Raw genomic sequence first — 56,759 nt, 5'->3', positions numbered from 1 at the left:
CCCTCGAGCGCCGGAGCGGGCGAAAATGCCAGCAGGGCCAGGCCCATGGAGGTTCGGTGCACGGGCATGCGGCCGGCGACGTTGGCCTGGTTGACCACCGCGCCCGGACGCGACAGCCGCTCGATCACCAGGACCTCGTCCTCGTGCAGCAATGCCAGCTGGGTGTTGTGTCCCACCAGCTGGTTCACGTCCTCCATGAAGGGCAGCGCCGCCCGGCGCAGGTCGAGGGTCGGCGCGCTGCGGTTGGCCAGTTCCCACAGCCGCACGCCCAACCGAACCTGCCGGTCCGCGTCGCGGGCCAGCAGCCCGTGCGCCACAAGATCGTCAACGAGCCGGTAGGTGGTGGCCGGCGGGACATCGGCACGGTGCGAGAGTGCGTTGACGGTCAGTGTCGGGTTGCGGGTGTCGAAGGAGTCGAGGATCCGCACGAGGCGATCGAGCATCGAGTCCCCGCTCGGGGAATTGGCCATGGATCCACTGTATGGCAACCCGAACCGCCGTCGGGGAGCGGAGATGCAAGCAGAAGACTGGTCGGCAGCATCTTCCCGGATCCCGCCCGCGGGTGGGCGTTTTGGGCGGTGCTGCGGTCAGCGCTTCGGGATGCTCCGGGCGGTCGAACCGGCGCGGGCACGGTGCCGCCTGACCGCCGCGCGGTTTGCACAGCGCACCGAGCAATAGCGTTGCCGGCCGTTGCGGGTCACGTCCACCACCACGGCCTGGCAGGGATCCCCGGGTTCCTCACCGGCGGCGCAGCGGCCCAGCCTGTGCATTCCCCGGGTGGTCAGGTGCAGGGCGGTTCCGACACTGAAGATCGCTCGAAAGACGTGCGGCATCCCCTGGTTCGTGTCGCGGTAATGCAGGTGCCAGCCCTCGTCGTCGTGGTTGACGAGCCGGGGGTAGGCTGCCGCGGCGGCCATTTGCTGGTTGAGTATCGCCGCGCGTTCCCGCGGATCCTGGGCATCGACGACGCGCAGCCAGTCATCGACGACCTGGCGCGTCAATGCGTGGTCCTCGGGGGTCGGGATGAAGTCCATGGTCATCCCGAAGGTGCGGGCCCGTTCCTCGATGCCGTCCCTGTCGCGGGGCATGTCGTTGGCCAGCGATGCCGCGAGAAGCACGGCGTATTCTCCGTAAGGGTTGAGATGCATAAGGCCATTACAGCAGAGTGGTTTGCATGATGCATATAGCCACAAACGATGACGTCCTGGCCGACCGTGAACTCCTGGTTCACGAGCATGCTTGGGTGGTCGAATCCGCGCACAATACGTCCGAGGGGCGGGTGCTGTACGTGCGCTGCGCGGAAAATTGCGGTGCCCGCCGCATCGATATCCAGGGGTCGGTCGAGGTGCCACCGGCCGACGTGAGTGTCATTCTGGGCCGATCGTCAGGTGCCTGAAGGGGCTCGGTGACCGGGCGCCGGTCTCGGTGAACCGCGAAACGGTTGGCGGCAAACCCTTGAAGGGCACGCGCCACTGCTGATAAAGTTCATTCAGTGAACGAAGGTTCACAATGCGAACATAATAAGCAGAAAGCCAGGTTCCGGACCATGCAGCAGGCGTATCTCTACGACGCAATCCGCACGCCCTTCGGCAAGATCGGCGGAAGCCTTTCCGCGCACCGCCCCGACGACCTGGCCGCACACGTGGTCCGCGAGCTCGTGGCCCGCGCCCCGCATCTCGACCCGGCCTCCATTGACGAATCGATCTTCGGCAACGCCAACGGCGCGGGCGAGGAAAACCGCAACGTGGCCCGCATGGCCACCCTGCTTGCGGGCCTGCCAACCTCGCTGCCCGGCACCACCATGAACCGCCTCTGCGGCTCCTCGCTGGATGCCGCCATCGCCGCCTCCCGCCAGGTCAACACGCAGGACGCGGACCTGGTGCTGGTCGGCGGCGTCGAGTCCATGAGCCGCGCCCCGTGGGTGCTGCCCAAGACCGACCGCCCCTTCCCGATGGCCAACCTCGAACTGGCAAACACCACCCTGGGCTGGCGCCTGGTCAACCCGGCCATGCCCGGCGAATGGACCGTTTCCCTCGGCGAGGCCACCGAGCAGCTGCGCGAGAAGTATGACGTCAGCCGCGAGGACCAGGACGAGTTCGCGGCGCTCTCGCACCGGCTGGCGGCGGCCGCCTGGGCCGAGGGCAAGTACGAGAACCTTGTGGTCTCCGTGCCCCCGGCCGGCAAGCGCGGCAGCGAGGTCACCATGGACGAGACCATCCGTCCCGATTCCACGGCCGAGGCGCTGGCCGGGCTGCGCACCGTCTTCCGCGACGCGGCGACCGGAACCGTCACCGCGGGCAACGCTTCCCCGATGTCTGACGGCGCTTCCGCCGCCTTCATCGGCTCGGAGCGCGGCGGTCAGCTGCTGGGTGCGGCACCGCTGGCGCGCATCGCCGGCCGCGCCTCGTCCGCGCTGGACCCGCAGTACTTCGGCTTCGCCCCTGTCGAGGCCGCCAACAAGGCGCTGGCCAAGGCCGGCATCACCTGGTCGGACGTGGCTGCGGTGGAACTCAACGAGGCCTTCGCCGCGCAGTCGCTGGCCTGCATCCGGGCCTGGGACATAGACCCGGCCATCGTCAATGCCTGGGGCGGCGCGATCTCGATCGGCCACCCGCTGGGCGCCTCCGGTCTGCGCATCCTGGGCACGCTGGCCCGCCGACTGCAGGAAACCAGCCAGCGCTGGGGCGTCGCGGCGATCTGCATCGGCGTGGGCCAAGGCCTGGCCGTCGTGCTGGAAAACCCCAACGCCACTTCATAAGTGGATGGGGGATTTGAACCCCCGAGGGCGCACGCCCTAAGAAAAAGATTTCAGGAACCGAGGAGAGAACCACCATGGCACCACGCATCGCCGCCACGGCCGCAGAGGCAGTGGCCAACATCCACGACGGCGCAACCGTCCTGATCGGCGGGTTCGGCAATGCCGGCCAGCCGATGGAACTCATTGACGCATTGCTGGCCCACGGCGCCACCGACCTGACGGTCGTGAACAACAACGCCGGCCAGGCCGACGCCGGCCTTGCGCTGCTGATCAAGGAACGCCGCGTCAAGAAGGTCATCTGCTCCTTCCCGCGCCAGTCCGATTCCTGGCACTTCGATGAGGCCTACCGCGCCGGTGAGATCGAGCTGGAGCTGGTCCCGCAGGGCAACCTGGCCGAGCGCATCCGCGCCGCGGGCGCCGGTATCGGCGGCTTCTTCACGCCCACCGGCTACGGCACGCTGCTGGCCGAGGGCAAGGAAACCCGCATGATCGACGGCAAGGGCTACGTCCTGGAGAGCCCGATCCATGCCGACGTTGCGCTCATCAAGGCCCTGCGCGCGGACACCCGCGGCAACCTGGTCTACCGCAAGACCGCCCGCAACTTCGGCCCCATCATGGCCGCGGCGGCCACGCAGTCGATTGTGCAGGTCGACGAGATCGTTCCCGTCGGCGGCATCGACCCGGAGGTCGTGGTGACCCCGGGCATCTACGTCAACACCCTCGTAGCACTCGGAGGCAACAACTAATGAGCACCGATACATCCACCTTCACCACCACCGAAGCACCGCTGACCCGCGACGAACTCGCCGCGATGGTCGCCGCGGACATCCCCGTCGGGGCGTTCGTGAACCTGGGCATCGGCCAGCCCACCAACGTCTCGAACTTCCTGGACGCGGAGCAGGACGTCACCCTGCACACCGAAAACGGCATGCTCGGCATGGGCCCGGTCGCCACGGGTGACGACATCGACGGCGACCTGATCAACGCCGGCAAGATCCCGGTCACCGAACTGCCCGGCGCCAGCTACTTCCACCACGCCGACTCCTTCGCGATGATGCGCGGCGGGCACCTCGATGTCTGCGTGCTCGGCGCGTTCCAGGTCTCGGGCTCCGGCGACCTGGCCAACTGGCACACCGGTGCCCCCGGCGCGATCCCCGCAGTCGGCGGCGCCATGGACCTGGCCATCGGCGCAAAGTCCACCTGGGTCATGATGTCCTTGTTCACCAAGGACGGCGCATCCAAGCTGGTCGAGGCCCTCTCCTACCCGGTGACCGGGCTGGGCTGCGTCTCGCGCATCTACACCGAGTCGGCGATCTTCGAGCTGCAGGATTCGACGGTGACGGTGCGTTCCACCCACGGGATCTCCTTCGAGGAGCTCGCCGATCGACTGCCGGTCGACCTGGTGCGCGGCGCCTAGCCGGTAAGTTTGAAAGAATGGGGGCAGTCAACACGCTGTCCCCGTTCTTTGCCTTCCCCGCCGAAGCGCTGCGGGGGCCTTCACGATTGAGCACACAGGAGCCGCACGCCATGAGCCAGGACGCAGGAACCACCGCCGTGGGCGGATCGACGTCCGTCCAGTCCCTGGCTCGCGGCCTTGAGGTGATCACCTCGTTCGACGCCGAGCACCCCTCGATGACGCTCAGTGAGGTTGCCAAGCGCACCGGCCTGTCGCGGGCCACCGCGCGGCGTTTCCTGCTCACCCTGCAGGAGCTCGGATACGTGCGCGGGGACGGGAAGTTCTTCGAGCTCACCAGCAAGGTCCTGCAGCTGGGCTATTCCTACCTGTCCAGCGCTACGCTGCCGCAGCTCATGGAGCCGGTGCTCGAGGACCTCTCCACCGCGGTGCACGAATCTGCCTCGGCCTCGGTCCTCGACGGGCGCGACATCCTCTACATCGCCCGCGTGCACACCCGCTCGATCATGCGCGTGGGTATCTCGGTGGGCACCCGATTCCCCGCGGCCAACACCTCCATGGGGCGTGTGCTTTTGGCCTTCCAGGCCCCCGGAGTGGTTGACGTTCTGCTGGCTGAAGGAGTGCATTCCGCCACCGGCCTGGGAATCGACAACGTCGCCGACCTGCGTGCGGAGCTGGAGAAGATCCGCACCCAGGGCTATGCGATCGTCGACCAGGAATTGGAGATTGGGCTGCGCTCGGTCGCGGTGCCGGTATTCAATGCCGACGGCAGCATCGCGGCGGCCATGAACGTCTCGATGAGCGTGCGCCAGCGGGCCCCGGTCGGTGCCGAGGAAGCCGCGCAGGCAGTGCTTCCCGCGCTCCAGCGAGCTGCGTGCAAGGTTCAGGAAGCGCTGGCCGCGAGCCGCTGAGGCGCTGTCCGCCAAGAATCAATCCACAAAGGCGATCCGCGAAAGCAGGTCGCGCAAGGTGTCCTGCTCGGCCTTGCTGAGCTGCTCCATCGCCATGGCTTCGCCCTTCGCCGTTTCCAGGCGCGCCTTCTTGTAGAGCTTGTGCCCCTCCGGCGTTGCGCTGATGACCTTCGAGCGGCGATCGTTGGGGTCGGCCTGGCGCTGGACGAATCCGCCCTTTTCGAGCTGGTCGACCAGCGGCACGATCTGGCTCGGGTCCAGCGAAAGGAACTCCGCGAGCTCGCGCTGGGTGGGGGAGAGGTCGCTGCAGGCGAGCGACAGCACCGAGTAGGAGCGGACCTTCAGGCCCAGCGGTTCCAGTAGTCCGTTGGCGCGCGCCGAACCCAAGGAGCGCGTGCGTGCGGCCAGGAACTCGATTTCCCCTGCCAGCTCGCAGTCCAGGAACCGTTCAATCCCGCTGGCTATGGTGCTCGACTTGGGTGGCATGAAGGCATCTCCTGGATATTAGTGAAAAACTTAATCGTTGACTTTTTCAAGAGTTTAAGTTGTTATGTATCTAAGCAAGGTTCCCATGTGCAAGGCCGCGGGGGCAACAGCAACCTATGAGGGAGTAAACGTGTCACTTGAAGGAAAAGTAGCAATTGTCAGCGGCAGCGGCCGCGGCCTGGGCCTGAGCTACGCGCAGGAACTCGCCCGCCAGGGCGCCGCCGTGGTCATCAACGACGTTGACGCAGGCGTCGCCGCCGAGGCCGTCGAGTCGATCACCGCAGCAGGCGGCAAGGCCGTTGCAGTCGTCGCACCGGTGGGTTCCACCGAGACCGCCAAGGCATTGGTTGCCGCGGCAGTACAGAACTTCGGCCGCCTCGACATCCTGGTCACCAACGCCGGCGTGCTGCGCGACAAGTCCATCCTGAAGATGACCGACGAGGACTTCGACCTGGTCATCAACGTGCACCTGCGCGGAACCTTCACCTGCGTCCGCGAGGCCTACGCCTACTTCAAGGAAAACGGCATTGCCGGGCGCATCATCGCCATCGGCTCGCCCACCGGCCAGCGCGGCAACTTCGGCCAGACCAACTACGCCGCCGCAAAGTCCGGCATCGTGGGCATGGTGCGCACCTGGGCCCTGGAAATGAAGCGCGCGGGCGTCACCGTCAATGCGGTCATCCCCGTTGCGGCAACCGCCATGACCAAGACCGTTCCGTACTTCGCCAAGGCCGTCGAGGCCGAAGAGCGCGGCGAGGCAATGCCCGACTTCTTCCGCAAGACGCTCGGATTCGGCACTTCGGACGACGTTGCCGGCCTGATCGCCTTCCTCGCCTCCGACGCCGCCGGCAACATCAACGGCCAGGCCATCGGTGCGGGCGGGGACCGCCTCCAGCTCTGGAGCCACCCGGAAGCCATCGAGTCGGAGTTCAACGACGGCGGCTGGGACTACGCAACCTTGCAGGAACGCTTCCCGTTTGCCGGGAATCTGCAGTCGGTCGGCGAGAACTTCCCGGAGCTTCCCGCCGAGCTGCAGCCCGAACCGGCAGCCAAGTAGAAAAGCCGGGACCATGGGCATCAAGTACGAATCGCGGATAGACCTGACGGCCATCACGGCCATCGACATGCACGTGCACCTCGAGGTCGACGACTGCGGCCACAAGGCCATGCCGGAGGACCTCTTTGAGGCCTCGGCCGCCTACTTCAAGTCCGCCGAGCGCACCCCGTCGGTGGACCGGATCGCAGAGGTCTACCGCGAGGCGAAGATGGCTGCCGTGCTGTTCACCGTCGATGCCCGCACGGCGCTGGGTCATGCGCCGAACTCGATCGACGACCTGGTCGCCGGGGCCGCACGGAACAACGACGTGTTGATCCCCTTCGGCTCCGTCGACCCGCGCACGGGTCCGGACGCGATCGCCGAGGCGCGCCGCCAGGCCAACGACCTCGGCGTGCGCGGCTTCAAGTTCCACCCCTCGCTGCAGGGTTTCGACCCCTCCAGCGAGGAGTTCCGCCCGTTGTGGGCGGCGCTGGAGGAACTCGGCCTGCCGTGCATCTTCCACACCGGCCAGAACGGCATGGGCGCCGGACTTCCCGGCGGGCGCGGCATCAAGCTGCGCTACTCCAACCCGCTGCTGCTCGACGACGTCGCCGCCGACTTCCCGGGCCTGACCATCATCATGGCCCACCCCTCCGTGCCGTGGCAGGACGAGGCAAACTCGATCGCCACGCACAAGGCCAATGTGTTCATCGACCTCTCGGGCTGGAGCCCGAAGTACTTCCCGGCCTCGCTGGTGAAGATGAGCAACAACGTGCTTTCGACCAAGGTGCTCTTCGGGACCGACTACCCGCTGATCACCCCCGAGAAGTGGCTCGGTGCCTTCGCCGAGCTGCCGCTGAAGGACGAGGTCCGCCCGCTGATCCTCAAGGACAATGCGGCGCGCGTTCTGGGACTGACGGCATCATGAGCCAGTTCTATCCCAGCGACCAGCTCGGTTTCGCCGCGCTGCTCAGCGACGCCGAACGCGCGGCGCTGCTGCGTTTGCGGACGGTGTTGGACGAGCACGTCCGCCCGGTCGTGAACGAGTACTGGGAGCGCGGGGAATTCCCCGAACAGATCACCGGCCCGCTCGTCGGGCTGGACATGATGGAACCGGCCGAGGTCCTGGCCGCCGGGGAAAAGGTCCGCGGACTCTTTGCCGGCTTCCGGAACTTCGAACTGGCCCGCGTTGATGCCTCGGTCGCCACGTTCTACAACGCGCAGTCCGGGCTCTTCAGGACCACGGTGAACCTGGGCGGCAGCGAGGAGCAGGCGGCCGAACTCGACCCGAGCATCAGCTCCTACGACCTCAAGGGCGTGTTCGCGCTGACCGAACCGGAGCACGGCTCGGACATCGCCGGCGGACTCGAGACCTCGGCGACCTTCGAGGACGACGAACGGGGCGGCTCTTGGGTCATCAACGGCGCCAAACGCTGGATCGGCGGCGCGGCGCAGGCCGATGTGCTGGCGGTTTTTGCCCGCGACACCGCCGATGGCCAGGTCAAGTGCTTCCTGGTTCCCACCGGGACCGAGGGCGTGCGGTTGTCCAAGATCCAGCGCAAGGCATGCCTGCGGATCATGCAGAACGCGGACATCGATCTTGTCGACGTGCGGGTTCCGGACTCGGCGCGGCTCGCGCGCATCAATTCGTTCGCGGATGTCGCGGCTTGCCTGCGCAACATGCGTTCGGATGTCGCCTGGATCGCCACGGGTGCCGCCGCCGGCGCCTACGAGGCGGCGTTGAAGTACGTCTTGGAACGCAAGCAATTCGGCAAGCCCCTGGCGTCCTTCCAACTGATCCAGGAAAAGCTCGCGCAGATGCTTTCGAACGTCACGGCCTGCCTTGGAATGGTCGTGCGGCTCACCGAGCAACAGGACCATGGGCTGTACAAGGACGAAAGTTCGGCCATGGCCAAGATGTTCACCGCCAAGATGCTGCGCGAGACCGTGGCGCTTGCGCGCGAGATCTGCGGCGGCAACGGCATCGTGCTCGACTACGACGTCGCCCGCTTCCATGCGGATGCCGAGGCCATCTATTCCTACGAGGGAACACACGAGATCAATGCGTTGATCGTCGGCCGGGCCGTGACTGGCATCGGTGCCTTCCGCTAAGTACGCGGGCACAAGACTTCATTCATCACTTTCCAGCACCAACAAATTACAGGAGGGTCCCCATGGGCCAGACAGTTCTTTCTTACGAACAGCTCGCAAACGCCGCAGGCACCGACCTCGGCTACAGCGAATACCGCGTGGTCACCCAGAACCAGGTCAACACGTTCGCCGACGCGACCGACGACCACCAGTGGATCCACACCGACCCGGAAAAGGCCAAGGACGGCCCCTTCGGCGGTCCGATCGCCCACGGCTACCTTTCGCTGAGCCTGCAGATCGCCTTCTGGTCCGAGCTCTTCGACGTCACCGGTGTCTCCACCCGCGTGAACTACGGCCTGGAGAAAGTCCGCTTCCCCGCCCCGGTTCCGGTGGGTGCCAACATCCGCATGAAGGCGCTCATCGCCGAGGTCGAGGAAGTCAAGGGTGGCTACCAGATCGCCGTCGACCAGGTCGTCGAGGTCGAAGGTGCCGCCAAGCCGTCCGTCGTCTCGCGCGGCATCTACCGCTTCTACGCCTAAATGCAGGGTCGAAGACCGGGGTGGCTTCAAATGCTGCCCCGGTCTTCGACGCGCCCTTTTGCGATGCAGGGCTTGCGCCCGCCGGCTTTCGATGTGCCCAAAAAGCAACAAAAAAACAACCGTTGATTATTTCAATAATTGCGCTTAGATTGATTCGTGTGGCGCAGGCCACAAATTTTTGGCGGATGGGGTAGCGACTCCGGGGCCGCACCACTACCACTCAGGAGAAATCATGAAGAAGCAATTCACCGCGATTGTCACCGGGGCAACAATTGCCGCATTCGCACTGACAGGCTGTGGCGGTGGCTCGCCATCCGGGCAGGCAGCTGCGGAAACGGGTGCATCCGGTTCTGCCGGGCTGACCAAGGTGGTCGTGGGTGTCCTTCCCATCGCGCCTTCGGTCGCGGTGAAGTACGGGGTCGACAAGGGAATCTTTGAGAAGCACGGCCTTGACGTTGAATTCACCACCAGCTCCGCAGGCGCTGCCATGCTTCCTGCGGTTTCCACCGGTGATTTGAACTTTGCCGTAGGCAACCCGCTCTCGGTGCTTACCGCCGTGGACAAGGGGCTCGACATGAAAATCGTCACCGGCTACTCGAACTCCAAGGCCGAGGGCGATGACATCAACGGTGTGGTCGTCCGCGCCGATTCGGGCATCAATACCTTCGCCGACCTCGCCGGCAAAACCACGACCGTCAATGCGCTCAAGACCCAGGGTGACCTGACCATCATGGAATCGGCGGCCATCGACGGCGCCGATCCGGCCGCACTGAAGTTCAGTGAAATGCCGTTCCCGGACATGGAAGCACAACTCGAACGCAAGAACGTTGATGCCATCTGGGTGCCGGAACCGTTCCTCTCCAAGGCCCTTGCCAACAAGGACAACAAGCTCGTCGGCTACCCTAACCAAAAGGCAATCCCGGGCCTTCCCACCATGGTGAGCTTCACCAGCGGCAAGTTCGCCCAGGAGAAGCCCGAGGTAGTCGCCGACTTCAAGGCGGCAATGACCGAGACTCTGGCCGCTGCCGAAGCCGACCAGGCCGGCGCGAAGGCAATGCTGCCGGACTTCATGAAGATGGATGCCATGGTTGCCAAGAACCTCAAGATGGAAACCTGGGACGGAACCGTTCCGGCAACCCAACTTGACGCACTTGGGCAGCTCGCGGCCAAGCATGCATTCCTCTCCAAGGCCCCCGACGTCGCGGGCCTGACAATCAAGTAACCAAGAAAGCTAGAAACCGTTGTGCCGGCCTGCGGGCCGGCACCCAAGAAAGGCACCAATGCTGAACCAAGGGCTTGGTAGTTGGATCCACAAGCGCCGCATCAAGTCACGGGACCATGCGGCCATCGTTGACCGCGATGTGTCCCTGAGCTATGCCGATTTTGCGGTGCGGGTCGACAGGTTGGCCAATGCATTGACGGATCGGGGAGTGGCAAAGGGGTCGCGCGTTGCCTACCTCGGCAACAACCACCCTGCATTCCTTGAAACCCTCTTCGCCTGCGGCAGCATTGGTGCCATTTTCGTTCCCCTCAACACACGGCTGGCACCGCGCGAGCTGAACTACGCGCTGAACGACTCAGGCAGCGCGGTGCTCATCAACCCGGCGTCCCTCGATGGGCTGGCTGCGGATTCCCTGCCGCAGAGCCCCGTCGAGCACCATCTGGTGGTGGAGGATGTTCCGGGTGCGGATTCGGCCTACGAACGTGCGCTTGAGGCCGCAAGCAGCGAGCACCGGGACATCGCGGTGGGCCTGGAGGACCCGGCCATCATTCTCTACACCTCCGGAACCACCGGCCAGCCCAAGGGTGCCGTGCTGACCCATGGCAACATGACGTGGAATTCCTTCAACGTCATCATCGATTACGACGTGACAAGCGACGCACGGGCACTGATGATTGCACCGATGTTTCATGTTGCGTCCCTGGGCATGGGGGCATTGCCGACGCTGCTCAAGGGTGGAACCCTGGTGCTCCAGGATCGCTTCGAGCCCTCCGCGGTGCTTGCCGCCATCGAGAGACATTCGATCACCTCGCTTTCCGGCGTTCCCACCACCTTCCAGTTGCTTGCCGAGCACCCGGCGTGGGAAGGATCCGACATTTCCTCGCTGCGCATGCTCACCTGCGGCGGCTCTGCCGTCCCTCTGCGTGTACTTGAGGCCTACGAAGAGCGCGGCCTGGGGTTCTCCGGCGGCTACGGCATGACAGAAAGCGCGCCGGGGGCCACCTCGCTGCAGGCTGATCGCTCACGCGACAAGATCGGTTCGGCAGGTTTGCCGCACTACTTCACCGACATCCAAATCATCGATCCACTGGGCAACATCCTTCCGGCCGGTGAAGTGGGGGAAATCCTCATTTCGGGCCCGAACGTGATCGGCGAGTACTGGAACAGGCCGGAGGCCAGTGCCGAAGCCTTCACCGAAGGTTCATGGTTCCGTTCCGGAGACATGGGCCACCTGGACGACGAAGGGTTCCTCTTCATCTCCGACAGGCTCAAGGACATGATCATCTCAGGTGGGGAAAACATCTATCCGGCCGAGGTGGAGCAGGCCATCATGCAGCTCGACTCGGTGTCGGCCGTCGCCGTCATCGGGATCCCCGATCCCAAATGGGGCGAGGTGCCTCGTGCCGTGGTGGTGCCGGTCGAAGGCATGCAGGTGACAGACGCCGAAATCCTCGAACACCTCACCGGGTTGCTGGCTCGCTACAAGATTCCCCGCTCGGTGGTGCTCGCCGAGGATCTGCCGCGCACCGCGAGCGGCAAGATTCGCAAGTCGGACCTGCGGATGACCCATGGCGGAAAAATCGCCACCGACCAATTGCTTCAGGGAGGGTGACAACGATGACACAGGTAGTTCAAGAAAGGCCGCGAGCCAAGAGCCTTGCCCAGGCACCGCGCGTGAAGTCCAAGGGGCTGCCCAAGGCAGTCCTGGGGCTCGTTGGCGTCGTGGTGTTCCTGGGACTCTGGGAACTGCTGCCGGTGCTGGGCATTGTCCAGGCAAAGTACCTGCCTCCGGCCTCCGAGGTCCTGACGGCGCTGACCATGGACCTGGGCATGACGGCCTTCTGGGTTGCCGTGGGCGACACCATGACAGCCTGGGCCATCGGCCTTGCCATTGCCGTGGTCCTCGGGCTGGTGCTGGGACTGGTCATCGGCATGTCGCCGTTCCTGCGACGCTTCACGAACTCCACCATCGAGTTCCTGCGCCCGATTCCCTCGGTCGCGCTGATCCCGTTGGCCGTGCTGCTGTTCGGCATGAAGATCGAGTCCTCGCTGCTGCTGATCATCTACGCCTGCTTTTGGCAGGTGCTGATCCAGGTGCTCTACGGGGTTGCCGACGTCGACAACGTCGCCATGCAGACGGCCCGCTCCTACGGGTTCTCCTACTGGCAGCGGGTGCGGGACGTGGTCTTCCCAACCATGCTTCCCTACCTGATGACCGGCATCCGGCTGGCCGCGTCCGTGACCCTGATCCTTGCCATCACCGCCGAGCTGCTCATCGGTTCACCTGGGTTGGGCAACGAGATCACCCTGGCCCAGTCCGGCGGCGCCATCGCCGGGATGTATGCGTTGATCCTGGCCACCGGCTTCCTCGGGGTGCTGATCAACGTAGTCACCCGTGTTGTTGAAAAACGCGTGCTGTCCTGGCACCCGTCCGTCCGCGGGGAGGCAACGCCGTGAAAACACTGAAATCAATCGGCTACCTGCTGGGCCTGCCGCTGATCCTGCTGGCCTGGTGGTGGATCGCAACCTCCGGTGCCACGAACTTCTTTGTCCCGACCCCGGCGCAGCTCGCTGAAACGTTCGTCGAGACGTGGATGGGCGAGCGCCTGCTCACCGACGTGCTGCCGAGCGTGATCCGCCTGGTGGCGGGCGTGCTGGCGGCGATCGTGCTGGGCATCGGCCTGGGCCTGGCCGTCGGGTTGAACCGCACCATGCGGGCGCTGACCGAGCCGGTCTTCGAGTTCTTCCGGGCGCTGCCGCCACCGGTGTTGGTGCCGGTGCTGATGCTGCTGGTGGGCATCAACGATGGCATGAAGATCGCGGTCATCATCTCCGGCTGCATCTGGCCGGTGCTGCTGAACACCATCGAGGCCGTCCGCTCCATCGACCCGGTGCAAAACGAAACCTCACGCTCCTACGGGATCTCCGGCTTCAACCGCATCCGCTACCAGGTGCTGCCCTCGGCAACCCCGACCATCATGGCCGGCGTGCGCCAGTGCCTGTCCATCGGCCTGATCCTCATGGTGATCTCCGAAATGTTTGCCTCGTCCTCCGGGCTGGGGTTCACGATCGTGCAATTCCAGCGTTCCTTCGCCGTTCCGGAAATGTGGTCCGGCATCGTGGTGCTGGGCCTGATCGGCGTGGCCTTGTCCTTTGTCTTCCAATGGTGTGAACGACGCGTCCTGCGTTGGTACCACGGCCTGAAAGAGGTTGAAAATGCAGTCTGAAAACCCGACGTCCCACGCCGGTGGGCGTACCCTGCCCGAGGGCGAGGCACTGCTCTCGGTGCGCAACCTGAAAAAGGTCTACCGCACGGATGCGGGCGACATCGAGGCCGTCCGCAACCTGACCTTCGACCTGGGCCGCGGCGAGCTGGTGTGCTTGGTCGGCCCCTCGGGCTCGGGCAAGACGACGTTGCTCAAGTGCATTGCCGGGCTGCTGGGCTCCACCGAGGGCGAGGTTCGCCTGGACGGCCAGGTCATCACCGGGCCACCCAAGAAGATGGCGGTGGTGTTCCAGGAGTACGGCCGTTCGCTGTTCCCGTGGCTGCGGGTGGCCGAGAACGTCGAGCTGCCGCTGAAGAACGCGGGCGTGCCCAAGAACGAGCGCAAGGTGCTGGTCGAGCAGGCGCTGGAGGCCGTGGGCCTGGCCCACGTGCCCAAGTCCTACCCGTGGCAGCTCTCCGGCGGCATGCAGCAGCGCGTGGCGATCGCCCGCGCCGTGGCCTACCAGCCCGAGGTGTTGCTGATGGACGAGCCATTCGCGGCCGTGGATGCGCAGACCCGCGCCGACCTCGAAGACCTGATCCGCAGCGTCTGGAAGAAGCTGGGCGTGACCGTCCTGTTTGTCACCCACGACATCGACGAGTCGATCTACCTGGGCGAGCGCGTCATCATCCTCTCCTCCTCGCCCACCGTGGTGCAGGAGGACATCGTGATCGACCTGCCGGCCGAACGCGACCAGCTGGAAACCCGCTCGCTGCCGCGCTTCACCGAGCTGCGCCACCACGTGTACGCGGAGATCCAGAAGGCCAAGCAGGGGCATCGCCCGGAGGAAGCCATCACCATGGTGGTGAAGTAGGCACCTGGCGGAACATGTTTAGCGCCGTTGTCCGTCATTTCCATCCTTTGGAGATGGCGGGCAACGGTGTTCTCTTACGGTGACCTTTACGGAGCATTGGTTCAATGCCTGCTACAAACTCGGCTATTCAACCGACAACCCCGAACGGCGGTCGGAGAACGTGGAAGCGGCAATCTTTCGTCCGGCCGCAAACTTTGCCGGCGCGGGCCCGCTGCCGTCGACCAAATCCGCAAGGATCCTGCCAATGACCGGGGTGAACTTGAACCCGTGCCCGGAGAACCCCGCCCCGATGACGATGGGTCCGATGCGGTCGAGGATGAAGTCCTCGTCCTCGGTGTTCGTGTAGGTGCAGCTGATCTCAGTGAAGGAGTCTGCGTCGACGCCCGGCAGCCATTCGCGGGCGTAGTCCTGCAGCGCGCGCCGCTGGGCAGGCTCGGCCGCGAAGCTTCGCCTGTCGGGGTCGGTGATCGCACCCGTCCCGTGCCAGCCTGCCTTCACTCCCTCGCCCGGGGTGAACATCCCGTACACGGGGGAGTAGGCGTTCTCGAACCCCGGTGACCCGGGAACCAGCGCGTGGTTGAAGCCGGGCCACACGGCATTCCCGTCCGCGGGAGCGAAATGCAGCGGCTGTTCCTGCGTGACGGTCAATTTCGGAATGGTAAATAAATCACCTAGTAGATGTTTCGACCATGCTCCGGCGGTGACCACCACATTGCGTGCGTGGAGCGTTTCGGTCCCCGAGCCCGACTCGAGGGTCAAGATGACGTGGTCATCGGCGAGGATGCGCAATTCCAGCAAGCGTACGCCGTGCCGGATGTGCGCGCCGGCCTCCCGCGCAACCTGCTGGAAGCTGGGCAGCGCCAGGTCCGGGTTCAGCTGGCCGCCGTCGGGCATATGCAGCGCGGGGCCGTCGAACCTGATGCCGCGCCAGCGCGCGGAGGCCTCACCCGCTGTGAGTTCCTCGGCGCGGATACCGGCGCGTGTCAGCACCTGCAGGGTTTTGGCCTGGACCGCTGGGGCGCCGTGGTTGACGGTTCCGGTGCGTGCGATTTGCTCCATGCCGCACTGCTGGCCCAGCAGTTTCCACAGGTCCAGCGATTCGCTGAGCATCCGCACGTACGTCGGATCGGCATAGCCGAAGTTCAGGTTGCGGGTGATCCCATGTGAGGCACCGAGTTTGTGCCCTGGATCGAATTGCTCAAGGAGCGTCACGTCGCGGCCGCGCCCGGCCAGCGCCCATGCCGTCGCCGAACCCATGGCGCCGCCACCGATGATTATCGTGTCCAGCCTCGCTGCCATCGTCTATCTCCTGACTGTTCCAGATGGTGTTGAGTCTATTTGCTCTTGTCAGGAAGGTACCGGTCAATGAACTGCCATGACGCCCGGCCCCAATCGATCTGGCGCCAAATGCTGGTTCGTTTGGCACGGTTGCCGGAAACCGTGGCGTGGCAAGCTGGTTGCTCGTGGCATTTGGTGGTTTTTCCATGATTCCTTGGCCAGAAGTGGCATGGGCGACTTGGTTTGAAACTTTGGAATTGACTCGTGTGTCAGCGGCTCAAGGCTATTCATGTTCTATTAGGATCGGAAGATTGAACATTAGCTTCATCGAATTGCATTAAGCATTCATCTATTTCCAATCCAAGCTGGAAGTAACCGTATGCCCGAAGATCATGAGTCATCCGTGGATTACTCTCTGCACGCGGTGCCACTGCACCCGGCGACCCGAAGGGACCGGCTGAAGTCGACCATTGGCGCGGCCTCGCTGGTGTTCTGTACTTCCATGATTGGTGCCTTTGGGCTGCTAGTACCCTCCGGAACCAAGCATTTTGATGTGAGTGTCAGCGCCTACTTGATTCACTACACGCTCTTGGCAGGCGTGAGTGCGCTCATGTTTGGTTTTCTGGGCAAGTACGCGCAAAAGTACGGCATCCGCAGATTCGTGATCATGGGTGGATTTTGGACCACGATCTGCATCTTTGCCATGTCAGCAACCACCAACATCTACGTTTTTTATGTATTTTCCATGCTGCACGGCATCGGCTGGGCGGGCTGCACACTGATTGCCGCAACGATCGTTGTAAACGGGTGGCACGTTCACAAGCGTCGCGGCTCGGTTTTGGGTATTGTTATGGCTTTCATGGGCCTTGGCGGATTGTTGTGGGGCCTCGTCCTTCCCGCAATTGTGACCGAACATGGGTGGGCCGGAGGCATGCGCACACTGGCGATAGCGGCCTTCATCCTCCTGGTTCTCCCTGGGATTTTCCTCATCAGGAACCCCCCGAGCGCAACAACGACCTCGGAAATCATGGCGCCACGGGTTTCGCCTGTGCTCTCACTCCGGGCAGCAGGGCTCACGGCACCCGTGGCGCTCCTGATGATCGGGGCATTCGCCTTGGCGCTGGACGGGGGAGTCGTTCAGGTTCTCCCGATGCTGTTCCAAAACAGCGGCGTCGACGCCGCTAGGGCAGGCATCCTTGTTTCTTTCTCGGCAATCTGCGGAATCATGAGTAAGCCTGTTCTTGGGATCATCTATGACAAGCTCGGCGTGCGTAGCGCCTCGGCTATTGCGGGGCTGGCCTTCATTATCGGATTCCCGTGGCTCACCCTGGCTTCAGGATTCACAAGTTACCTCGTGATCATTCCGCTAATCTCACTCGCACTGACGACTTTTACGGTCATGGTTCCCATGGTGATTTCCGACGCCGTTGGACCGCAACGTTTCAGCGTCGTCTACGGACGAGTCATGATGGTCTGCTATTTGGGACTCGCCGTGGCGACTCCGCTGTGGGGGCTCAGTTTCGACGTGACAGGCAGCTTCGATCTCGCGCTCATCAGTGCAGCCGCCATGGGAGCCATCGGGATGGTTATTCTTCTGATTGGGTTCAAGAAGGCTCGCCAAAAATCGGATCGGTCCATTGACGTCGAGCTGCCTAACGGTGCAGCGATTGAATAGCGAGTCGAACGACAAGAGCACTTAAACGTGCTGTGGGACTGTCGCACCGCGACAGTCCCACAGCTGGGGTCTTGAAGTTGAATGCTATGCCACGGGAACGGTGACACGTCCGAGTGCGCGGGCCTTGAGCGCCTCGTATTCGTCGGCGCTGATGACGCCAGAGTCGAAGAGTGCCTTGGCCTTGACGATTTCGTCGCTCGGGCTGGTGTTGGCCACGTTGCGAATGTAATCCTCGGTTGCCACGGCGTTCTGGGTGGCGTTCTGGTAGGCACGTTCGGCCATGCCCTTGCCGCGGGCAATGAGGTAGACCAGCGAGGTGATGAATGGAACGAAGATCAGCGCAAAGAGCCACAAGGCCTTCCACCAACCCTTCAGCTCACGGTCACGGAACAGGTCCGCAATGATCGAGAAGAGTGCAATCAGGTACGCAATGAAAATGAATGCGGAAACGAAAATCCAGATGATGTTCCAGAAGCTTGACCAAAATTCCATGATGATAGTCCTTCCGGCTCCTCAAGGAGCCTAATACCCCGAGTCAGTCGAGGGACGATGGGTGATAAACCACTTGTTCTTCATTCTTGGCGATCGAGGTCAGCCTGACCACGTTTCACCAAAAACAGGCGGTCATTTTCACCAGTAGGTGATGACACTGCGCCGGTTCCGGGAATCGCAAGTGCGGCTGCTTAGCTAATTGGCTTGGGCTGTGCGGCCTTGGCATCGCGTTCGGCCAACCGCTTTTTCAGGAAGATCAGCGGCAACAGCCATCCGCCGAGTGTGGTGGTCATCCAGACCACCAGTGATGCGAGCACCCAGGTGGTGAATCCGGTGATCACCAGGCCGTCGGGGAAGATACTCGCGATGATGAGGGCTGCCAGCGTGGAGAGCAGGCCGATGCCGCCCAGCGCCGCGGGTGCATAGCGATTCGAGAGCCGGAAGATGAAGGGTTCAAGGATCGACTGGGCCAAGGCAAAGACGACCGTTGCCACCAGGAAGCCCTTGGGCTCGAGCTTGAACTCCGGGAGGATCCACGACGCGACCAAGAGGCCCAAAGCTGCCGTGCAAATGTAGATTGCCGCTCTGATGAGAAAGATGATCATGGAGCCGATCCTAGGTAGATGGTTTGGGGTGGGCGATGGCTTTTCCCCCGAGGGGTCCAAAGATCACCAATTGCGGATGGGTTTGCGGTTCCCGGCGTTAGCGCCGGGCCCGCCACCCGTCGACGGCGTCCATTGCCTGTTGCAGCGAATCCCCGATCCGGTCAGTGGCGATGAAAACGTGTTCGGCCCCGATCCGGGTGATGGCCCCGGTTGCCACCAACTGGTCGTAGACCTTGGAGCTGACCCCCGCGAGCATCAGCACCGCGCCGGCGGATTCCAGGGAGCGGGCGTACTGCTCAAGGGTCTTGATGAACGTGCTTCCCAGCTCGTCCTTGCCGCGCAACCGGATGACCACCGCGGTTCCGTGCGCATTCCCGGTGACCTCGGGCAGCTGCTTTTCGAAGACCGGGGCCGCGGCGAAGAACAAGCTGCCGTAGGGCGCCAGCACGACCATGTCATTGGGTTCGAGTTCGCGCGGAGGCTCCACCTCGGTGGGTAAAGCGCGTCTCTTCTCGAAGACCCAGCGGCGCACCACAATGCGGTTGGAGAGGCGCGTGACGTGCAAGACCACGGCAAGCCCGACACCGGTGAGAACCGCATACTGCAACGGGATCAGGAGCGTGAGGACAAACGTCACCGTCAGGACCGTTGCCTGGATGGGCCCGGTCTTCCACACCATGACCACATCGTGGATCTTGAGAGTGCGGACGCCGACCAAGATCAGCAGACCAGCCAGTGACGGCATCGCAACGAAACCGATCACCGGTCCGAGCGCGACGATGCAGATCGCCATGACCACACCGGCCGTCAGGTTTGCCAGGGCCGTCTTGGCGCCGGCCGTGCGCACCAGCGATGTCGAGGACATGGAACCGCCCACGGGCATGCCCTGGAAGAGGCTCGTGGCCAGGTTGGCGATTCCCTGCCCGCGGAAGTCCGCCGAGGCATCCGGGTAACGTCCATCGGGGTTCGGGATGGAACCGCTGATGGCGGCGCCCTGCACTAGGCCGACCAGCGCCAGCGAGAAGGCCGGAATGATCATGGAGCCAACCAGTGCGAAGTTGGGCAGCTGCAGGCCCGGCAGCGCATTGGGAACGGTGGCCACGCCGTTGAGCAGTGCCACCTCGGTGCCGATGAAGGGTGCGGACAGCAACCCGGCAAGCCCGGATCCTGCGATGACGGCAACCACCATGGACAGTGCGCCGAGGCGCGTGCGCTCGAGGAGGAGCACCAGGGCGATCGTGACCGCGCCGACCAGGCAAGCGGGCAGGCTGAACTGCAGGAAGTTGACCAACGTGTCAAAGGCCCTGACGATGCGGTTGGGACCCTGGCTTTCGTAGCCTGTCAGGTTGTCGAACTGGCCAAGGATGATGTTGATGGCCACCGCGTTGATGAAACCAACCAGCACCGCGGTGGGGATGAACCGCACCAGCGAACCGAGCTTGGCTAACCCCAGCCCCAACATGATCAGGCCGGTCAGCAGCGCCAGGGTTGCCAGTGCGGCACCGGCCTGTTCGCCGCTTTGGGTCTGCGGGATGTCGGAGATGACCACTGACATGGCCCCGGTGGCCTGTACCGTCATGAAGGCCGAGCCCGTGGCCAGAGACCCGCCGATGGTGCCCAGGAGATATCCGTAGAGGCCATGCAACGGGTTCACTCCCGCCAGGAGCCCTGCGGCGAGCCCGTCCGGGACGCTTTCGATTCCGAGCACCAGGCCGGCCTTGACGTCGGACTTCGCGGTCTGGCGGTTTCCGAAGCGTTTCAGGTAGCTGCGCAACCCGGCGCGTGCACGGGTCAGGTCTAGATCCATGGAAGCGAGGCCAAGCCCTTCTGGATTTGCGTGAAGGCAATGAGCGCCAGGAACACTGCGCTGAGCGTGCCATTGTGCTTGGCGATCCAGGTCCGGATCTTCGCCAGGACCGGTGCCGCCTTCTCACCCTGGGTGAGCACCAGGTAGACCGGGATCCCCATGGGGATGATGCTCAGAAAGATGAATGCTGCCAGGAAGACGGCGGGCGCCGGGGACTGGAGGCCGCCCAAGCGGATATCCAGGGCAGCGACGAACGCGCAGGAAACGTTGATGGGGTTCAATAGGAAAATGCCCAGCCCCAAGGCCAGCGAACGGGGTGCGGTGAACGTTTCGACGGAGTTCAACCAGCCCGGCAATTGCGGGGCCGCGGCGATCACCTCCTCGGGGGTGCTGGCAGCGGCCATCACTGCGATCTTCACCCGCGAACGCCGGTAAGTCCACACGGCTCCCACGCCAATGAGGACCCCTGCGACCAACCGGGTCACCGCGACCCAGTCGGCGGGTTCGGCCTTGACTTTCAGGTCGATCCGTCCCAGCAGCCAGTAGGCGAAGAACACGGCGAGGACCACGGCGCAGGACCAACCGATCAGGTACATCAGGCCATTGGCCTTGGCGTTGCGCGAGAGCAACACCGCGATCAGGGCGATGACGGCCAGCGGGCTGGCAACGACTCCAAGGAGTACCGGGACCAGGTCCCAAGCGAGTTCGATCATGGCCTACCTTTCGTTGTTCGTGCTCTGTGGTTCGGCCTGTTCGCGATGCGCCAGCGCCGCGACCGCCTCGCGGTTGGTCGCGAACTCGCGGGTGCCTTCGACCAGTTCGAGGCCGGCGAACTGTTTGCGGAGTCCCGGACGCATCCGGGTGTATGCGAACCCGATGCCTTCGTCGGCCAGCTTGCGGATCGACTCGCGCAGGGCATCGGCACCTGTGACATCGATGTCGCTGACAGCTTCCAGGTCCAGCACCACGAACCGGGGACGGGCCCCCTCGTCATCGGAGAAACCGGAGATACGGTCGGCGAGCAGGGCGCCGTTGGCAAAGAAGATTGGGGCCGCGATCCGCAGGACCACGACGCCGGGGGCCGTTTCCCGTGCCCCGGATGCGGACTCGGTCAACGACACCGTTGGATCCGCGGAACCGACCAACACGTCGATCGTGGGATGCGCCGAACGCCGCACCAGGTTGATCAGTGACAGCACGAAGGCGAACAGCAGGCCACCGAGCGGGCCCACCACCAGGACACCCAGGAAACACGCCATCGCGATGCCGAATTCGGAGCGGGAGGCACCCCACAGTTCGCGCAGCTCCTCGAGGCCCAGCAGCTTGAAGACCGCCACCGCAACCACCGCGCCAATGGCGGGCGAGGGGATTTGGGCCAGCAGCTCGGTGCCGAAAAGCAGCAGGAGCAGGGTTCCGCCGGCCAGCACCAGGGATGGCAGCTGGGTGCGGGAACCGGCCTGCTCCATGGCCGCGGTGCGGGAGGTGGAGGAGCCAACGGTGAAGGAGCCCGAGAGGCCCGAAGCCACGTTCGCCGCACCAAAGGCGAAAAGGTCCTGGTTTGAGTTGGTCTTGTATTTGTTTTTCTCGGCGTAGGAGCGGATGACCAGCAGGCCCTCGGCGACGGTCACCAGGGTCAGCGCGAGCGCGGACGGGATCAGCGCCAGCCAGTTGGCCAGGTCCAGGCGCGGGAAGGAGAACTGCGGTGGGCCGGCCGGGACCTCGCCGAGCACCGCGACTCCCTTGGCTTCCAGGGCCAGCCCCGCGGTCGCGAGTGTCCCGAGGACCAGGACCACCAGGGCCCACGGCACCACGGGCAGGTAGCGACGCCCGAGCAGCAGGATGGCCAGCGACACCAGGCTCATGATCGCGGCCCAGGGATTCAGCCCTCCCAAGCCTCCGAACAAGACCACCAGCTGGACGAAAAACTCTTCGCCCGACTCAAGCTTCAGTCCGAGCATCTTGGCGAACTGGCTTAACAGGATTTCCATCGCCAGCCCGCCCACAAAGCCGACGAGGATGGGCTTGGAGAGGAAGTTGGCCAGGAACCCAAGTTTGAGCCAAGCGGCGAGGAAGAGCAACAGGCCGCTGAGGATTGCCTGGGCCGCAGCCATGGCCGCGAAATTTTCCCCGGCAACCCCCAACCCCACCAGCGAGGAAAACACGAGGGCGGCAGCGGCCGCGTCGGGCGAGGCAACTACCTGGCGCGAGGAGGCCAGTAAGGCGTAAATGACGGTGGGGACGATCAGCGCGTACAACCCTGCGCTCGCCGGAAGCCCGGCGATCTGGGCGTAGCCGATGTTCAGGGGCACCGAGATGGCCAGCAGCGTGACGCCTGCCATGGCCTCACGCGTCGCGTTCTTCCGCGTCAGTCCCTGCAAAGGTCGGTTCATCGAAGGAACCCTTCTCTTGTTTCCATGCCAAATGCCCCGCCGGTTGGCGCGCGTGCGTACGATGCGTACTTCCCAGCTTCGGCGAGGAGCCACCCGGACGGGAACCTTCGGCGGGGTATTTCATCAGTTGGTGATGATCCGCCAGTGCGCGTGACAAGGCAGGATCTAAGCCAGTGACCGCGACTAGGAGTGACATGATGACCAGCAGCGGGACCCCGAGCCCGTCACCCGAACATCGATGGGTGCGCCTGCCCGGCGGGCGCTTCTCGATGGGGTCCTATGACTTTTATCCGGACGAAGCCCCCGTGCACCAGCGCACGCTCCCGGCGTTCGAAATGACGAGCGGGCCGGTGACGAATGCCCAGTACGGACACTTCGTCGAGCAAACCGGCTATGTGACGGTGGCCGAACGCGGGCTGGATGCGCAAGCCTTCGCACACCTGCCGGCGAGCGAGCGACTCCCGGGATCCCTGGTCTTCGCGCCCACCGGAGGGCCAGTGGACCTGAGGGATTGGCGGGCTTGGTGGTCCTGGGTCCCGGGTGCGCAATGGCGGCACCCGCTCGGGCCCGACAGCAACCTGGCCGGGAAAGGTGGCCACCCGGTGGTGCAGGTCGCCCACGAGGATGCCCTCGCCTATGCGCGGTGGCTCGACGCCCGGCTGCCCACCGAGGCCGAACATGAATTCGCGGCGGGCGGCGGAATGACGCCAAATCCCTACGCCTGGGGGAGGGACCGCGATCCCGCGGGCGTGGCCATGGCCAACACCTGGCACGGGCGTTTTCCCTATCTGAATTCCGGTGCGCGTGGTTGGGTGGGCACCTCGCCCGTTGGCGCGTTTCCGCCCAACGGGTTCGGCCTCGAGGACTGCATCGGAAACGTGTGGGAGTGGACCGGAGACCTCTACACCGATTCGCATGCTCAGGTCGCGGGGATCGAGCAGGAGCATGGTAACGGGGCAGCAAACTGCCAGGGCTGTGGTGGTGCGGATTCCGGATCCGGAATTCCCCGGCGTGTTCTTAAGGGCGGATCGCACCTGTGTTCCCCCGAGTATTGCCTGCGCTACAGGCCCGCGGCGCGCTCGGCCCAGGCGGAGGATTCGGCCACGAGCCATATCGGTTTCCGTTGTGTGAGGGACCTGTTCTGAGCTGAGCATCCGAAGGTAAACAAAAGTACATAATATGGAAAAACCCGGTGCGGTGGCTGGCAATTTCCCGTTCAGTCTATGGTTTTCCTTGTAGAATCTGCCCCATGGATGCATCTCCAATCACCGAGTGGACCCCTCGGCCATGGTTCCTGGTCTCTGCGCCCCGCGTCAACACCGTGGTGTTGCGGCGCCCGCGGATTGAGAAGCTGCTCGACGATTTGACCTCTGGACACGCTGTCACCCTCGTCGCAGCCCCCTCGGGGTATGCGAAATCCTCCGTGCTCGCCTCCTGGGTAAAGCACGCTGCCAGGCCCAAGGCATGGTTGACGTTGACCCCTGCCGGTGGCGCCAGCGACGAACAGTTATTGCACGGGATCATCAGTGCCCTGCATCGGATCGCCCCGGACACCGATGTCCGGGATTCACTGGCCATAGGCGCACTATTCCCCGACCCGACCGGGGCCGAAGCCACGCTCGAGAGGATCGCCGAGACGGCCATGTCGTTGGTGGAACCATTGGTGTTGGTCATCGACGATGCGCATCATGCCGGGCCGGCGCTCGCCCAGGGACCGGTAGGCATTCTCGCCGAAAACTGCGGGGGGATGCTTCGTTTCGTTCTCGCCGGATCAGTGGGACTGGCAACCTGGTTCAATCGTTCCCTTGCCTCCGGGGTCGCCGGTCACCTGGGTCCCGCGGAACTGGCGCTCACCGCCACGGACATCGTGGCCGAGATCGCCGATGGCCCAAAGCCCTCCGGGGCCGAGCGCGAGGCGTCCGAGAAGATCCATGCCGATACCGGGGGCTGGCCCATTGCCGTTCAAATGGCGCGGATGGGAACCGGACAGGGGATCCTGCCGCATCATCTGGAGGCCGGCGAGATGATGACCGAGTACGTGGCGTCCTCGGTGCTGGGCCGGTTGCGACCGGAACTTGCCGACTTCATCCTTGCCGCAACCACCTGTCAACATCTGGACAGCGATCTTGCCGCGGTGTTGACCGGGAACCAAAACAGCACATTGCTGCTCGAGGAATGTGCGAGGCAGGGCATTTTCGTCGAGCGCTACGTGGATGAAACCGAAACAACCGTTTACCGGTGGCAACATCTTTTCGCCAAGCAATGCCGCATCCTCTTGGGCAGGACCAACACCGCCCGATCACGCGCCTTGAACCGTGCTGCCGCCACGGCGTTGGCAGGGCGTTTCCCCCTGGAGGCAATCAAGCACGCCATGGTGTGTGGCGACCGCGAATTGGCGATGGACATCTTGCGCAGCGCATGGTTGCGGATCGTGATCGACTCGGGGGCCGGTGCGCTCCATTCGCTCTGCCTGAGGCTTGACACCGAGCTGGGGTCCTGCACGGAGGTGCTGCTGGTGCGTGCCTGCTGCCTTGATGCGCTGGGCGATACCAAGGGTTCCATGTTGCTGCTTGACAGGGCGCGCGCCGCGGACCGGGAAACGGGCGAGGGGAAACGCGCCTCGGCCGGGACGTGGGCCTTCGCGGAACTTTTTCTCTCGCACGACCCGCAGGTCCTTGCCGCGTCATCGGATGCCGCCCAGCTGGCCATGCGGGAAGAAAACGTCGATTCCGTCGCGCATACCTACCGGCAGTTTTACGTCGGCTGGACGGAGTTGCGTTTGCGGCGCAATCCCGCCGAAGCCGTCAGGCTCCTGCGTTCGGCCTTGCGAGATGCGGAGAATGCCGGGCTGAAGACCCTGGCGTCCCGCATTCGGGCGAACCTCATCTTTGCCCTGTCCTTCGGGGGGAACCTGACGGCGGCCCGGGCCCTGATGGACACCACCCACGAGGCTCTCCCGGAGGCGCTGGGCACCGAGTGGAACCACTACGACGGCGGGATCGAAATCTTTGCCCGCGGATACACGGATTACTGGCAGGACCGGATCCCCGAGGCCAAACACAACTTCCTGGAAATGACCCGGCGCGGAGGGCACCAAAATTCCTACACGGCCCTGGCCCGGGTCTACCTTGCACTGTGTGCCGCAGCCACTGGGGACGCACGGGAGATCAGCGACGCGGAGACGCACCTGGCGGGCATCGGCCAAAGCGCGGTGCACGGGGTGCCCTGGAATATCTACGGGACGATCGCCGCGGCGAGCCTTCGAGTCGCGTCCGGAAACGAGGCTGCGGGGCTGGCCCTGCTGGCCGGAGTGCGCGAAACCCAAAACATCCCCGTGGTCCTGACGCACAGTGCCGAGATCTACCGGATTGCCGGGCGCCACACCGAAGCCATGGCACTGCTGGCGGGCATTGAAAAGGCGGGCATGGTCTCCTACGTGGCCGTCAGCGCGCTGGTCACCTCCGCCGTCATCTCGCGCGAACGCGGTGACCGCGAAGAGGCCCACCGACAGCTGGAAAAGGCGCTTGATGTGGCTGCACCGCAATCGATCGCCAGGCCGTTTGCCGGCAAGGACACGGGGCTTGCGGCATTGCTGACCGAACACGCGGTCTGGGGAACTGCGCACGAGGGGTTCCTGGCCTCGCGGATTACGCACGCCGACGAAGGCGTGTCGCGGCACTCGATCCTCGGATCCCGCCTGACCTCCCGCGAACTGGAAGTCTTCGGATACCTGCGCACCACCATGACGGCGGAGGAAATCGCCGCGGCACTCTTTGTCTCGGTGAACACCGTGCGCACCCACCAGCGCTCGATCTACCGCAAGCTCGGGGTCGGCACCCGCCGCGAGGCCATCAAGTACCGGCCCTGAGCCCCTGATCCTCTCACCAACGAAGGATGGTTTTTCGCGTTCGGCCTGTACAGGCGTCGCTCCGCCAGTCAAGGCTGGAAGCAGGGCCTCTCGGGCACACCGAACGCACCGCGGGGCCCGGTGGTGTAGTGCCACCTCCGCCGAAGCGAAGGAGCAAGATGTCTGAGCCCAACCCCGAATTCGCCCACTCACCGTCGAATTCGGTGTTCCCACCACGTGTTATCCCCAATGGCGGCGTGCTGCCCTTCCCGCCACGTCGCAGCGGTAGCGTGGCCGGGATGACCATGCAGCAGTCCACCTATTCCCCGGCTCCCGAGGAAAAACGCTTGCCCGATGACGCACCCAATGTGCTGATCGTGCTCATCGACGATGCCGGTCCGGGGCTCCCGGAGACCTTCGGCGGAGAGGTGCATACCCCCACGCTGAGTCGTGTGCACCGGGAAGGCGTGGGCTTCAACAGGTTCCACACCACCGCCATGTGCTCGCCCACCCGGGCCTCGCTGCTGACCGGGCGCAACCACCACCGCGTCGGTGCGGGCCAGATCGCCGAATTCGCCAACGACTGGGACGGCTATTCCGGGATGATCCCGCGCAATGCCGGGACCCTGCCCGAGATCCTGAAGGAATACGGATACGCCACCAGCGCGTTCGGCAAATGGCACAACACCCCGCTGAACGAAACCTCCGCAGCCGGCCCGTTCGAGAACTGGCCCACCGGCCGAGGCTTCGAGTACTTCTACGGCTTCCTGGCCGGCGAAGCCTCGCAATTCGAGCCAAACCTGGTCCGAAACACCACCAGCGTGCTGCCTCCAAAGTCCGCGGAGGAGGGCTACCACCTCTCCGAGGACCTGGCCGATGACGCCATCAACTGGCTGCGCCGGCACAAGACGCTACGTCAGGACTCCCCGTTCTTCATGTACTGGGCCTCCGGAGCCATCCACGGTCCGCACCACGTGGCGACGCAATGGGCTGACAAATACGCGGGGAAGTTCGACGACGGCTGGGATGCCTACCGCCAGCGGGTCCACACCCGCGCGATCGAATGCGGCTGGATTCCCGAGGGCACGGTGCTCACCGAACGCGACGGATCCCTGATGGCCTGGGCTGACATCCCGGAGGACGAAAAACCCTTCCAACGTCGCCTCATGGAGGTTGCCGCCGGCTTCGCCGAGCACGTCGATGTCCAGGTCGGACGCGTGCTCGACGCGGTGGACGAGCTGGGCTTCGGGGAGAACACCCTGGTGTTGTACATCTGGGGAGACAACGGCTCCTCGGCCGAGGGCCAGGGAGGCACCATCAGCGAGCTGCTGGCCCAGAACGGCATCCCCTCCACCACCGCCCAGCACATCGAGGTGCTCGAGGAACTCGGCGGACTGGAGGTCCTGGGCACCCCGGCGACGGACAACATGTACCACGCTGGTTGGGCCTGGGCGGGCTCCACCCCGTACAAGGGGATGAAGCTGCTGCCCTCGCACCTGGGCGGCACCCGCAACCCGATGGCGATCCGCTGGCCAGATCGGCTGAGCCCGGATTCCCGGCCGCGCACCCAGTTCCACCACTGCAACGACGTGGCCCCCACGATCCTCGAGGTCATCGGCATCACCGAACCCCAATCCCTGGGTGGCGTGGAACAAAAGCCGATGGACGGCACCAGCTTCGCCTACGCGATCCAAGACCCGGAGGCCGCGGGCCGGCTGCGTACCCAGTACTTTGAGATCATGGGCTCGCGGGCGATCTACAACGACGGATGGATGGCTAGCGCCCGTGGTCCGCGGCTGCCCTGGATCCCGGGCCTGCCCCCGGGAATCGCGACCTGGACGCCGGAGGAGGACGTGTGGGAGCTCTACAACCTGGATGACGACTGGTCGCAGGCGCATGACCTGGCCGCCGAGCACCCCCAGAAGCTCAAACAGTTGCAGGATTTGTTCCTGGTCGAGTCGGCGAAGAACGACGCACTGCCGATCGGCGGCGGGTTGTGGGTCATGACGCTGCACCCGGAAGACCGCCCGCAGTCTCCGTACAGCGAATGGGAAATGTTCGATTCCACGCTGCGCATCCCGGAAAGCTCGGCACCCACCCTGGGCAACCGTTCCAACCTGGTGACCATGGAACTCGAGCTTCCGGAATCCGCCTCCGGGGTGCTCTACAAGCTCGGCCAGGGCTCCGGCGGGCTGACGCTCTTCCTGGACGAGGGCATCCTGCGCTACGAGTACAACCTGTTCATGATGGACCGCACCAAGATCGCCTCCACGGTGCCGCTGTCCGCCGGTGCCCACACCATCACGGTGCGTACCCAACGGCATTCGGCGGCCCCGAACAGCGGGCTGGACATCGTGCTGGCGGTGGACGGTGTGGAGGTTGCAACGGGCATCGTTCCGCTGCTGGCGGGGATCGGGTTCTCCGCAAATGACGGGCTGGATGTGGGCAGGGCGTTGGGTTCCCCGGTGTCCCTGGATTACCGCGACAAAGCGCCGTTCCCGCTGACAGGTGTCATCAAGCGCATGCATGTGGCCTACCTGTAGGAGCCCGTGAAATAGGCTCCAAAAACAAATCGGCCCGCCAGCCCCCAGCGGGGTTGGCGGGCCGATTTGCCTGGTCAGGGGGTGCCGGGGCCCGCAACTTGAGTTACAGCGGTACCTTGACGTCGGAGCCGCCCTCGAGCGTCACCCGGTTGCGCATCTGCGCGATCGAGGCCTGGCGCACGAATCCGCCGGCAAAGAGCCCCTGGCCCTGCACGAAGTCCTTGGAACGCTGGATCAGTTCCTGCGGTGCAAAACCGAAGACCCCGGCCAACTCCTCAAGGTCGCGCGGCGAGTTGATGCGCATGAGGCCCAGGTTGTCGCACTGCGAGAGCACGTTCGGGTGGATCTTGCCCGGGCGCTGGGTGGAGAGGAACAGCCACAGGCCGAACTTCCGGCCCTCCGCGGCGATCTGGATCAGCTGCTCGGTCAGCGCCCGCTCCACCGGGGTGGAGGGATTCGGGGAGCACAGGTTGTGCGCTTCGTCGATGACGATCAGCACCGGGCGGCGTTCGGCGCGCGTGGCCCAGAGGTGCTCCAGCACCGCCAGGGTCGCGACCTTTGGCTCTGCCGGGCTGTTGAACCCGCCCAGCTCCATGACGGTGGCGCGCGGCCGGGCGTCGATGATGTCCGTGATCGATTTGCCGCCGCGGGCCCACACATCCCAGTCCAGCACCTGCAGGTTCTCGATCCGGGTGGCCAGCTTCGCCTGTCCCGGGTCCCCGGAGGATCGAAGCGAATCGATGTAGTTCCCGCCATCGAAGTCCCGTCCGTCGGCGCCGGCGTCAAAGTTCAGCAGCACGTTGAATTCCTGCGCGTCGCGGACCGGATCCAGCTGCAGCACCGCGGCCTTGGATGCCACCGAGAGGTCCGTGAACCGGGTGCGCACCCGGTCCGTCTCTCCGGAGCCGGAATGCAGGATGCGCATGTCGGTGCCGCTGATCCCGGCGCCCTCGGCCGCATCGGCTTCCGGGCGCGGTTCATTGAGATGGACGAAGTCGGCGTTGGGGTCAAGCACCAACAGCGGCAGCTCGGTGTGCAGCAGCAGCTGCTCCAGCAGCACGCCCAACGCGTAGGTCTTGCCCGATCCGCTCTGCCCGCACCAGAAGGTGTGGCGGTTGAACTTGGCGGCCGCCAATTCGATCGGTTCGTCCGGGGAATCTACCCCGGCGCCGATTACCAGGTTGGTCATCGAAGCTCACTTTCCGTTTAAGCGCACGATGGCGGGGAACTCGTAGCTGCCGTCAATGATCGAAGCATCCGGTTCGTACATGCGCATCATCGGGCGGAAATCTCCCTTGGGTGCCGGCAGCCAATTCGCTGCCATGCGTGGATCTGCCGGGCGCTTGGAACCCAGGTAGATCTTCAATGACCCGTCGGCCTCGTATTCCAGTCCCTCGGTGCGGTCGCCCAGCGAGTACCGCTTGATCTGGTTCTCCACCAGGTAGAAATCGGGAACCGAATACATGGTCAGCGACCAGAACGCATTGACCGGTGGGGTCGGAGACAGGTGCAGCACATAGTCATTTGCGCCATTGAGCTGGGTGTTCTCGGAATCCACATAAACCGGGGCGTAGGCTGCCTCATAGGCGTGGTTTCCCCAAAGCCCGCCGATTGCTGCGGCGGTACGGCGGACATAGCGTTCGTTTGGCGGCATTGAGGTGTAGGCAGGTTCGTTGAATGTTCCAACTTCGAAGAAGTCTACGTTGTAGTCAAACGCGTGGTACGGAAGCTGCCATCCGTTGGAGACGGGCACTCCACCAGCGCGTAGGAAGTCCATGAGGCGTTGTTGTGCGTCGGTGATCGCGTCACCCAGTTCCTTGGCTTGAGCCGTATCCATGCCTGCAAAGCGGCCGGTGCCGGGTTCGGTGATTCCCAGTGGAGCCAGCGCTTCAAGCGCTGGCATATCGCGCTGCGCCGGTGGGTAGGCCTGGGAGTACAAGCGGAGCTTCTCCAAAAATTGCACTTCCGGGGCAATAGCCGCGTCAATCACCGGTAGCCCGGCAGGAACCGCGCTGGAATCGAGCTGAGTCAGGGTGGCAGCGTTCTGCAGTGTGTGCACTGCGGGAAGATCGGAGACACCGTTGCAGGCCCACCGACCCACAATCGAGACGATCAGCGTGGGTGCCGTGATGAGGGTGGTATTCTCCGGAACTTGGCCATCCCACCCCGGGGGAACAATCAGGAATTTTCCGGCGGCCGTGCCCGTGGCGCGGTGTCCCACGTAGGCGAAGTTGTTGGTCCAGGCGTCGACGAACTGCAGGACGTAGTAGCGTCCGGCGGTGTCCGGGACCTCCAGGAGCACCGGGCCGACGCCCAGGTCCAGCTGGGCCATCGAGTACAGGGTGTCGTTGTTGATCGAGACAAAGGTGTCTGCCGGGCCGGCCAGGGTGCGCGCGTGGCTGAAAGTGTTGAAGGCCGCCGCGGGGTTGGCCCCGATGCCGTGCTCGACGTAGCGCTGCACCTGGTCGAGGTTGAAAGTCAGGGGAATGCCGTAGGCAAATGCCGCATCCACCATCGCTGAATGTTCGGGGTTCACGTCAAGGACTCTTTCATCTGGGAGCTTTTCATGTGGAAGCGCCGGGACGGCACCTCCAACAGGGGTTTCCACGTGCGACTTTTCCACACGAGCGCTGCCCGGGCCATGGTTCGGGTCCGCATTGGTGCAGCTGGTGATCCTAAATCACCAACCATGGATGATGCACCGGCCAGCGATCCCGCAGACGATTAATCAAGCAATAAAGTGACTAGGGAAGGCCGATGCCGCGATGACCGCAGTACCTGTAAACGTCGACAATTTTGTCCGCGCCGAATCCGACCGCATGTTCGCAGCCATCGCCCACGCAGTGGGTGGAACCGGGGTGTGGAACCACGGCAAAGTGCCCACGGCCATTGATAACCAGCCGATCATCCGCATGAACCGTGACACGCTCTACAGTGCAACGGTCGTGGATATCAGCGAGGGCGCCGTGCTGGGCATCCCTGAGGTGGGGGAGCGCTACGTCTCGGTGATGGTCGTCAGCCAGGACCACTACATCAACAAGGTGTTCCACACACCCGGCGAGCACAGGCTCACGGCCGAGGAATTCGGTTCCGACTTTGTCATGGTCACCGCCCGCATCCTGGTAGACCCGGAAGACCCCGCGGACGTGGCCGAGGTCAACGCGTTGCAGGATACGCTGCGCATCTCCTCGACCAGCACCCGCCAGTTCGAGCTTCCCGCCTACGACGAGGCCGCTGTCACCGCTACGCGAAACTCGCTGCTTGACCTGGCCAAGGGGCTAGGCGGGCTCGAACGCTGCTTCGGCACCAAGGAAGACGTGGATCCGGTGCGCCACCTGATCGGCGCAGCCGCGGGATGGGGCGGACTGCCCGAGACCGAGGCGTCCTATATCAACGTTTCCCCGGGGTTGCCCGCCGAAAAATACTCGCTGACCATCGGTGAGGTTCCGGTCGACGGTTTCTGGTCCCTGTCCCTCTACAACGCAGAAGGCTACTTCCAGGAAAACCCGGAGGGCGCGTACAGCGTCAACAACATCACTGGAGTGCCCAACGCCGACGGAACCATCACCATCAACTTTGGTGGGTCCCCGGAGGAACCCAACGCCCTGCCGATCATGGAGGGCTGGAACTACCTGGTCCGCCTGTACCGCCCCCGCCCCGAAGTACTTGAGGGACGCTGGTCGTTCCCCGGCATTGACAACTAATCGAATTCTTGACGCACGGACTGAAAGGAACGGGGTTACCCATGGACAATTTTGAATACGGGCCGGTGGAAATATTCGTTGTCGAGTTCGAGGGGGCCGGCCTCGACGCCGGCGTCCTGGACTCGGTGCTTGGCGCGACGGCCACCGGCGCCGTGCGCCTGCTTGACCTGGCCGTCGCCGCGCGTGCCGCGGACGGAACCGTCACCTACACCGAGGTTGTCGGGGACGAAGACGGCTTCGGCGCCCAGGGCGTGACCCTTGAGGTGCAGGGACTGTTGGGCGAGGAGGACCTCGACGAGGCAGTGGCATCGATCGCCCCGGGCTTCGGTGTGGCGCTGGTGGCACTGGAAATGTGTTGGGCCACCGAGCTCGCCGAGCGCCTCACGGCTGCACGCGGCACGGTCGTTCGCTCCGAACGCATCCCCGCACTGGCCGTCAACCAGCTCATTTCCGGGCAATCTGTTTTCGAAGCCTAGTAAGGAACCCCCATGCCTCTTCTCAGACGTGCCGGCCGTCCCGGACTCCTCGGCATGGCTGCGCGCACCGCAGTCGTAGCCGGAACCGCCACTGCAGTCAGCGGCGCCATCCAACAGCGCCAGATCAATAAGGCCGAAGCCGCGCAGCAGGAAGCAATGATGCAGCGCCAGGCCATCGAGGAAACCGCCATCAACGCGGTATCCGGGTATGCGGCACCGCCCGCTGCCCCTGCTGCGCCACCGGCCGCCGCACCACAGCTTGATCTGGTGTCGCAGCTGCAGCAGCTCGGGGAGCTGAAGCAGCAGGGCCTGCTGAACGACGCCGAATTTGAGCAGGCCAAGAAACAACTCATGGGCCTCTAATCCCACCTCGTTATTCGCACCAGAACAGAAACACATTAGGAGCATTACATGCGCAAGACCACTAAGCTTTTCACCTCCCTCGCGATGACCCTCGCCCTCGGCGCGTCGCTGGCCGCGTGCAGCTCGCCCGAGGAAAACTCGTCGGCAGCATGCGATTCCTACGCGAAATTGGTGGGATCCGTTGCCGAGGTCAAGACCTCCCTGACCAGCGCTTCTTCCGTGAATGACATCCAGGCCGCACATGAGAAGGTCAAGACGTCTTACGCCGATCTGCAGAAGTCGTTGGACAAGGTCAGCGGCGACCGCAAGGAAGCCTTCGACGCTGCTTGGAAGGACTTTGACAAGGCAGTCTCCGATGTCGACAAGAACCTGACGGTTCCGCAGGCCAAGGAGGCTCTGGCCGACGACGTCGCAAAGATCCAGGCGGCCCAGACCGAACTCAACAAGGACCTGACCTGCTAGTCACGTCTTAACCGGCGCGTCGGGATTCTCCTCTGGGAATCCCGACGCACGTCAGAGTCAGCCCCAGCGGGCTTCGGTGACCGAAAACCCGCGCTCCATGAGCGGAAAACTAAAACATGATTCAAATCCTGGGGGAAACCCTGCCCTATGCCATCACCATCGCGATCAGCCCCGTGCCGATCATTGCGACGATCCTGATGCTCATGTCTCCGCGGCCCAAACCGTTGGGACTGGGGTTCCTGCTGGGATGGGTGGTAGGAATCTGCGTGGCCACGGGAGTCTTCACGTTGCTGGCCGGTGTTATCCCGGAACCCGGCGAGACCACCGGGCCGCAGCCGATCGCCGGAACCCTCCAGTTGCTCTTCGGCGTTGCGCTGCTGTTCATGGCGCTGAAGCAGTGGCGTTCGCGACCGGCGCCCGGCGTGGAACCGGAACTCCCCAAATGGATGGCTGCCATTGACACCATGAAGCCACCGGCAGCAATTGGGCTCGGATTCCTGCTGGCCGCGGTCAACCCAAAAAACCTCTTGGTGGCAGCGGCCGCAGGCATGGCGTTTGGCCGGGCGGACTTGGGAACCGAGCAGGTCGTGGGTGCCGTGGCCATCTTTACCGTGATTGCCGCGCTCAGCGTGCTGTTGCCTGTGCTGCTCTACCTCGTGGCACCGGCCAAGGCCGCGGTGGTGCTGGACAATGTCAGGACCTGGCTCACCGCCAACAACGCAACCATCATGATGGTTGTTTTGTTGGTCCTTGGCACCCAGTTGCTGGGCAAGGGCCTGGGCAGCTTCTAAAAAACACTCCATGGGGGATTTGGCCCTGGAACCGTTCTGGTTCCGGGGCCAAATTGTGGTTAGGGCCCGGGGCGATAGTTTCCGGACAGGGGTGCTCGATCAAGGCCTTTTGTTCAGCCCCAGCTTCGCCGCATGGAAGGAAACCTTCGCCACCATGCCCAAGACACCGAGCCCGGCAATCATCTGGAGCGCCACGAGTCCCCGGGTCAACGTCGATGCGGCAACGATGTCTCCGAAGCCGACGGTGGAGAAAGTACTGGATGTGAAGTACAGGGCGTCGACCCTGTTCATATGCTCGCTGAAGGCCGTCGGGTCGCTGGTCGAGATCGAGAGGTAGAGCAACGAAAACAAGAGCACGAACGCCACCACGCTTTCCACGACGGCTTCCACCGCCCGGACCTGGGGAACACTTGCGGAAAGCACTATCCGCACTTGCAGCCCCAAGACGGCAAGGAACAACAAGGCCACCGCGGAGAGCCTGATCCAGGCTGCCAACGGATTGGATTCGTTGAACCCGCCGACGGGAATCAAGAAATACAACAAGAACGAGACTGTCAGGATCAGGGTCAACCGGATCACGGCGGCAAAGGCAACATGCACCCTGCCGGCGTCATCGAGATTCATGAATTCCATTTGATTCGTTTTGCGGATCACGGATTTCCCCTACGCTTCATTTTCCCGAATTAGTGCAAGTTTGCTGCTTTCAATCATATTGTTTGGATGGGCAGGGCACCACGCCAAGAGGTTCCGGTCACTGACCTCGGCGCGGAAACACCGGCCATCTGAAGCACGGGTTGACTGCTGTTCGTAGGAGATCTTAAGGCTCGGTTCACTTTGTCTTCTCCGGACGGTTGATTGGCCGCGGAAGGGTGTTGGGTGTGTTCATCCCCAAGACTGAAAGCAACCACACCATGAAGCTTCGCACCCTCACGCTTGGAACGCTGACCGCCTGCATGCTTGCCGGATTGGCGGCGCCGGCCGTTGCCGCACCGGTGAACGGCAACGAATCGCCGATCCTGATCGGGCACCGCGGCGCGGCCGGCGTCGCGCCGGAAAACACACTGGCGGCGTTCAAGGCAGGCAGCCAGTCCGGTGCCGACTTCGTCGAACTCGACGTCCAGCTCAGCAGCGACGGCGTCCCGTTCATCTTCCACGACGAAACCCCGGCACGCACCACCAACGTCGAGGAGGTGTTCCCGGGCCGCGAAAACGCCCCGATCACCTCCTTCACCTGGAAGGAACTGCGCCAGCTCGACGCGGGTTCCTACTTCTCCGCCAACTACGCAGGGGAGAAGATCCCGCACTTCGACGAGGTCGTCGACGTCGTGACCGGAGACGCCGGGGTGTTCATAGAGATCAAGTCCCCGGCGAAGTCGCCGGGCGTGGAAAAGGTCGTAGCCGATGCACTGGCCAACGACGCGAGGTGGAGCAAGCTGGAACGGGCGGGAAAGATCGAGGTCCTCGGCTTCGACGTCGCCTCGAACAAGAAGTTTGCCGCGCTGGCCCCGGATGTCCCGCTGCAGCAGCTGACCGGCAGCGTTCCGGGCGAGGCCGTCCTGGCCGACTACGCGACCTACGCCGACTCCTTCGGCACCAGCTACCGGTCGCTGGATGCCGCGGGGGCCGCCCGCGTCAAGGACGCCGGCCTGGGCCTGGGCGTCTACACCGTGAACTCCACCGAGGCGGTCGACGCATCGCTGGCGCTGGGCGCCGAGCGCATCACCGGGGACTTCCCGCAGCAGATGGACCGGCACATTGCCGGCCAGAAGCCGTTCCCGTCCAACGATGGGGTGGTCATCGCGGATTCGGTCAACGACGTGCCGGGAGATGACCTGCAGGCCGAAACCGGCGAGCACGTCGTCCTGGCCAACACGGGCAACCGCGGCATCGACGTGAGCGGCTACGTGTTGCGCGACGCCGCGAACAACGCGCTGCGCATCGGCGAGGGCTACGTGCTGGAGCCGGGCGACAAGCTGCGCGTGTACCCGGGCCCGGGCACCAACACCGCCGATGCCTTCTACCTGGGCGGCAGCGTCGGGGTGCTGAACAACGGCGGCGACTCGCTCGGGCTCTGGAACGCCAAGGGCAAGCTGATGGACACCTTCGCGAACTAGTTTCGCGAACTAGTCAGTCCGTTCCCACACGCGCCGGTGGCGGTGCACCCCGAGGGGTGCACCGCCATCGGCATCAACGACCGGGTGCAGCGGATGTTCTCCGATCATGCACCGTCGGACGATCGGGCCCCATGATCCAATCCCCGCTTCGCGGCATGGAAGGCCAACTTGGCGATCATCCCCAGGACCCCGAGTCCGGCGATCATTTGGAGCGACACCAGCCCCCTGGTCAGCGACGACGTGGCAACGATGTCGCCGAACCCGACGGTGGAGAACGTGCTGGAAGTGAAATAGAGGGCGTCAACACGGTTCATCGGCTCGCTGAACGACGACGGGTCGCTGGTTGAAATCGAGAGGTAGAGCAGCGCGAACAGAAGCACGAACGCCACCACGCTTTCCACGACCGCCTCGACCGCCCGGACCTGCGGCACGCTTGCGGAAATCACCTTGCGTACCTGCAGGGCCAGGACCGCAATGAACGCCAGGACCACCGCGGAGAGCCTGATCCAGGCTGCCAGGGGGTTGTCTTCGTTGAATCCGTCGACGGGGATCAGGAAGTACACCAGGAACGATCCGGCGAGTATGAGCAGCAAGCGGATGGCAGCGGCCAGTGCTACGTGCAGCCTGCCGGCTTCGTCGAGATTCATGAAATCCGTTTGGCTTGTTTTGCGGACCATGGATTCTTCCCACCCTTGGAGTACTTGGTTTCGTGCGGCAGCTGCCTCGCCCTGATTTACTGCTTACTGCTTGCTGCGCCGCGGAACCACGACGTTGCGGACGATGAGTATGCCAGCGGCCGCCACGGGGACGGCGATCAGGGCCCCGGGGAGACCCAGCAACGTGGCCCCGGCCGTGGCGGAAATCAGCACCATGGCGCCGGGAACCTCCAATGCCTTGCTCATGACCTTCGGCGTCATGACATAGGCCTCGACCTGCATGTAAATCAGCATCGCCACCAGCACCACCAAGCCGGCGACCGGCGAATGGATCACGGCGAAGACGGTCATGATGCCCGTGGTCAGGATCGTCCCGATCAGCGGGATGAGGGTGATGAAGAAGGCCACCAGGGAGATCACCCCGGCGAAAGGGACTCCCAATAAAGTCAGCAGCAGCAGGCTGAAGGCGGCGTTGCACAGCGCCAGCACCACCATCCCGCCGAGGTAGCGTCCCACGGAATCGGTGATCTTCTCCGTCAGGTAGATCGTCGAATGGCGCTTCGACGCCGGCACCAGCGAATAGAAGCCACGCTTTATCCCCCTCAGGGAGACGAGGAAATACAACGTCAGTACCGAAATGAAGACGCCCGAGGAGACCGACCCGACGATGGTGCTTCCCAGCCGCAAGGCGCCGCCGGCCACCGACGACCAAAAGGCCGGGCTGGAAATCGTGACGCCTACGGTCTTCAGGATCGAGTCGACTCCGCCGTTGGATACTTCGTTGAGCCGCAAAACCCAGGGTTGGTTGGACAGGCTTTCCAGGCCGCCCGGGAGGAACCTAACGAGTTCAACGGTCTGGCGTATTGCGAGCGGGACCAGGAGCGCCAGGAAGGCTCCGGCGATCAGGGCAAAGACCAGCGCGATGAGCGTGATCGCCTTGCCGCGCGAAACGCCTCGGCGTTGCAGCATGGCTATGAGCGGATTCAGCGCCAGGGCCAGGAACAGCGCCGCAACGACACTGAACACGACGTTGGACAGCGCGGACAACGAGGCAGCCAGCAGCAGGGCGAGGAGCACACCGATGGTGACCTTGAAACCCTTGGCCACGGGCGTGGTTGTGGTGCCGGGAACCGAACTTGGCGACTCCGAATGGTGTATTTCCCGCGGGCGTCGGCGCAAGGAACCGCCCAAACCCTGGCTGTCCGCCATTCCGCCAACGGCGTCGGCCCTGTGCTCGTTCATGGCCCGACTCTATCTGGAGTCTCTGCGCGCCGAAAACCCTTCCACGGAAAGGGCGTGTCGCACGGCCCGCGAAGCCCAAACCCATCAAGCGTGCGAACTGACAAGGTGATTTGTGCTCCGGTAGCATGTGGACGGTGACGAACTTGGGCCAGCAGGAAGTACCCTCCGTCCGGCAGCTGCTGCAATTGTCAGTGCCGGCAATCATCGTTGGCGTGGTCTCCGCGCTGGGCTTGTTCCTGGTGGACGAGGCCGCCCACTACGTTGAAGAGTTCCTGTGGGTACAGCTGCCGCAGGCGTTGAACGTCTCACCGGACTCGGGCTGGTGGATTTTCGGGGTCCTGAGCCTCGTCGGGCTCGCCATCGGGCTGATCGTCACCTTCGTCCACGGCCACGGAGGCACGGACTCGGCAACCGTCGAGCTCGTGGCACCTCCGATGAGCCTCGGTGCGGTTCCGGGGCTGGTTCTTGTCACGATCCTGGGTCTGGCCGGTGGCGTGAGCCTGGGGCCGGAGTCCGCGATCATTGCGGTCAACACGGCGATCCTGGTGACCCTGGTCAACCGCCTGTGGCCGGAAATCAGTGTCGAACTGGTGGTGATGGTTTCCGCCGCGGGAACCATCGGTGCCCTTTTTGGCACGCCGGTGGCGGCGATCCTGGTTTTGACGGGCGTTGTGGCGGCGGCAAAGACCGGGGGCACGTTGTGGGACAGGCTGTTCCTGCCGCTTCTTTCGGCCAGTATGGCCTCGATCACCATGGCGTTTCTCGGGGCAGAGCAACTCCGCCCGCCCGCCGTGCCAAGCGTGGACGGCACCCTGCTGCAGATGCTGCCTGCAGCCGTCGCTGTGGCATGCGTGGCAGCCCTGGTCGGGCTGCTGGGAGCGACATTCTTCCAGCCGCTCCATGCGTCGTTCCGCCGGCTGAAGCGGCCGATCCTCTACACGACCCTCGGCGGGATGCTGCTGGGCCTGCTGGGCGCGCTGGGCGGCCCGCTCACGCTGTTCAAGGGGAGCGCCCAGATGGTGGAGCTCGTTGACCGTGCCGGGGAATTCACGGCGTGGCAGCTCGCGGGCATCGTGGGCATCAAGCTGCTGGCCCTTCTCATCGCCGCCACCGCAGGCTTCCGCGGCGGACGGATTTTCCCCGCGGTGTTCATCGGGGTCGCCGTGGGGCTGCTGTGCCACGCGCTCATCCCACAGATCCCGATCGGGCTGGCCATCGGCTGCGGGGCCCTGGGCATGGTCCTTGCGGTGTCCCGCGACGGATGGATCGCCATCTTCATTGCCGTCGTGGTTGCCGGGGACATGAGGATCCTGCCGGTGCTCTGCTTCGTTGTCCTGCCCGTCTGGCTGCTGGTTGCCCGGGCGCCCGAGATGCTGGCGCACACGCCGGCGCATGCCAAGCAGAACTCCAAGTAGTCCAGTGGGCGGGCACCTATCCGGCGCCCGCCCGCTAAAGGCCTAGCGCCAGGCGACCTCGCCGGCCAGACGCTGGCCCTCGGCCACGTAGCCTGCCATCTCCTCGGCGGGGACCATGGATCCTCCGGTGGACCACACGATGTGGGTGGCGTTGGCCATGCGCGCATCGTCGAGTCCGAACGCCGCGCGGTAGGTCTCGTCCCCGAGGATCCGCCACGGGCCGGCGAAGCCCGCGGCGGCGGAGGGCTCGATGTCGATGCCCTCGGTGTCGTGGAGCAGGCCCTGGAACGCCTTCATGCGCTCATCGGTGACCGTCACGTAGCCGTCGATCAGCTGCTGCAGGTTCTCGCCGACCAGGCGCGAGGGGCGTCCCACGGCCAGGCCGTCGGCGGCGGTGAGGCCGTCCAGGCCGATGTCGTGCACGCTGATCCCGTCGTGCAGCCCGGTGCGCACGCCCAGGGACATGCAGGGGGAGTGGGTCGGTTCGGCGAACACGCAGTGCACCGCGTCGCCGAAGGCCAGCTTCAGCCCGAAGGTCACGCCGCCCGGGCCGCCGCCCACGCCGCACGGCAGGTGCACGATCAGCGGGTGGTCCGCGTCGACCGTGATGTCCAGGGCCTTCAGCTGCCCGGCAAGCCGCGCGCCGGCGACCGAGTAGCCGGCGAAGAGCATCAGCGAGGCCTCGTCGTCGACGAACCACACGCTGTGGTCGTCCTCGGCGGTCTTGCGCCCGGCCTCGACGGCGTCGGAGAAGTTGCCCGCGTGCTCGACGACCTCGACGCCGCGGGAGCGCAACAGGTCCTTCTTCCAGGCGCGCGCGTCCATGGACATGTGGACGGTGGTCTTGAACCCGAGCTCGGAGGCGACGATGCCGATCGACATGCCCAGGTTGCCGGTGGAGCCCACGGCGATGCCGTGCTTGGAGAGCACCTCCTGCACCGCGGGGGTCATCAGCACGCGGGCGTCGTCATCCGGGCCCATGAGGCCTGCCTCGACGGCGAGGCGTTCGGCGACCTGCAGCACCTCGTGGATGCCGCCGCGGGCCTTGATCGAGCCGCTGACGGGCAGCGAATCATCGCGCTTGACCCAGAGTTTGCCCGGCAGTTCCGCCCCGAAGCGCTTGCCCAGTTCCGCCTGCATGTCGGGGATGCCGACGAGGGCGGATTCGAGGATGCCGTGCGTGGCGCGGGTGTCGGCGAAGCGCTCCGCGAACCAGGGGGCGAAGCGCAGGAAGCGTGCCTGCGCGTCGGCCACGATGGCGGGGTCGATGCCCGATGCCTCGATGCCCGCGGTGGTCTCGGTGGGGGAAGCGGTGAACCAAGCGGTCTCTTCGGCCCGGGCCAGGGTCGCGACCACTGGATCGGTGAGCAACTGTTCGAGGTCGGGGGTCTGGTTCATAACTGCTGGTTTCTCCATGCTTTCGGGTCTGTCGTGCCTCCTAATGTAGGGCAATGATTTCCTACCGGCGAGTCGGCGCACTAGAGCTCCGCACGCTCAGGTTCGAAACAGGGGCCCAAGGCGCCGAGCCTGATACCGGGGCGAAGGTTTCGCCAAGGCAACGCCGCAGGGTCGGCGGGGAACGGGCCGGGTGCGAGCGCGACGATGATCCGCCCGGCGATGTCGGTATAGTCGCCACGGAAGTGAACGGAGCTCTTCACGACAAGGATGTTTTGGTCCTCCGGGTGGACACCTGCAGCGCGGAATTGATTGCGGTCCATGATCTGGGCCTTGTGGCTGTTGACCACCACTTTGACCTGTCCCTTGCGCAGCAGGACCGAAGGACCCACGGCCAAGTCGTTCCCGTTCATCATGGGGCCGTCGAAATGCACGCGCCCGTCGGAGACCTGGATAACCTCAAAGGTGTCGGTCAGCGGCTGGTCGCCGAGGGTCCGGGAGCCGGGGAACGTGACGGTCACCGGTTCCCCGGGGCCGGCGGCCAGTGCAACCTTGACGACATCCGGGGCCCACATCGCCGCCAAGGCGCTGGAGGCAACGTTGCGTGCAATAAGTTCCCTGAGCAGTCCGGTGGTTGTGGCGTCGCCGCCGGCCCCCGGATTGTCCTGCGTGTCGGCGATGACAACCGGCACGTTTCCGGCCTCGACCGACTTGATGGCTTCGTTGAGCGCCTCGACCGCGGGGAACGCATCCAGGTGGAACTCCGGTTCCAGGTCGTGGATGGCCGTGGCGACCATCCGGACCTCCTTGGACAGGCCGGTTGAATCGGTACCGTAGCCGAATACGCACGGCTGGCACTCTGCAACATCGGAGGCAGGGAATGCCATGGCGATGGACAATACCGCATCGGCCGAAGCTGCCGGGTTCAGCATTGCGTACGCCTGTTGGGCCGGTCCGGACATGGTGCTCCCGGAAATGGTCGGCACCAGGAAATCGATTCGCTCGGCGTACATCGACAGCCGTTCCCCGGCAAGGAGGCGCCTGAGCAGGCCGGCCGCTGACTTGCCGGTTTCCGCCATGTCAATGTGCGGATAGGTCCGGTAGGCCACCATTGCGTCGGCGGAGCGGAGCATCAGGTCGCTGACGTTTGCATGCAAATCCAGGCTGACGACGATGGGTATCTCCTCACCGACCACTTCACGCACGCGCCTGAGGATCTCGCCGTCGCCGTCCGGGTGGTCGGCCGAAACCATGGCGCCGTGCAGGTCAAGGTAAACGGCGTCGACGGATTGCGCGGCACAAGCATCGGTGATCATGGACGTGATGCGTTCGAAGGCCGGGGCTTCCACAGGTCCGGACGGCGAGGCGGCACACCAGACCACCGGGAGCAAATCCCAAGTCGGATCGGCGTCGAGTACAAAGCCACCGAGCGGGATGTTTACCGTGGAAAGCTTCAGTACCTCGTTTCCTAGGTGCATCCGGGGAAAGCCTTCCCCGTTCTCGAAGTTCTCCCACCCGGCGGTCGAAGGTGCGAAGGTGTTGGTTTCATGCAGGAATCCTGCGATAAGTACCCGGCTCATGCGTCGGCTGCAATCTTGTGCTTGCGCAGGGCTGCAGGGAGAAGCAGCAATGCCGCGATTGAGACAAATAGCAGCCCGACCATGGTCAGCAGGCCGCCCTGCGTGCTTCCGGTGGCTTCGCGCACAAAGCCCATGATGGTCGGTGCGACGAAACCGCCCAGGATGCCGATGGTGTTGATGAAGGCGATGCCGCCGACCGCAGCCGTGCCGCCAAAGTGCTGGCTCGGTACGGCCCAGAAGACCGTGTAGGCCGACCATACGGCACAAACCGCGACACACAGCGCCACGAAGGAGAGCAAGAAATTAGTCGACGTGAACGCTGCCACCGTTAAACCCGCCGCTGCGACGAGTGCGGGGACGATGGCATGCCATTTGCGCTCCTGGAAACGGTCGGAACTGCGGGAAATGAGGATCATGGACGGTATTGTCAGCGCGTAGGGTATCGCCGTGAGCATTCCGATGGCGAAGGTGTCTTTGACGCCGTTGTCTTTCAGGATGGTCGGCAGCCAGAAGCTGACGGCGTAGATCCCGCACATGATGCCGAAGTATGCCGCGGCCATGATGTAGACGCTCGGTTCGCGCAAGGCGTCAACGAAACGGTGGGTCGATTGGTTGGCCTTGGTTTCGCCAATGGCCTTGGCAACGATCAACTTTTCGCTGTCGCTGAGCCACGCTGCCTCGCTGGGGCGGTCGGCCATCGATTTCCAGAAAAGGAATCCCAGGAATACGCAGGGCAGGCCCTGGATGAGGAACATCCATTGCCAGCCTGCCATGCCGCCGAGATTGTCGGTCGCGGCGATGATCGCAGCCGATACACCGGAACCCAGAATCGAGCCGATGGGACCGGCGAGCATGTAGATACCCATGACCGCGGCCATGCGCCGGGCCGGATACCAATAGGTCAGATACAGGATGATGCCCGGTGCGAACCCGGCTTCAAAGATTCCGAGCAAGATGCGCAGGGCATAGAAGCTGGTCTCATCACGCACGAACAACATGGCCGAGGACGAGAGCCCCCAGAGAATCATGATGCGAGTGATCGTGCGTCGTGCGCCGATCTTGTGCATCAGCATGTTGCTGGGGATTTCGAGACAGGCGTAGGCGAGGAAGAACAAGCCGGCTCCGATGCCAAACACTGCCTCGGTCAGTGCGGGGATATCCTGCTGCATGTGCAGTTTGGCAAAGCCGATGTTGACTCGGTCGAGATACGCGAATGTGTAGCAAAGCAGAAGAATCGGTAATAGTCGTCGATTGATTTTTCGGTAGACCGATTCTTCGCCAACTGTGGACAGCTTGCCGTCTGCGTTTTGACGTGATGTGAGTGACATTCGCAACCCTTTCCTGAGGTGTTACTCAGCGTAGGATATCGACCGCATCTACATTCAAAAAGATGGAAACTTGTATTTGGAGATGATCAATTGTCGATCTTGAGCGATTAAGCGGAGAGTAGTGACGGATGAGTTCACTTGAAGTACATGCGACCGATCTGGAGATCGTCGACGCCCTGCAAATTTCTCCCCGGGCCAGCTGGGCTTCGGTCGGCCGCGCCATTGGCGTCTCGGAAGTGACGGTTGCCCGCCGGTGGAAGAGTTTGGAATCGCGTGGTCTCGCGTGGACCTCGGTGGCCCTACATCCGGCAGTATCCCACGGTTCGTTCATAGAGATTCGTTGTGAAGGCAGGAAGCTGGAGCCTTTGGCGTCCTTGCTGAGCAAGCATCCCGACGTGATTACCGTTGGACACACCACGGGGGACTACAACTTGTATTGCATCACCATCGCCACGACGCTCGATGGCGTCCTTCAATGTGTTCACGGAGGATTGCCGGAACTTCTGGATGCGAGCCAGATCCGAATCAGCCTCTTTCGCCAGATGACCGGCGGCGTGGATTGGCGCCAGGGCATTTTGTCCGCTTCCGACGAGAGGCATTTGCATGAGGGGCACCGAGCTGGCGTTCAGGAGTCGGACTCAACGCTGACGCACAAGGACCGCGGACTGATTCTGCAATTGGGGATCGATGGCCGAAGCACGCCGACCGAGCTTGCCCGGGCACTGAGCACTTCCCCGGCAGCTGTGGGTCGCCGGTTGGAGCAATTGCAGGCCAACCACCAAATTGTCTTCCGGTGCGATGTGGCTCGACCCGATTTCGACCTGCCGTTGAGTATGCTTCTGATGATGAAAGCTCCTCCGCTGAATGCGGAGCACACCGCGCTGTTGCTGGGCAGATGGCGGGAAACCCGTTTCTGCGCTTCTGTGGTTGGCACAGCCAATATCATTCTGATCGTCGGCCTGCATGACCTGGTTGACGCGGAGCAGATCCTCAGGCGGTTGACTTTGGAACACCGCGAGGTCGAGGTGGTGGATCAGCGTGTCTGCACGCGCATGACCAAGGTTTACGGGCGAGTCTTGGACGATCGGGGCAGGTCCGCGGACGTGATTCCCGTCGATCCCTGGACTCGCATCGGGAAGCCATAGGTGCGGCATCGATGCGCCCCCGCCCAGCGTTGCTGTTGGTCGTGGTCCGTTTGCGGGCCGAGGTCGCGCAGGACAATGACTTGGACCCACCGAGCAACCTTTGCCTGACGGGCGCCAAAACGCCGGCCACAACGCCCCTGCTGGTCCGGCAAGGGAAGCCTGACTCGGCGACAGTCGCGAGCCACCCTGCGGCCCCTAGGCGCCAACCCGGCTGTAGGTGGTCACCTTGTGCCCCTGCCCGCCCTCACGGATGATGATCCCCGCGGTCAGCAGCGGGGAGAGTGCGTAACGGATCTGGTTTGCCGTCAGTCCGGTCTTTGCGGAAATGTCAGCAACCTCCACCGGAACCGAGCCCAGTTCCCGCAGGATCGCCGCGGCATTCTTCGAGGTCTTCATCGGCTCGGGGGATCGAAGCGCGGGCGCCGCATGCGAGGCCGCGGTCTCGTGCCCAACCTGCGAATCGGCGGACAAACCGTTCGCGAGGGAGCTGTCGACGATACTCGCCGCAACACCAACGGCTGCCGGAGCTTGGGCAGGCGCAATGACAAACGAAGCGCCCTTGCCGGTTGCGACGGCAAGGGCGGCGCTGACCAGACCCTGCAGCGCGGAGCCTGCCTCGGCGGCCTCGAAGAGCCCGAACTCGTCCTGGACCAGTTGGCTGTTCCACGAACGCCCGTGGCGCATCGAAACCAGCAATTGCTTCTGGAGCTCCGAAAGTTCTGCATCCGTGCGCAGTTCGCCCAGCCATTGGCGGTCCGCGGCGGTGAGCGGCGTGCCGCGAGGAATCGACGCGGTGAACCTGACGCCGTTGTCGTTGAACCCCGGGCGGCGCAGCCCGGCGTCCCTGAGTGCCAGCCGGACCTCGCGCAGGCCGCCGCCCTCGCCCTCGACCACGCGGTGTGCCGACGCGGTGCGCGTCATCTTGCAGATCTCGTACAGGAACTCGTTGACGGATGACTTGGCGCCGGGCCAGCCCAGCTGGTCCTGGCTCAGCCCCCAGAGGCCGCCCGGGCTGGAAACCACCAGCTGGTCGCCGGTCAACCGGATCTGGACGTTCTTGCCGGTGGTGTACGGCCCCAGGTCGCGGTGGACCAGGGCGTTGGCGATGAGCTCGCGCACGGCAACCATGGGCACTTCGGTTTCGTCCTGGCCGTGCCCGTTCGCACCGAAGCGGACCTCGGTGCGGGTGTTCCGCTGGACCCACTCCACGGCCCGGTCCAGCAGCTCGGGCAACGGGCCGTCGAACTCGACGCGGTCGAGGTTGCGGATCTCCCCGCGGGTGGCGGGTTCGGCGACGGCGGTGATGGACAGGTGCGGTTCGAACTGCTGCGGGTACCTGCCCAGCGCGTAGAGCCCTGCAAGCGTCAGCCTGTCGCCCTGTGGTTCGATCACGCGCTTGAAGCGCAGCACCTCCTCGTCGGACACCTCGCTCAGGCGTCGTGAGGTGGAACGCGCAACGGCAATGAAGTGGTCGCGCAGCTGGGAATCCAGGTCCGCCCTCGACGTCTCGTCGACCGGGCGGGTGTCGTGGCGGGGACGCGTGCCGGCGGCCAAGAGCTGCTGGACTTCCTGTTCCGACATCCGGTACTGGCCATCGGGCTGGCGGAGGTAGGCGAGGTTCCCCTGGACTGTCCGGCAGGGTCGCGCCTCCGGGGCAACTCCGGCGACCTTGGCAATGACCACGGTTTCGCCTTCGATGTCCACGCGCTCAAAGGCGACCTGGACCTCGGGCGCCACGGCGGTGCGTGCCTGCGATGCAACAAGTGCTTCCAAGGCACCGGGGTCTTCGATGCCTGTCGCGGTGAACCCGTTGGAGGCATCCAGCCCGAGGACGATGGTGCCGCCTCCGGGCATGTTGCCGAAGGCGCTGAGCATCTCCTTGAGGTCGGGGCATCCCTTGGAAGCTCCCCGGACTTCAACATCGGTGAAGTCTCCGGCATTCGAGCGAAGTCGAGCCAGAAGGGGGTGAAGGTTCTCAGGAGTCCATGCCATACCCCCAGCTTAGGCAGTAATGTCCAAACATTCAATATGTGGACTGCAACCTTCAAAGTTAGACGTACGACACATTGCGTATATGTATATACAGGTCAACGCGGATTTAAAGTGTTGAACAATCTGGATCGACAGTTGTTTCCCTGTCGTTCGTGTGGATGTTTCAAACATTAATGTTTGAAACATCCACACTTTACTCAAGGTTTGCGAAGAAATTAATGTTTCCTTGACTCGTCCAGGACGGCGAACTCCGCTTCTGTTTTCTCGCGCAGCTCCTCAACGGTGACACCGGGTGCCAGGTGTGTCAGGACGAGTCCTGGACCGTTTCCCGAGTCGGTGATGTCGAAGACCGCGAGGTCGCTGATGATCTTGTTGACCACTCTGACGCCCGTCAGTGGGAGGGTGCATTCGCGCAGGATCTTGGGGGTGCCGTCCTTGGCCACATGCTCGGTCAGAACGATCACGTGAGGGGTGCCCGCCACCAGGTCCATCGCCCCTCCCATGCCCTTGACCATCTTCCCGGGGATGGTCCAGTTGGCCAGGTCCCCGGCTCCGGAGACCTGCATGGCCCCGAGGATGGCGACTTTCACGTGGCCTCCGCGGATCATGCCGAAGGAGGTGGCGGAGTCGAAGACGCTGGCGCCGGGCAGCATCGTGACCGTCTGCTTGCCGGCGTTGATCAGGTCGGCATCCTCCTCGCCCTCGTAAGGGAACGGGCCCATGCCCAGCAGCCCGTTTTCGCTTTGCAGCACCACGCGCACGCCCTCGGGCACGTGGTTGGCGACAAGCGTGGGGATGCCGATGCCGAGGTTGACGTAGTCACCGTCGTTCAGTTCCATGGCGGCGATGGCGGCCATCTCGTCCCTGCTCCAGCTCATGGTTAATGCTCCTTGCTTCGAAATTGCATGTCTTGAAATCAGCTGGCTGCGGGGCGGGAACGGACGGTTCGCTGCTCGATGTCCTTGACCTTGTCGATGGCCTGGACAACGCGCTGCACGTAGACGCCCGGGGTGATGACGTGGTTGGGGTCGATGCCGCCAAGGGGGACGATGACCTCAGCCTCCGCGATGGTGACCTTCCCGGCCGTGGCGACGACGGGATTGAAGTTCCGCGCGGTGTGCCGATAGACCAGGTTCCCGTCGGTGTCCGAGGTGTGGGCGTGAACCAAGGCCAGGTCTGCGACGATGCCGCGTTCGCGCACATAGAGTTCGCCGTCGAACTCCTCGACAGGCTTGCCCTCGGCGACCAGGGTGCCCACGCCCGTCTTGGTATAGAAGGCGGGGATGCCTGCGCCGCCGGCGCGGAGCCGTTCGGCGAGCGTTCCCTGCGGGACGAACTCGACCTCGAGGTCCCCGGACAGGTATTCCTCGGCGAAGCGCTTGTTTTCGCCCACGTAGGAGGCCAGCACCTTGCGAACCTGGCCGGAATCGATGAGCACACCGAGGCCCTTGCCGTCGACGCCCATGTTGTTGGAGACGATGGTCAGGTCCCGGACCCCGGAGTCGCGGACCGCGTTGATCAGGTCGACAGGGATGCCGCTGAGCCCGAAGCCCCCGACTGCGATGGTGATGCCGTCGGCCAGGACATCCGCCATGGCCTCGGCTGCACTGGTGCGTATTTTTCCCTGGGGCGTCGATTGCATGTGCACTACCTCGCGGTTTTCTCGCTGGGCCGTTGGCGGCGGCTGAACAGAGTTCGTATGGCCTGTCACTTGGCCACTTGCTTGTACGCTATGGCGTTGGCACGCGCACTGCAAGCCCCCTCGGGGACAACGGCGGCGAGTCCCTTGCCGTGAAGCGAGTCGGCATCTGGACGAGGGTACGAAAAAGCGCCGGGCCGCTCTCCGAAGAGAAACAAGCCCGGCGCCATCGGTTTTACTTCAGGCGTCCGCGGTTACGGCTGCGACACCGTTGCATCGGCGGCACGCAAGGCGCGACGCTTCAGCTGCTCGTATTCCTCGGCCGTGATGGTGCCCGCGTCCAAGAGCGACTTGGCCTTGGCGATCTCGTCGCTGGGGCTCACCTGGGCCACTGTGCGGATGTAGTCCTCGGCCGCGCGGGTGGATTCCTCGATGTTCTTCCGGCTGCGTTCTGCCATGCCCTTGCCGCGAACGATCAGGTAAACGAGGGCGGTCGGGAGTGAGATGAAGATCAAGGCGACGAACCAAAGTGCTTTCCACCCGCCGCTCAGCTCACGGTCCCGGAACAGGTCCGTGATGATGCTGAAGAGCGCGATCAAGTACGCGATGAAAATGAAAGCGGAAATGAAGTACCAAATGATGTTCCAAAACGATGACCAAAATTCCATGGGGGGTCCCTCCTTGGGGCCAGGTCGGCCCTTGTGGGACCGCCTAAGACCGGATCGCTTGCATGCCACCTGTTGATGACATTTACATTCTTAGTGCGCAGTTTTAGTTTTACCAGCGTTTGAGTGCAATACAGTGCAAGCCACGGTTATGGGGTTATTCGGGCCGAGGGGTGCAGGACCCGGTGGGCTCCGGACCGGATCACCTGCCCGAGGCCCGGGAGATGACCATCCGCGCATGGCGCAGCAGCGGCTCGTCGACCATCTGGCCCTCGAAGGCGAAGACGCCGCGGTTCCGGGCGGCTGCGTCCAGCATCCTTTCGGCGCGCTCCACCTGTGCGGGAGTGGGGGCAAAACCCTGGCGGATGACGGGCATCTGTCCGGGGTGGATCGAGGCCTTGGCGCCGAAGCCGGAGGCCTGTGCGTCCAGCGACTCGGCCAGCAGCCCCGCATGGTCAGCAATGTCCAGGTACACCGAGTCGATGGCGGCCTTGCCGTGCGCCCCGGCGGCGAGCAGTACCTGCGAGCGGGCATGGAGTGCTACATCCCGGTAGGCGCCCGAGTCCTGACGCGAGGACGAGCCGCCCAGCGAGGCGATCAGGTCCTCGGCGCCCCACATCAGGGCCACGACATTGGGCGCAGCGGCGATCCGCGCGGCGTTGAGCACCCCGAGGGCGGTCTCGCACAGGGCCACGACCGAGTAGTCCCCCAGCGCGGCGGCATCCGCGGCGGATTCCGTCTTGGCCAGCATGACCGTGCGGTATTCCGTGGAGCCAAGCGCCGCCAGGTCCGCCGCGAAGTCGGGAGTGCCGACGGGATTGACCCGCACGATGGTGCGTTCCGGATCCTGGGGGTGCTCGATGAGTGCCGCCCGTGCCGCAGCGCGGTTCCCGGGGGCCACCGCATCCTCTAGGTCGATGATCACGGCGTCCGCGCGTTCGAGCGCCTTGGCATAGCGGTCGGGCCGGTCCGCGGGGCAGAACAGGATGGCCGGTCCCATGGCGAAGGGGGTCATGAAGGCATCCTCGCTTCTTCCGGGTTGTTGGAGTTGCTGGATCCGTTGAGCGACTCCGGGGAGTCAGGTCCACCATCGTTGTTGGTGACGGTGGCGACGACCTGATGGGCCTTGACCAGGTCGCCCACGCGTAGGTGCCCGATCCGCACGGTGCCGTCACCGGGGGAGCGCATGGGGTGTTCCATCTTCATGGCCTCGATGGTCACCAGGACGTCGCCCTCCCGCACCTGTTGCCCGTCGACGACGCCCACGGCGATGACGGTGCCGGGCATGGGCGACTTTACATCGGGTGACTTGTCACCCTGTTTGACCTGCAGGGCGGACAACGTCCTGTCCAGCTCCTCTTCGCGGCCGATCACCCGCAGGCACGACACCCAGCCGTCCCGGCTGAGCCACAGCGTGGAGTCTTCCCCGAAGGCCGCGGCCACGCGCTGCCGGATCCCGTCGATCGCAAAGTCGTCGTTGCCCAGCGGCGTGAACTCGAAGGACTCGTCCCCGACAGTGAAGGTGCGGCCGGACTGCCCCGGAGTGGAGTGGAGCACCCGCAGTTCCCCGTCGACCTCGAGTACGCTCCGGGTGGGAGCGGGGCCGCCCAGCCGCCACGAATCCCGCGCCCGCCAGGTCCCGCCCGTGCCGGGGTTCCGGTTCAGGGCCAGCCCGGCGGCGAGCACCAGCTCCGAATCATTGACCGCGTGGAACGCCATGCCGGGCATCTTGCGCTCGATCAGCGTGGTGTCCAGGTGTCCCGCACGGACGTCGGGGTCGTTGAGCAACAGCCGCAGGTACTCGATGTTGGTCAGCACACCCAGGACAACCGTCCGGGCCAGCGCACCATCCAGCCGTCCCAGGGCCTCGCCCCGGTCCGGAGCCCAGGCGATGACCTTGGCCAGCATGGGGTCGTAGTGCGGGGAGACCGCATATCCCTCAAGCAGGCAGGAATCCACCCGCACGTGCTCGCCCGCGGGTTCCTCCACCCGCAGCAGGGTGCCGGTCGAAGGCATGAAGTCGCGGGCCGGGTCCTCCGCATACACGCGTGCCTCGATCGCGTGGCCCTGAAGCGTGACGTCCTCCTGGGTGAAGCCCAGCGGCTGGCCCGCGGCGATCCGCACCTGCGCCTCGACCAGGTCGATCCGCCCGCCGCGGATGCGCACGACCTCCTCGGTGACCGGGTGCTCCACCTGCAGCCGGGTGTTCATCTCCATGAAGAAGAACTCGCCCGGGGCCTCGTCGGAGACCAGGAACTCGACGGTCCCGGCGCCCACGTAGTTCACCGATTCCGCCGCGGCCACCGCAGCGGCACCGATCTCGGCGCGGATGCGCTCGCCGTCCGCCTGGTGTTCCAGCAGCGGGGAGGGGGCCTCCTCGATGACCTTCTGGTGCCGGCGCTGCAGGGAGCATTCGCGCTCGCCGAGGTGCACGGTGTTGCCGTGGGTGTCGGCGAGGATCTGCACCTCGATGTGCCGCGGCGCGCGCACCAGCCGTTCCAGGAAAAGCGTGTCGTCCCCGAAGGAGCTCAGCGCCGTGCGCCGGGCGCTGGTCAGGGCCGCCGGCAGCTCGTCGGGGGAGTCCACCACCACCATGCCCTTGCCGCCGCCCCCGGCGGAGGGCTTGATCAGCACCGGGAACCCGATCTCCGCGGCTGCGTCGATGAGTTCCTCGTCGCTGAGCTCCGGTTCGGCGATGCCCGGGGTGACCGGGACGTCGTGGGCGGAGACGTGGTTCTTGGATCGGATCTTGTCGCCCATGAGCAGCAGCGCGTCGATGCCCGGGCCGATGAACACGATGCCCGCGTTCTTCAGCGCCCGCGCAAACTCGATGTTCTCGGAAAGGAAGCCGTAGCCGGGGTGCACGGCCTGGGCTCCGCTGCGCCGGCAGGCCTCGATGACGGCCTCGGTGTCAAGGTAGCTTTCGGCGGCCGGGGACGCCCCCACCCGGACGGCGACGTCTGCCTCCCGCACGTGCAGGGCGCCGGCGTCGGCATCCGAGTAGATGGCGACGGACCTGATGCCCATGCGCTTGAGCGTGCGGATCACGCGGACGGCGATCTCCCCGCGGTTGGCCACCAACACGGTGTCAAACAGTGAAGCGTCAAAGGGCGAGGCGTCCAAGGGCGCCGTGCCAGAGGGATTCGTGGTCATGTTCTTGGCGATCATGGTGCGTCACATCCTGAAGAGGCCGAAGGAGGTTTCCGGCAGCGGCCGGGTGGCGCAGACATCCAGCGCCAGACCCAGGACCCGCCGGGTGTCCAGCGGGTCGATGACCCCGTCGTCCCAGAGCCGGGCGGTGGAGTAGTAGGGGTTCCCCTGGCTCTCGTATTGCTGCTTGAGCGGCTCCTTGAAGGCGGCCTCGTCCTCGGCGCTCCACGTGGAACCCGCAGCCTCGAGCTGGTCCCGCTTGACCGTGGCCAGCACCGAGGACGCCTGGGCCCCGCCCATCACGGAGATCCGCGCGGCCGGCCACATCCACAGGAAGCGCGGCGAGTAGGCGCGTCCGCACATCGAGTAGTTGCCGGCCCCGAAGGACCCGCCGATGATGACCGTCAGCTTGGGGACGCGGGCGGTGGCCACCGCGGTGACCATCTTGGCGCCGTGCTTGGCGATGCCGCCGGCCTCGTAGTCGCGGCCCACCATGAAGCCGGAGAGGTTCTGCAGGAACACCAGCGGAATGCCGCGCTGGTCGCAGAGCTCGATGAAGTGCGCGCCCTTGAGCGCGGACTCGGAGAACAGCACGCCGTTGTTGGCGACGATGCCCACGCGGTGCCCGTGGATGCGCGCAAACCCGGTGACCAGCGTGGTGCCGTAGCTTGCCTTGAACTCGTGGAACCCGCTGCCGTCGACGATCCGCGCGATGACCTCGCGGACGTCGTAGGAGGCGTTCACGTCGGTGGGCACCACGCCGTAGATCTCGTCCGGGTCCTCGACCGGCGGGGCGACCTCCGGGATGACGTCCCAGACCGGTTCGGGGGTGGGCGGCAGGGTCTGGATGATGTCTCGGACAATGCGGATCGCGTGTGCGTCGTTCTCCGCCAGATGGTCGACGACCCCCGAGACGCTGGCGTGCAGTTCGCCGCCGCCGAGTTCCTCGGCCGTGACGATCTCTCCGATGGCGGCCTTCACCAGCGGCGGGCCGCCCAGGAAGATGGTGCCCTGGTTGCGGACGATCACCGTCTCGTCGCTCATCGCTGGGACGTAGGCGCCGCCCGCCGTGCAGGACCCGAGTACCGCGGCGATCTGCGGGATCTTGCGCGCGGACAGGTTGGCCTGGTTGTAGAAGATGCGCCCGAAGTGATCGCGGTCCGGGAACACCTCGTCCTGCATCGGCAGGAACGCGCCGCCCGAGTCGACGAGGTAGACGCAGGGCAGCGCGTTCTCGAGCGCGATTTCCTGGGCGCGCAGGTGCTTCTTGACCGTCATGGGGAAATAGGTGCCGCCCTTGACCGTGGGGTCGTTGCACACGACCATCACGTACCTGCCGTGGACCATGCCGATTCCGGTGATCATCCCGGCCCCGGGGGAGTCTCCTCCGTACATGTCCTCCGCGGCCAGCGGAGCAACCTCGAGGAACGGCGAACCCTCGTCCAGAAGGGCGTCGACGCGGTCGCGGGGCAGCAGCTTGCCGCGGTCCACGTGGCGTTGCCGCGACTTCTCGGAACCGCCCTGTGCCGCAGTGGCCAGCCGCTGACGCAGCTCGGAAACCAAGTCCTCCTGCTCGGATGCGTTCTTGAGGAAGCCGGGATCCGCGGTGTCGATGCTGCTGGTCAGTCGTTGCACATTTCCTCTTTTCTGGCGAGCGTTGGGGAAGATCAGGCGGGAAGGCTCGTGGAGTTCGGGGTTGGTTCGCTGGCAAGCAGTGCCGGCTGGCGAATGTAGCCGGCTCCGTCGAGCAGCGCGCGGTCGGCGGACAGGATCTTGCAGGCCATGTTGACGAAGTTGTGCTGGACCTCGGTGAGGGTGAGGCGGCCGTCCGGGCGGTACCAGTGGGCGACGCCTGTCCCCATCTCCATCAACGCGAGCCGCGCCATGGTGGCGTCGTCGGAGGAGAAGTCGCCGACCCGCAGTCCTCGTTCGACAACTTGGGCGAACAACGATTCGTACTCGTCGCGCCGGCTCTGCATTGCGTGGCAATTTTCGGGTCCCAGCGCGCGCATTTCATACTCAACAACGCGTGAGGTGAGCGGGTTGGTGGCGGTGAAACCAACATGCGCGGCAACAAGAGCGGCCAGCTGGATGGTGGGTTCTGCGCTAGTGCGCAGGGCTGCGGAACCGGACTCAATCATGGCTTCCAAACAGGAGCGCATGATGCTGACCAGGAGGTCTTCCTTGCTGCCCGTGTAGTGGTAAATCGTGGCGGAGTTGATGCCTGCCGCGGCGCCCAACTCGCGGATCCCCGTTGCCGCGAACCCGCGCGAGGCAAAGAGCAGCACCGCGGCCCGCTGCACCTTGCCTAGATCCATGGAACGTTCCCTCTGTTGGAGGTCTGACACGCTTCCCAATCGATCGATTGGGCATCTGCTGTCAGTCAAGTCCAAGAGTGCGGAAGTTGTCAATCATTTGATTGACTCGCATGAGAATTCGGGTATGAGCGTGTGGGACAGCATCGCCGCTCGCATGATGCCCTCAAGAGTTGTCGGTGTGATGGGTGGTTAGGTTCCGTCGCGCCATGGCTCAAGATGAACAGCAGTGCTGATCCCGCCACCAAATGAATTTCTTTTTGCCGGCTGCGATGTCTGGGTGATGCCATTGCTGACACTCGCGCACAACCGGGATGGCACACAGATCCCTAATCCAACTCCGATTTTCTCCACTCCGAAAGCGGATTGTTCTCGAAACTATCGGGAAACTAGTCAGACTTCGGGGCAATCAGCTCTTGGATTCCAGAAATGTGCTCTCTCATGGCATTTTCTGCCAGGGCTGGCTGGCCAGCGCGTAGTGCATCGACAATTTGCCAGTGTCCGTGGAGTGACGCTTCTTTCCGCTTGCCGCCCTGAAACCCCAGACGGCGGGAGGCCCCGGCCCAGTCTCCGACGATTCGGATGAGGTCCGACAACAATGGATTGCGGGCGATGTCGGAAAGGGCCACATGGAAGGTCTGGTCCAACTCAAGCAACTTCATGGAGCTTGTTTCTTTCTCCGACTCCGCCAGTATCTGCTCCAACTTGCGGATGTCGGCAGCGGTTGCCTTGGTTGCAGCCAAACGGGCCACCGCAGGTTCAATGGTCAATCGCATTTCCATGACTTGCGAGAAATCCTGCTGTGCTGCCGTAAAAGCCTCACTGAGCTGCTCGAACTGAGACTCGGTCGGCGCCTCCAACACTATGGTTCCGCGTCCGGGGCGACGGCTAAGCAGCCCCTTGATCTCCAGCTCCAAGAGGGCTTCCCGCAATGTTGCACGCGATACGCCGAGCGTGGCTGCGAGTTCTCGTTCCGGCGGGATCTTTTCACCTTGCGGGAGTTCCCCACGCACGATCATCAATTCGAGTTCGGCGGCCAAGTTCCCACCGAGAGAGTTCCATTTTTGGTTGATTGATGACCAATTGACCATGTTGCGTTCCTTCCTCGAATGTTGACCTTGCTAAGTACAGTGTACGCATGGCATATTGGTCA

General features: G+C 64.2%; 52 protein-coding genes (1 of these 52 only partly in view). 26 read left to right on the top strand and 26 right to left on the bottom strand.

Annotated elements, in window-relative coordinates; all coding sequences use genetic code 11:
* Together ACFY5D_RS10705 and ACFY5D_RS10700 are read right to left on the bottom strand one after the other, a co-directional pair.
* Nucleotides 1-470 carry the 5' portion of an IclR family transcriptional regulator gene (locus tag ACFY5D_RS10705; RefSeq protein ID WP_387528978.1) on the bottom strand. Its footprint begins 268 nt before the window's first position, so the window shows 470 of its 738 coding nt (coding positions 1-470); its start codon is at nt 468-470; its stop codon lies beyond the left edge, outside the window.
* Nucleotides 471-587: 117 nt separating this feature from the next.
* Complete coding sequence (locus ACFY5D_RS10700; protein WP_387528975.1) at nt 588-1,148, bottom strand: CGNR zinc finger domain-containing protein; 561 nt, start codon at nt 1,146-1,148, stop codon at nt 588-590.
* A 26-nt stretch (nt 1,149-1,174) separates the two neighbouring features.
* On the opposite strand from ACFY5D_RS10700, the gene ACFY5D_RS10695 reads away from it, so the two are divergent.
* From ACFY5D_RS10695 to ACFY5D_RS10675, 5 genes are all read left to right on the top strand, one after another.
* A complete protein-coding gene (locus tag ACFY5D_RS10695; protein ID WP_387528972.1) occupies nt 1,175-1,396 on the top strand; it encodes a hypothetical protein in 222 nt (73 codons plus the stop codon).
* Nucleotides 1,397-1,546: 150 nt separating this feature from the next.
* The gene (locus ACFY5D_RS10690) at nt 1,547-2,758 is read left to right on the top strand and encodes a thiolase family protein (protein ID WP_387528969.1); all 1,212 of its coding nucleotides are present in this window, start codon (nt 1,547-1,549) and stop codon (nt 2,756-2,758) included.
* A gap of 74 nt (nt 2,759-2,832) precedes the next feature.
* On the top strand, nt 2,833-3,504 hold the full coding sequence (locus tag ACFY5D_RS10685; RefSeq protein ID WP_387528967.1) for a 3-oxoacid CoA-transferase subunit A: 672 nt from the start codon (nt 2,833-2,835) through the stop codon (nt 3,502-3,504).
* Nucleotides 3,504-4,175: a 3-oxoacid CoA-transferase subunit B gene (locus ACFY5D_RS10680; RefSeq protein ID WP_387528965.1), complete on the top strand. Its 672-nt coding sequence runs from the start codon at nt 3,504-3,506 to the stop codon at nt 4,173-4,175. The genes ACFY5D_RS10685 and ACFY5D_RS10680 overlap by 1 nt, the downstream gene beginning before the upstream one ends.
* A 110-nt stretch (nt 4,176-4,285) precedes the next feature.
* Nucleotides 4,286-5,083, top strand: a complete 798-nt coding sequence (locus ACFY5D_RS10675; protein ID WP_387528962.1) for an IclR family transcriptional regulator C-terminal domain-containing protein — start codon at nt 4,286-4,288, stop codon at nt 5,081-5,083.
* An 18-nt stretch (nt 5,084-5,101) separates the two neighbouring features.
* On the opposite strand, the gene ACFY5D_RS10670 is transcribed toward ACFY5D_RS10675, so the two are convergent.
* A complete protein-coding gene (locus ACFY5D_RS10670) occupies nt 5,102-5,569 on the bottom strand; it encodes a MarR family winged helix-turn-helix transcriptional regulator (protein WP_387528960.1) in 468 nt (155 codons plus the stop codon).
* A 130-nt stretch (nt 5,570-5,699) separates the two neighbouring features.
* Here ACFY5D_RS10670 and ACFY5D_RS10665 point away from each other — a divergent pair, with 130 nt between their 5' ends.
* The 9 genes from ACFY5D_RS10665 to ACFY5D_RS10625 all read left to right on the top strand — a co-directional run bounded on the left by ACFY5D_RS10665 (nt 5,700) and on the right by ACFY5D_RS10625 (nt 14,537).
* On the top strand, nt 5,700-6,626 hold the full coding sequence (locus ACFY5D_RS10665; protein ID WP_387528957.1) for an SDR family NAD(P)-dependent oxidoreductase: 927 nt from the start codon (nt 5,700-5,702) through the stop codon (nt 6,624-6,626).
* Between the two features lie 13 nt (nt 6,627-6,639).
* Nucleotides 6,640-7,533, top strand: a complete 894-nt coding sequence (locus tag ACFY5D_RS10660; RefSeq protein ID WP_387528954.1) for an amidohydrolase family protein — start codon at nt 6,640-6,642, stop codon at nt 7,531-7,533.
* On the top strand, nt 7,530-8,717 hold the full coding sequence (locus tag ACFY5D_RS10655) for an acyl-CoA dehydrogenase family protein (RefSeq protein WP_387528952.1): 1,188 nt from the start codon (nt 7,530-7,532) through the stop codon (nt 8,715-8,717). Before ACFY5D_RS10660 ends, ACFY5D_RS10655 begins: the two co-directional genes overlap by 4 nt.
* A 62-nt stretch (nt 8,718-8,779) precedes the next feature.
* Nucleotides 8,780-9,235 (top strand): MaoC family dehydratase, encoded by a 456-nt coding sequence (locus tag ACFY5D_RS10650; RefSeq protein WP_387528949.1) that lies wholly within the window; start codon nt 8,780-8,782, stop codon nt 9,233-9,235.
* Between the two features lie 232 nt (nt 9,236-9,467).
* Nucleotides 9,468-10,457: an ABC transporter substrate-binding protein gene (locus tag ACFY5D_RS10645; protein ID WP_387528946.1), complete on the top strand. Its 990-nt coding sequence runs from the start codon at nt 9,468-9,470 to the stop codon at nt 10,455-10,457.
* Nucleotides 10,458-10,515: 58 nt separating this feature from the next.
* On the top strand, nt 10,516-12,069 hold the full coding sequence (locus tag ACFY5D_RS10640) for a long-chain fatty acid--CoA ligase (RefSeq protein WP_387528943.1): 1,554 nt from the start codon (nt 10,516-10,518) through the stop codon (nt 12,067-12,069).
* A 5-nt stretch (nt 12,070-12,074) separates the two neighbouring features.
* Nucleotides 12,075-12,914: an ABC transporter permease gene (locus ACFY5D_RS10635; RefSeq protein WP_387528940.1), complete on the top strand. Its 840-nt coding sequence runs from the start codon at nt 12,075-12,077 to the stop codon at nt 12,912-12,914.
* Entirely contained in the window at nt 12,911-13,684 is a 774-nt protein-coding gene (locus tag ACFY5D_RS10630; RefSeq protein WP_387528937.1) for an ABC transporter permease, read from the top strand. The genes ACFY5D_RS10635 and ACFY5D_RS10630 overlap by 4 nt, the downstream gene beginning before the upstream one ends.
* On the top strand, nt 13,674-14,537 hold the full coding sequence (locus tag ACFY5D_RS10625; RefSeq protein WP_387528934.1) for an ABC transporter ATP-binding protein: 864 nt from the start codon (nt 13,674-13,676) through the stop codon (nt 14,535-14,537). Before ACFY5D_RS10630 ends, ACFY5D_RS10625 begins: the two co-directional genes overlap by 11 nt.
* 123 nt (nt 14,538-14,660) lie before the next feature.
* Here ACFY5D_RS10625 and ACFY5D_RS10620 read toward each other — a convergent pair whose 3' ends face one another.
* Entirely contained in the window at nt 14,661-15,836 is a 1,176-nt protein-coding gene (locus ACFY5D_RS10620) for an FAD-dependent oxidoreductase (protein WP_387528931.1), read from the bottom strand.
* Between the two features lie 382 nt (nt 15,837-16,218).
* Between ACFY5D_RS10620 and ACFY5D_RS10615 the strand changes: the two genes are divergently transcribed.
* Nucleotides 16,219-17,490 (top strand): nitrate/nitrite transporter, encoded by a 1,272-nt coding sequence (locus ACFY5D_RS10615; protein ID WP_387528928.1) that lies wholly within the window; start codon nt 16,219-16,221, stop codon nt 17,488-17,490.
* Nucleotides 17,491-17,574: 84 nt separating this feature from the next.
* Here ACFY5D_RS10615 and ACFY5D_RS10610 read toward each other — a convergent pair whose 3' ends face one another.
* From ACFY5D_RS10610 to ACFY5D_RS10590, 5 genes are all read right to left on the bottom strand, one after another.
* Nucleotides 17,575-17,982 (bottom strand): SHOCT domain-containing protein, encoded by a 408-nt coding sequence (locus ACFY5D_RS10610; RefSeq protein WP_387528925.1) that lies wholly within the window; start codon nt 17,980-17,982, stop codon nt 17,575-17,577.
* 191 nt (nt 17,983-18,173) lie between these two features.
* A complete protein-coding gene (locus ACFY5D_RS10605) occupies nt 18,174-18,587 on the bottom strand; it encodes a phage holin family protein (RefSeq protein ID WP_387528922.1) in 414 nt (137 codons plus the stop codon).
* A 97-nt stretch (nt 18,588-18,684) separates the two neighbouring features.
* Entirely contained in the window at nt 18,685-20,394 is a 1,710-nt protein-coding gene (locus ACFY5D_RS10600; protein WP_387528919.1) for a SulP family inorganic anion transporter, read from the bottom strand.
* The gene (locus ACFY5D_RS10595; RefSeq protein WP_387528916.1) at nt 20,385-21,107 is read right to left on the bottom strand and encodes a GAP family protein; all 723 of its coding nucleotides are present in this window, start codon (nt 21,105-21,107) and stop codon (nt 20,385-20,387) included. The genes ACFY5D_RS10600 and ACFY5D_RS10595 overlap by 10 nt, the downstream gene beginning before the upstream one ends.
* 3 nt (nt 21,108-21,110) lie before the next feature.
* Nucleotides 21,111-22,784, bottom strand: coding sequence for a SulP family inorganic anion transporter (locus ACFY5D_RS10590; RefSeq protein ID WP_387528913.1), 1,674 nt, complete (start codon nt 22,782-22,784; stop codon nt 21,111-21,113).
* A 194-nt stretch (nt 22,785-22,978) separates the two neighbouring features.
* Between ACFY5D_RS10590 and ACFY5D_RS10585 the strand changes: the two genes are divergently transcribed.
* The 3 genes from ACFY5D_RS10585 (at nt 22,979) to ACFY5D_RS10575 (ending at nt 29,174) form a co-directional block, all read left to right on the top strand.
* Nucleotides 22,979-23,929 carry a formylglycine-generating enzyme family protein gene (locus ACFY5D_RS10585; RefSeq protein ID WP_387528910.1) on the top strand — a complete coding sequence of 317 codons (951 nt, stop codon included), beginning with the start codon at nt 22,979-22,981 and terminating at the stop codon, nt 23,927-23,929.
* A gap of 104 nt (nt 23,930-24,033) precedes the next feature.
* A complete protein-coding gene (locus ACFY5D_RS10580; protein WP_387528908.1) occupies nt 24,034-26,652 on the top strand; it encodes a LuxR C-terminal-related transcriptional regulator in 2,619 nt (872 codons plus the stop codon).
* A 278-nt stretch (nt 26,653-26,930) separates the two neighbouring features.
* On the top strand, nt 26,931-29,174 hold the full coding sequence (locus ACFY5D_RS10575) for an arylsulfatase (protein ID WP_387528905.1): 2,244 nt from the start codon (nt 26,931-26,933) through the stop codon (nt 29,172-29,174).
* Nucleotides 29,175-29,277: 103 nt separating this feature from the next.
* Here the strand turns inward: ACFY5D_RS10575 and ACFY5D_RS10570 are convergent, their stop codons facing one another.
* Together ACFY5D_RS10570 and ACFY5D_RS10565 are read right to left on the bottom strand one after the other, a co-directional pair.
* On the bottom strand, nt 29,278-30,363 hold the full coding sequence (locus tag ACFY5D_RS10570) for an ATP-binding protein (RefSeq protein ID WP_387528903.1): 1,086 nt from the start codon (nt 30,361-30,363) through the stop codon (nt 29,278-29,280).
* 6 nt (nt 30,364-30,369) lie between these two features.
* A complete protein-coding gene (locus tag ACFY5D_RS10565; protein ID WP_387528900.1) occupies nt 30,370-31,710 on the bottom strand; it encodes a DUF1254 domain-containing protein in 1,341 nt (446 codons plus the stop codon).
* Between the two features lie 229 nt (nt 31,711-31,939).
* Here ACFY5D_RS10565 and ACFY5D_RS10560 point away from each other — a divergent pair, with 229 nt between their 5' ends.
* The 5 genes from ACFY5D_RS10560 to ACFY5D_RS10540 all read left to right on the top strand — a co-directional run bounded on the left by ACFY5D_RS10560 (nt 31,940) and on the right by ACFY5D_RS10540 (nt 34,970).
* Entirely contained in the window at nt 31,940-32,878 is a 939-nt protein-coding gene (locus ACFY5D_RS10560; protein ID WP_387528898.1) for a DUF1214 domain-containing protein, read from the top strand.
* A gap of 41 nt (nt 32,879-32,919) precedes the next feature.
* Nucleotides 32,920-33,354, top strand: a complete 435-nt coding sequence (locus ACFY5D_RS10555; RefSeq protein WP_387528895.1) for a DUF6325 family protein — start codon at nt 32,920-32,922, stop codon at nt 33,352-33,354.
* 12 nt (nt 33,355-33,366) lie between these two features.
* Complete coding sequence (locus tag ACFY5D_RS10550; RefSeq protein WP_387528893.1) at nt 33,367-33,717, top strand: SHOCT domain-containing protein; 351 nt, start codon at nt 33,367-33,369, stop codon at nt 33,715-33,717.
* Between the two features lie 48 nt (nt 33,718-33,765).
* Complete coding sequence (locus ACFY5D_RS10545; protein WP_387528890.1) at nt 33,766-34,179, top strand: hypothetical protein; 414 nt, start codon at nt 33,766-33,768, stop codon at nt 34,177-34,179.
* A 116-nt stretch (nt 34,180-34,295) separates the two neighbouring features.
* The gene (locus tag ACFY5D_RS10540; RefSeq protein WP_387528887.1) at nt 34,296-34,970 is read left to right on the top strand and encodes a GAP family protein; all 675 of its coding nucleotides are present in this window, start codon (nt 34,296-34,298) and stop codon (nt 34,968-34,970) included.
* A 99-nt stretch (nt 34,971-35,069) separates the two neighbouring features.
* Here ACFY5D_RS10540 and ACFY5D_RS10535 read toward each other — a convergent pair whose 3' ends face one another.
* Nucleotides 35,070-35,594, bottom strand: coding sequence for an ion channel (locus ACFY5D_RS10535; RefSeq protein WP_387528884.1), 525 nt, complete (start codon nt 35,592-35,594; stop codon nt 35,070-35,072).
* Between the two features lie 287 nt (nt 35,595-35,881).
* Here ACFY5D_RS10535 and ACFY5D_RS10530 point away from each other — a divergent pair, with 287 nt between their 5' ends.
* Complete coding sequence (locus ACFY5D_RS10530) at nt 35,882-37,084, top strand: glycerophosphodiester phosphodiesterase family protein (RefSeq protein ID WP_387528882.1); 1,203 nt, start codon at nt 35,882-35,884, stop codon at nt 37,082-37,084.
* Nucleotides 37,085-37,188: 104 nt separating this feature from the next.
* Here ACFY5D_RS10530 and ACFY5D_RS10525 read toward each other — a convergent pair whose 3' ends face one another.
* A complete protein-coding gene (locus tag ACFY5D_RS10525) occupies nt 37,189-37,731 on the bottom strand; it encodes a potassium channel family protein (RefSeq protein WP_387528879.1) in 543 nt (180 codons plus the stop codon).
* Nucleotides 37,732-37,824: 93 nt separating this feature from the next.
* Nucleotides 37,825-38,982: an AI-2E family transporter gene (locus tag ACFY5D_RS10520; protein ID WP_387528876.1), complete on the bottom strand. Its 1,158-nt coding sequence runs from the start codon at nt 38,980-38,982 to the stop codon at nt 37,825-37,827.
* Nucleotides 38,983-39,116: 134 nt separating this feature from the next.
* Here ACFY5D_RS10520 and ACFY5D_RS10515 point away from each other — a divergent pair, with 134 nt between their 5' ends.
* On the top strand, nt 39,117-40,397 hold the full coding sequence (locus tag ACFY5D_RS10515) for an ion channel protein (RefSeq protein WP_387528873.1): 1,281 nt from the start codon (nt 39,117-39,119) through the stop codon (nt 40,395-40,397).
* A gap of 42 nt (nt 40,398-40,439) precedes the next feature.
* Here the strand turns inward: ACFY5D_RS10515 and ACFY5D_RS10510 are convergent, their stop codons facing one another.
* The 3 genes from ACFY5D_RS10510 to ACFY5D_RS10500 all read right to left on the bottom strand — a co-directional run bounded on the left by ACFY5D_RS10510 (nt 40,440) and on the right by ACFY5D_RS10500 (nt 44,700).
* The gene (locus ACFY5D_RS10510; RefSeq protein ID WP_387528870.1) at nt 40,440-41,795 is read right to left on the bottom strand and encodes a D-serine ammonia-lyase; all 1,356 of its coding nucleotides are present in this window, start codon (nt 41,793-41,795) and stop codon (nt 40,440-40,442) included.
* 80 nt (nt 41,796-41,875) lie between these two features.
* Complete coding sequence (locus tag ACFY5D_RS10505; protein WP_387528867.1) at nt 41,876-43,372, bottom strand: M81 family metallopeptidase; 1,497 nt, start codon at nt 43,370-43,372, stop codon at nt 41,876-41,878.
* Complete coding sequence (locus ACFY5D_RS10500; RefSeq protein ID WP_387528865.1) at nt 43,369-44,700, bottom strand: MFS transporter; 1,332 nt, start codon at nt 44,698-44,700, stop codon at nt 43,369-43,371. The genes ACFY5D_RS10505 and ACFY5D_RS10500 overlap by 4 nt, the downstream gene beginning before the upstream one ends.
* Nucleotides 44,701-44,828: 128 nt before the next feature.
* Here ACFY5D_RS10500 and ACFY5D_RS10495 point away from each other — a divergent pair, with 128 nt between their 5' ends.
* Nucleotides 44,829-45,845 carry an Lrp/AsnC family transcriptional regulator gene (locus ACFY5D_RS10495; RefSeq protein WP_387528862.1) on the top strand — a complete coding sequence of 339 codons (1,017 nt, stop codon included), beginning with the start codon at nt 44,829-44,831 and terminating at the stop codon, nt 45,843-45,845.
* Between the two features lie 195 nt (nt 45,846-46,040).
* On the opposite strand, the gene ACFY5D_RS10490 is transcribed toward ACFY5D_RS10495, so the two are convergent.
* From ACFY5D_RS10490 to ACFY5D_RS10450, 9 genes are all read right to left on the bottom strand, one after another.
* Nucleotides 46,041-47,837, bottom strand: a complete 1,797-nt coding sequence (locus tag ACFY5D_RS10490) for an ATP-binding protein (protein ID WP_387528859.1) — start codon at nt 47,835-47,837, stop codon at nt 46,041-46,043.
* 215 nt (nt 47,838-48,052) lie between these two features.
* Nucleotides 48,053-48,715, bottom strand: a complete 663-nt coding sequence (locus ACFY5D_RS10485; RefSeq protein WP_387528856.1) for a CoA transferase subunit B — start codon at nt 48,713-48,715, stop codon at nt 48,053-48,055.
* A 38-nt stretch (nt 48,716-48,753) separates the two neighbouring features.
* Nucleotides 48,754-49,479, bottom strand: a complete 726-nt coding sequence (locus ACFY5D_RS10480; RefSeq protein WP_387528854.1) for a CoA transferase subunit A — start codon at nt 49,477-49,479, stop codon at nt 48,754-48,756.
* A 251-nt stretch (nt 49,480-49,730) separates the two neighbouring features.
* A complete protein-coding gene (locus ACFY5D_RS10475; protein WP_387528851.1) occupies nt 49,731-50,144 on the bottom strand; it encodes an SHOCT domain-containing protein in 414 nt (137 codons plus the stop codon).
* 199 nt (nt 50,145-50,343) lie between these two features.
* Nucleotides 50,344-51,156 (bottom strand): HpcH/HpaI aldolase/citrate lyase family protein, encoded by an 813-nt coding sequence (locus tag ACFY5D_RS10470; RefSeq protein WP_387528848.1) that lies wholly within the window; start codon nt 51,154-51,156, stop codon nt 50,344-50,346.
* A complete protein-coding gene (locus tag ACFY5D_RS10465) occupies nt 51,153-53,294 on the bottom strand; it encodes an acetyl/propionyl/methylcrotonyl-CoA carboxylase subunit alpha (RefSeq protein ID WP_387529786.1) in 2,142 nt (713 codons plus the stop codon). The genes ACFY5D_RS10470 and ACFY5D_RS10465 overlap by 4 nt, the downstream gene beginning before the upstream one ends.
* Nucleotides 53,295-53,315: 21 nt before the next feature.
* Nucleotides 53,316-54,917, bottom strand: a complete 1,602-nt coding sequence (locus tag ACFY5D_RS10460) for a carboxyl transferase domain-containing protein (RefSeq protein WP_387529783.1) — start codon at nt 54,915-54,917, stop codon at nt 53,316-53,318.
* A 41-nt stretch (nt 54,918-54,958) separates the two neighbouring features.
* Complete coding sequence (locus ACFY5D_RS10455; RefSeq protein WP_387528846.1) at nt 54,959-55,609, bottom strand: TetR/AcrR family transcriptional regulator; 651 nt, start codon at nt 55,607-55,609, stop codon at nt 54,959-54,961.
* Between the two features lie 386 nt (nt 55,610-55,995).
* Complete coding sequence (locus ACFY5D_RS10450; RefSeq protein ID WP_387528843.1) at nt 55,996-56,697, bottom strand: FadR/GntR family transcriptional regulator; 702 nt, start codon at nt 56,695-56,697, stop codon at nt 55,996-55,998.
* Nucleotides 56,698-56,759 lie beyond the last annotated feature (62 nt).

Source organism: Paeniglutamicibacter sp. NPDC012692, assembly GCF_042901625.1.
Classification (GTDB): Bacteria; Actinomycetota; Actinomycetes; order Actinomycetales; family Micrococcaceae; genus Paeniglutamicibacter.
This window is presented reverse-complemented; position numbering and strand designations above follow the sequence as displayed.

Coding starts and splice junctions, on each gene's coding strand:
- ACFY5D_RS10610 (WP_387528925.1), bottom strand. CDS start 17,982: ATGGAATTTTGGTCAAGCTTCTGGAACATCATCTGGATTTTCGTTTCC.
- ACFY5D_RS10670 (WP_387528960.1), bottom strand. CDS start 5,569: ATGCCACCCAAGTCGAGCACCATAGCCAGCGGGATTGAACGGTTCCTG.
- ACFY5D_RS10545 (WP_387528890.1), top strand. CDS start 33,766: ATGCGCAAGACCACTAAGCTTTTCACCTCCCTCGCGATGACCCTCGCC.
- ACFY5D_RS10455 (WP_387528846.1), bottom strand. CDS start 55,609: ATGGATCTAGGCAAGGTGCAGCGGGCCGCGGTGCTGCTCTTTGCCTCG.
- ACFY5D_RS10595 (WP_387528916.1), bottom strand. CDS start 21,107: ATGATCGAACTCGCTTGGGACCTGGTCCCGGTACTCCTTGGAGTCGTT.
- ACFY5D_RS10535 (WP_387528884.1), bottom strand. CDS start 35,594: ATGAATCTCGATGACGCCGGCAGGGTGCATGTTGCCTTTGCCGCCGTG.
- ACFY5D_RS10555 (WP_387528895.1), top strand. CDS start 32,920: ATGGACAATTTTGAATACGGGCCGGTGGAAATATTCGTTGTCGAGTTC.
- ACFY5D_RS10700 (WP_387528975.1), bottom strand. CDS start 1,148: ATGCATCTCAACCCTTACGGAGAATACGCCGTGCTTCTCGCGGCATCG.
- ACFY5D_RS10575 (WP_387528905.1), top strand. CDS start 26,931: ATGACCATGCAGCAGTCCACCTATTCCCCGGCTCCCGAGGAAAAACGC.
- ACFY5D_RS10505 (WP_387528867.1), bottom strand. CDS start 43,372: ATGAGCCGGGTACTTATCGCAGGATTCCTGCATGAAACCAACACCTTC.
- ACFY5D_RS10685 (WP_387528967.1), top strand. CDS start 2,833: ATGGCACCACGCATCGCCGCCACGGCCGCAGAGGCAGTGGCCAACATC.
- ACFY5D_RS10675 (WP_387528962.1), top strand. CDS start 4,286: ATGAGCCAGGACGCAGGAACCACCGCCGTGGGCGGATCGACGTCCGTC.
- ACFY5D_RS10465 (WP_387529786.1), bottom strand. CDS start 53,294: ATGACCACGAATCCCTCTGGCACGGCGCCCTTGGACGCCTCGCCCTTT.
- ACFY5D_RS10580 (WP_387528908.1), top strand. CDS start 24,034: ATGGATGCATCTCCAATCACCGAGTGGACCCCTCGGCCATGGTTCCTG.
- ACFY5D_RS10520 (WP_387528876.1), bottom strand. CDS start 38,982: ATGAACGAGCACAGGGCCGACGCCGTTGGCGGAATGGCGGACAGCCAG.
- ACFY5D_RS10620 (WP_387528931.1), bottom strand. CDS start 15,836: ATGGCAGCGAGGCTGGACACGATAATCATCGGTGGCGGCGCCATGGGT.
- ACFY5D_RS10525 (WP_387528879.1), bottom strand. CDS start 37,731: ATGAATCTCGACGAAGCCGGCAGGCTGCACGTAGCACTGGCCGCTGCC.
- ACFY5D_RS10495 (WP_387528862.1), top strand. CDS start 44,829: ATGAGTTCACTTGAAGTACATGCGACCGATCTGGAGATCGTCGACGCC.
- ACFY5D_RS10690 (WP_387528969.1), top strand. CDS start 1,547: ATGCAGCAGGCGTATCTCTACGACGCAATCCGCACGCCCTTCGGCAAG.
- ACFY5D_RS10640 (WP_387528943.1), top strand. CDS start 10,516: ATGCTGAACCAAGGGCTTGGTAGTTGGATCCACAAGCGCCGCATCAAG.
- ACFY5D_RS10655 (WP_387528952.1), top strand. CDS start 7,530: ATGAGCCAGTTCTATCCCAGCGACCAGCTCGGTTTCGCCGCGCTGCTC.
- ACFY5D_RS10450 (WP_387528843.1), bottom strand. CDS start 56,697: ATGGTCAATTGGTCATCAATCAACCAAAAATGGAACTCTCTCGGTGGG.
- ACFY5D_RS10480 (WP_387528854.1), bottom strand. CDS start 49,479: ATGCAATCGACGCCCCAGGGAAAAATACGCACCAGTGCAGCCGAGGCC.
- ACFY5D_RS10530 (WP_387528882.1), top strand. CDS start 35,882: ATGAAGCTTCGCACCCTCACGCTTGGAACGCTGACCGCCTGCATGCTT.
- ACFY5D_RS10510 (WP_387528870.1), bottom strand. CDS start 41,795: ATGAACCAGACCCCCGACCTCGAACAGTTGCTCACCGATCCAGTGGTC.
- ACFY5D_RS10500 (WP_387528865.1), bottom strand. CDS start 44,700: ATGTCACTCACATCACGTCAAAACGCAGACGGCAAGCTGTCCACAGTT.
- ACFY5D_RS10540 (WP_387528887.1), top strand. CDS start 34,296: ATGATTCAAATCCTGGGGGAAACCCTGCCCTATGCCATCACCATCGCG.
- ACFY5D_RS10585 (WP_387528910.1), top strand. CDS start 22,979: ATGATGACCAGCAGCGGGACCCCGAGCCCGTCACCCGAACATCGATGG.
- ACFY5D_RS10645 (WP_387528946.1), top strand. CDS start 9,468: ATGAAGAAGCAATTCACCGCGATTGTCACCGGGGCAACAATTGCCGCA.
- ACFY5D_RS10590 (WP_387528913.1), bottom strand. CDS start 22,784: ATGAACCGACCTTTGCAGGGACTGACGCGGAAGAACGCGACGCGTGAG.
- ACFY5D_RS10570 (WP_387528903.1), bottom strand. CDS start 30,363: ATGACCAACCTGGTAATCGGCGCCGGGGTAGATTCCCCGGACGAACCG.
- ACFY5D_RS10680 (WP_387528965.1), top strand. CDS start 3,504: ATGAGCACCGATACATCCACCTTCACCACCACCGAAGCACCGCTGACC.
- ACFY5D_RS10625 (WP_387528934.1), top strand. CDS start 13,674: ATGCAGTCTGAAAACCCGACGTCCCACGCCGGTGGGCGTACCCTGCCC.
- ACFY5D_RS10470 (WP_387528848.1), bottom strand. CDS start 51,156: ATGACCCCCTTCGCCATGGGACCGGCCATCCTGTTCTGCCCCGCGGAC.
- ACFY5D_RS10660 (WP_387528954.1), top strand. CDS start 6,640: ATGGGCATCAAGTACGAATCGCGGATAGACCTGACGGCCATCACGGCC.
- ACFY5D_RS10560 (WP_387528898.1), top strand. CDS start 31,940: ATGACCGCAGTACCTGTAAACGTCGACAATTTTGTCCGCGCCGAATCC.
- ACFY5D_RS10550 (WP_387528893.1), top strand. CDS start 33,367: ATGCCTCTTCTCAGACGTGCCGGCCGTCCCGGACTCCTCGGCATGGCT.
- ACFY5D_RS10605 (WP_387528922.1), bottom strand. CDS start 18,587: ATGATCATCTTTCTCATCAGAGCGGCAATCTACATTTGCACGGCAGCT.
- ACFY5D_RS10635 (WP_387528940.1), top strand. CDS start 12,075: ATGACACAGGTAGTTCAAGAAAGGCCGCGAGCCAAGAGCCTTGCCCAG.
- ACFY5D_RS10475 (WP_387528851.1), bottom strand. CDS start 50,144: ATGGAATTTTGGTCATCGTTTTGGAACATCATTTGGTACTTCATTTCC.
- ACFY5D_RS10490 (WP_387528859.1), bottom strand. CDS start 47,837: ATGGCATGGACTCCTGAGAACCTTCACCCCCTTCTGGCTCGACTTCGC.
- ACFY5D_RS10600 (WP_387528919.1), bottom strand. CDS start 20,394: ATGGATCTAGACCTGACCCGTGCACGCGCCGGGTTGCGCAGCTACCTG.
- ACFY5D_RS10695 (WP_387528972.1), top strand. CDS start 1,175: ATGATGCATATAGCCACAAACGATGACGTCCTGGCCGACCGTGAACTC.
- ACFY5D_RS10485 (WP_387528856.1), bottom strand. CDS start 48,715: ATGAGCTGGAGCAGGGACGAGATGGCCGCCATCGCCGCCATGGAACTG.
- ACFY5D_RS10650 (WP_387528949.1), top strand. CDS start 8,780: ATGGGCCAGACAGTTCTTTCTTACGAACAGCTCGCAAACGCCGCAGGC.